The 55,152-nt window shown below is 62.1% G+C and carries 57 protein-coding genes and 1 tRNA gene (1 of these 58 only partly in view); 23 read left to right on the top strand and 35 right to left on the bottom strand.

Features of this window, described 5'->3' with window-relative positions:
* From pip to cysS, 6 genes are all read right to left on the bottom strand, one after another.
* Nucleotides 1-414, bottom strand: the start of a protein-coding gene (pip, locus tag ACQ5BM_RS04570) for a prolyl aminopeptidase (RefSeq protein WP_429808357.1). It extends 549 nt beyond the left edge of the window; only the first 414 of its 963 coding nucleotides appear in the window; it begins with the start codon at nt 412-414; its stop codon lies beyond the left edge, outside the window.
* 2 nt (nt 415-416) lie between these two features.
* On the bottom strand, nt 417-938 hold the full coding sequence (locus ACQ5BM_RS04565) for a GFA family protein (RefSeq protein WP_429808354.1): 522 nt from the start codon (nt 936-938) through the stop codon (nt 417-419).
* Nucleotides 911-1,387 carry a GFA family protein gene (locus tag ACQ5BM_RS04560; RefSeq protein WP_429808351.1) on the bottom strand — a complete coding sequence of 159 codons (477 nt, stop codon included), beginning with the start codon at nt 1,385-1,387 and terminating at the stop codon, nt 911-913. The genes ACQ5BM_RS04565 and ACQ5BM_RS04560 overlap by 28 nt, the downstream gene beginning before the upstream one ends.
* A complete protein-coding gene (locus tag ACQ5BM_RS04555) occupies nt 1,384-1,875 on the bottom strand; it encodes a GFA family protein (RefSeq protein WP_429808349.1) in 492 nt (163 codons plus the stop codon). The genes ACQ5BM_RS04560 and ACQ5BM_RS04555 overlap by 4 nt, the downstream gene beginning before the upstream one ends.
* A 12-nt stretch (nt 1,876-1,887) precedes the next feature.
* A complete protein-coding gene (locus ACQ5BM_RS04550; protein ID WP_429808346.1) occupies nt 1,888-2,271 on the bottom strand; it encodes a VOC family protein in 384 nt (127 codons plus the stop codon).
* A 108-nt stretch (nt 2,272-2,379) separates the two neighbouring features.
* On the bottom strand, nt 2,380-3,771 hold the full coding sequence (gene cysS, locus ACQ5BM_RS04545) for a cysteine--tRNA ligase (RefSeq protein ID WP_429808344.1): 1,392 nt from the start codon (nt 3,769-3,771) through the stop codon (nt 2,380-2,382).
* Nucleotides 3,772-3,829: 58 nt separating this feature from the next.
* On the opposite strand from cysS, the gene ACQ5BM_RS04540 reads away from it, so the two are divergent.
* Nucleotides 3,830-4,024: a hypothetical protein gene (locus ACQ5BM_RS04540; RefSeq protein WP_429808341.1), complete on the top strand. Its 195-nt coding sequence runs from the start codon at nt 3,830-3,832 to the stop codon at nt 4,022-4,024.
* 162 nt (nt 4,025-4,186) lie between these two features.
* The gene (locus ACQ5BM_RS04535; protein WP_173516032.1) at nt 4,187-4,330 is read left to right on the top strand and encodes a hypothetical protein; all 144 of its coding nucleotides are present in this window, start codon (nt 4,187-4,189) and stop codon (nt 4,328-4,330) included.
* A 16-nt stretch (nt 4,331-4,346) separates the two neighbouring features.
* Here the strand turns inward: ACQ5BM_RS04535 and ACQ5BM_RS04530 are convergent, their stop codons facing one another.
* Nucleotides 4,347-5,126, bottom strand: a complete 780-nt coding sequence (locus ACQ5BM_RS04530) for an SOS response-associated peptidase (protein ID WP_429808337.1) — start codon at nt 5,124-5,126, stop codon at nt 4,347-4,349.
* 60 nt (nt 5,127-5,186) lie between these two features.
* Between ACQ5BM_RS04530 and ACQ5BM_RS04525 the strand changes: the two genes are divergently transcribed.
* The 9 genes from ACQ5BM_RS04525 to ACQ5BM_RS04485 all read left to right on the top strand — a co-directional run bounded on the left by ACQ5BM_RS04525 (nt 5,187) and on the right by ACQ5BM_RS04485 (nt 11,006).
* A complete protein-coding gene (locus tag ACQ5BM_RS04525) occupies nt 5,187-5,648 on the top strand; it encodes an NUDIX hydrolase (protein WP_429808334.1) in 462 nt (153 codons plus the stop codon).
* Entirely contained in the window at nt 5,645-6,097 is a 453-nt protein-coding gene (locus ACQ5BM_RS04520) for a TIGR02301 family protein (RefSeq protein ID WP_429808331.1), read from the top strand. The genes ACQ5BM_RS04525 and ACQ5BM_RS04520 overlap by 4 nt, the downstream gene beginning before the upstream one ends.
* A 158-nt stretch (nt 6,098-6,255) precedes the next feature.
* Nucleotides 6,256-6,525 carry a hypothetical protein gene (locus ACQ5BM_RS04515; protein WP_429808328.1) on the top strand — a complete coding sequence of 90 codons (270 nt, stop codon included), beginning with the start codon at nt 6,256-6,258 and terminating at the stop codon, nt 6,523-6,525.
* A gap of 15 nt (nt 6,526-6,540) precedes the next feature.
* On the top strand, nt 6,541-7,332 hold the full coding sequence (locus ACQ5BM_RS04510; protein WP_429808325.1) for a hypothetical protein: 792 nt from the start codon (nt 6,541-6,543) through the stop codon (nt 7,330-7,332).
* 306 nt (nt 7,333-7,638) lie between these two features.
* Nucleotides 7,639-8,487: a YgfZ/GcvT domain-containing protein gene (locus ACQ5BM_RS04505; protein ID WP_429808323.1), complete on the top strand. Its 849-nt coding sequence runs from the start codon at nt 7,639-7,641 to the stop codon at nt 8,485-8,487.
* Nucleotides 8,484-9,092: a YfbR-like 5'-deoxynucleotidase gene (locus ACQ5BM_RS04500; RefSeq protein ID WP_429808320.1), complete on the top strand. Its 609-nt coding sequence runs from the start codon at nt 8,484-8,486 to the stop codon at nt 9,090-9,092. Before ACQ5BM_RS04505 ends, ACQ5BM_RS04500 begins: the two co-directional genes overlap by 4 nt.
* 1 nt (nt 9,093) lies before the next feature.
* Complete coding sequence (locus ACQ5BM_RS04495) at nt 9,094-9,633, top strand: tyrosine phosphatase family protein (RefSeq protein ID WP_429808318.1); 540 nt, start codon at nt 9,094-9,096, stop codon at nt 9,631-9,633.
* The gene (locus tag ACQ5BM_RS04490) at nt 9,569-10,603 is read left to right on the top strand and encodes an NUDIX hydrolase (protein WP_429808315.1); all 1,035 of its coding nucleotides are present in this window, start codon (nt 9,569-9,571) and stop codon (nt 10,601-10,603) included. Before ACQ5BM_RS04495 ends, ACQ5BM_RS04490 begins: the two co-directional genes overlap by 65 nt.
* 163 nt (nt 10,604-10,766) lie before the next feature.
* Nucleotides 10,767-11,006 (top strand): hypothetical protein, encoded by a 240-nt coding sequence (locus ACQ5BM_RS04485; RefSeq protein ID WP_429808312.1) that lies wholly within the window; start codon nt 10,767-10,769, stop codon nt 11,004-11,006.
* A gap of 19 nt (nt 11,007-11,025) precedes the next feature.
* Here ACQ5BM_RS04485 and nadC read toward each other — a convergent pair whose 3' ends face one another.
* From nadC to ACQ5BM_RS04460, 5 genes are all read right to left on the bottom strand, one after another.
* Nucleotides 11,026-11,934, bottom strand: a complete 909-nt coding sequence (gene nadC, locus ACQ5BM_RS04480; RefSeq protein WP_429808309.1) for a carboxylating nicotinate-nucleotide diphosphorylase — start codon at nt 11,932-11,934, stop codon at nt 11,026-11,028.
* Nucleotides 11,935-12,086: 152 nt separating this feature from the next.
* A complete protein-coding gene (locus ACQ5BM_RS04475; RefSeq protein ID WP_429808306.1) occupies nt 12,087-13,685 on the bottom strand; it encodes an L-aspartate oxidase in 1,599 nt (532 codons plus the stop codon).
* Nucleotides 13,686-13,744: 59 nt separating this feature from the next.
* Nucleotides 13,745-14,824, bottom strand: a complete 1,080-nt coding sequence (gene nadA / locus ACQ5BM_RS04470) for a quinolinate synthase NadA (RefSeq protein ID WP_429808303.1) — start codon at nt 14,822-14,824, stop codon at nt 13,745-13,747.
* Nucleotides 14,825-14,996: 172 nt separating this feature from the next.
* Nucleotides 14,997-16,235: an MFS transporter gene (locus ACQ5BM_RS04465; protein ID WP_429808300.1), complete on the bottom strand. Its 1,239-nt coding sequence runs from the start codon at nt 16,233-16,235 to the stop codon at nt 14,997-14,999.
* Nucleotides 16,236-16,333: 98 nt separating this feature from the next.
* Nucleotides 16,334-17,200, bottom strand: a complete 867-nt coding sequence (locus ACQ5BM_RS04460; protein ID WP_429808297.1) for an AraC family transcriptional regulator — start codon at nt 17,198-17,200, stop codon at nt 16,334-16,336.
* Nucleotides 17,201-17,328: 128 nt separating this feature from the next.
* On the opposite strand from ACQ5BM_RS04460, the gene ACQ5BM_RS04455 reads away from it, so the two are divergent.
* The gene (locus ACQ5BM_RS04455) at nt 17,329-18,261 is read left to right on the top strand and encodes a phytanoyl-CoA dioxygenase family protein (protein ID WP_429808294.1); all 933 of its coding nucleotides are present in this window, start codon (nt 17,329-17,331) and stop codon (nt 18,259-18,261) included.
* A 63-nt stretch (nt 18,262-18,324) separates the two neighbouring features.
* Here ACQ5BM_RS04455 and ACQ5BM_RS04450 read toward each other — a convergent pair whose 3' ends face one another.
* The 3 genes from ACQ5BM_RS04450 to ACQ5BM_RS04440 all read right to left on the bottom strand — a co-directional run bounded on the left by ACQ5BM_RS04450 (nt 18,325) and on the right by ACQ5BM_RS04440 (nt 22,840).
* On the bottom strand, nt 18,325-19,176 hold the full coding sequence (locus tag ACQ5BM_RS04450; protein ID WP_429808291.1) for an MOSC domain-containing protein: 852 nt from the start codon (nt 19,174-19,176) through the stop codon (nt 18,325-18,327).
* 181 nt (nt 19,177-19,357) lie between these two features.
* Nucleotides 19,358-20,014 carry an HD domain-containing protein gene (locus ACQ5BM_RS04445; RefSeq protein WP_429808288.1) on the bottom strand — a complete coding sequence of 219 codons (657 nt, stop codon included), beginning with the start codon at nt 20,012-20,014 and terminating at the stop codon, nt 19,358-19,360.
* A 6-nt stretch (nt 20,015-20,020) separates the two neighbouring features.
* Nucleotides 20,021-22,840, bottom strand: a complete 2,820-nt coding sequence (locus ACQ5BM_RS04440) for a DUF2339 domain-containing protein (RefSeq protein ID WP_429808285.1) — start codon at nt 22,838-22,840, stop codon at nt 20,021-20,023.
* A 295-nt stretch (nt 22,841-23,135) separates the two neighbouring features.
* Here ACQ5BM_RS04440 and ACQ5BM_RS04435 point away from each other — a divergent pair, with 295 nt between their 5' ends.
* Nucleotides 23,136-25,148 (top strand): PhoX family protein, encoded by a 2,013-nt coding sequence (locus tag ACQ5BM_RS04435; protein ID WP_429808283.1) that lies wholly within the window; start codon nt 23,136-23,138, stop codon nt 25,146-25,148.
* A gap of 345 nt (nt 25,149-25,493) precedes the next feature.
* Here ACQ5BM_RS04435 and ACQ5BM_RS04430 read toward each other — a convergent pair whose 3' ends face one another.
* Together ACQ5BM_RS04430 and recO are read right to left on the bottom strand one after the other, a co-directional pair.
* Nucleotides 25,494-26,003 (bottom strand): PaaI family thioesterase, encoded by a 510-nt coding sequence (locus tag ACQ5BM_RS04430; RefSeq protein WP_429808280.1) that lies wholly within the window; start codon nt 26,001-26,003, stop codon nt 25,494-25,496.
* Nucleotides 26,004-26,123: 120 nt separating this feature from the next.
* Complete coding sequence (recO, locus tag ACQ5BM_RS04425; protein WP_429808277.1) at nt 26,124-26,870, bottom strand: DNA repair protein RecO; 747 nt, start codon at nt 26,868-26,870, stop codon at nt 26,124-26,126.
* Nucleotides 26,871-27,085: 215 nt separating this feature from the next.
* On the opposite strand from recO, the gene ACQ5BM_RS04420 reads away from it, so the two are divergent.
* Nucleotides 27,086-27,829: a L,D-transpeptidase gene (locus ACQ5BM_RS04420; protein WP_429808274.1), complete on the top strand. Its 744-nt coding sequence runs from the start codon at nt 27,086-27,088 to the stop codon at nt 27,827-27,829.
* 25 nt (nt 27,830-27,854) lie between these two features.
* Here ACQ5BM_RS04420 and ACQ5BM_RS04415 read toward each other — a convergent pair whose 3' ends face one another.
* Both ACQ5BM_RS04415 and ACQ5BM_RS04410 read right to left on the bottom strand, forming a co-directional pair.
* Nucleotides 27,855-28,214, bottom strand: a complete 360-nt coding sequence (locus ACQ5BM_RS04415) for a hypothetical protein (protein ID WP_429808271.1) — start codon at nt 28,212-28,214, stop codon at nt 27,855-27,857.
* Nucleotides 28,215-28,331: 117 nt separating this feature from the next.
* Nucleotides 28,332-28,814, bottom strand: a complete 483-nt coding sequence (locus ACQ5BM_RS04410) for an SRPBCC domain-containing protein (RefSeq protein ID WP_429808268.1) — start codon at nt 28,812-28,814, stop codon at nt 28,332-28,334.
* Nucleotides 28,815-28,863: 49 nt separating this feature from the next.
* Between ACQ5BM_RS04410 and ACQ5BM_RS04405 the strand changes: the two genes are divergently transcribed.
* The 3 genes from ACQ5BM_RS04405 to rkpK all read left to right on the top strand — a co-directional run bounded on the left by ACQ5BM_RS04405 (nt 28,864) and on the right by rkpK (nt 31,693).
* Nucleotides 28,864-29,196: an ArsR/SmtB family transcription factor gene (locus ACQ5BM_RS04405; RefSeq protein WP_429808265.1), complete on the top strand. Its 333-nt coding sequence runs from the start codon at nt 28,864-28,866 to the stop codon at nt 29,194-29,196.
* 70 nt (nt 29,197-29,266) lie between these two features.
* The gene (locus ACQ5BM_RS04400; protein ID WP_429808262.1) at nt 29,267-30,310 is read left to right on the top strand and encodes an NAD-dependent epimerase; all 1,044 of its coding nucleotides are present in this window, start codon (nt 29,267-29,269) and stop codon (nt 30,308-30,310) included.
* A gap of 69 nt (nt 30,311-30,379) precedes the next feature.
* Nucleotides 30,380-31,693 (top strand): UDP-glucose 6-dehydrogenase, encoded by a 1,314-nt coding sequence (gene rkpK, locus ACQ5BM_RS04395; protein ID WP_429808260.1) that lies wholly within the window; start codon nt 30,380-30,382, stop codon nt 31,691-31,693.
* Between the two features lie 45 nt (nt 31,694-31,738).
* On the opposite strand, the gene ACQ5BM_RS04390 is transcribed toward rkpK, so the two are convergent.
* From ACQ5BM_RS04390 to ACQ5BM_RS04375, 4 genes are all read right to left on the bottom strand, one after another.
* Entirely contained in the window at nt 31,739-32,056 is a 318-nt protein-coding gene (locus tag ACQ5BM_RS04390; RefSeq protein WP_429808256.1) for a hypothetical protein, read from the bottom strand.
* 205 nt (nt 32,057-32,261) lie between these two features.
* A complete protein-coding gene (locus ACQ5BM_RS04385; RefSeq protein ID WP_429808254.1) occupies nt 32,262-34,568 on the bottom strand; it encodes a Tex family protein in 2,307 nt (768 codons plus the stop codon).
* A 215-nt stretch (nt 34,569-34,783) separates the two neighbouring features.
* On the bottom strand, nt 34,784-36,091 hold the full coding sequence (locus ACQ5BM_RS04380) for a class I SAM-dependent methyltransferase (protein ID WP_429808251.1): 1,308 nt from the start codon (nt 36,089-36,091) through the stop codon (nt 34,784-34,786).
* Between the two features lie 334 nt (nt 36,092-36,425).
* A complete protein-coding gene (locus ACQ5BM_RS04375; protein ID WP_429808248.1) occupies nt 36,426-37,424 on the bottom strand; it encodes a glutathione S-transferase family protein in 999 nt (332 codons plus the stop codon).
* A 174-nt stretch (nt 37,425-37,598) separates the two neighbouring features.
* Here ACQ5BM_RS04375 and ACQ5BM_RS04370 point away from each other — a divergent pair, with 174 nt between their 5' ends.
* Together ACQ5BM_RS04370 and arsC are read left to right on the top strand one after the other, a co-directional pair.
* Nucleotides 37,599-38,579, top strand: a complete 981-nt coding sequence (locus tag ACQ5BM_RS04370; RefSeq protein WP_429808245.1) for a glycerophosphodiester phosphodiesterase family protein — start codon at nt 37,599-37,601, stop codon at nt 38,577-38,579.
* A gap of 126 nt (nt 38,580-38,705) precedes the next feature.
* The gene (gene arsC / locus ACQ5BM_RS04365) at nt 38,706-39,134 is read left to right on the top strand and encodes an arsenate reductase (glutaredoxin) (RefSeq protein ID WP_429808242.1); all 429 of its coding nucleotides are present in this window, start codon (nt 38,706-38,708) and stop codon (nt 39,132-39,134) included.
* Between the two features lie 179 nt (nt 39,135-39,313).
* Here the strand turns inward: arsC and era are convergent, their stop codons facing one another.
* The 8 genes from era to rpoZ form a co-directional block, all read right to left on the bottom strand.
* Nucleotides 39,314-40,243, bottom strand: coding sequence for a GTPase Era (gene era / locus ACQ5BM_RS04360; protein ID WP_429808239.1), 930 nt, complete (start codon nt 40,241-40,243; stop codon nt 39,314-39,316).
* Between the two features lie 8 nt (nt 40,244-40,251).
* Nucleotides 40,252-40,968, bottom strand: coding sequence for a ribonuclease III (gene rnc / locus ACQ5BM_RS04355; RefSeq protein ID WP_429808236.1), 717 nt, complete (start codon nt 40,966-40,968; stop codon nt 40,252-40,254).
* Nucleotides 40,968-41,711 carry a signal peptidase I gene (gene lepB, locus ACQ5BM_RS04350; protein ID WP_429808233.1) on the bottom strand — a complete coding sequence of 248 codons (744 nt, stop codon included), beginning with the start codon at nt 41,709-41,711 and terminating at the stop codon, nt 40,968-40,970. Before lepB ends, rnc begins: the two co-directional genes overlap by 1 nt.
* Before the next feature lie 161 nt (nt 41,712-41,872).
* Nucleotides 41,873-42,292, bottom strand: coding sequence for a holo-ACP synthase (gene acpS, locus ACQ5BM_RS04345; protein ID WP_429808230.1), 420 nt, complete (start codon nt 42,290-42,292; stop codon nt 41,873-41,875).
* Nucleotides 42,289-42,843: a DUF2062 domain-containing protein gene (locus ACQ5BM_RS04340; protein ID WP_429808227.1), complete on the bottom strand. Its 555-nt coding sequence runs from the start codon at nt 42,841-42,843 to the stop codon at nt 42,289-42,291. The genes acpS and ACQ5BM_RS04340 overlap by 4 nt, the downstream gene beginning before the upstream one ends.
* A gap of 190 nt (nt 42,844-43,033) precedes the next feature.
* On the bottom strand, nt 43,034-43,183 hold the full coding sequence (locus ACQ5BM_RS04335; RefSeq protein ID WP_112975742.1) for a DUF3563 family protein: 150 nt from the start codon (nt 43,181-43,183) through the stop codon (nt 43,034-43,036).
* Between the two features lie 202 nt (nt 43,184-43,385).
* Nucleotides 43,386-45,611 carry a RelA/SpoT family protein gene (locus ACQ5BM_RS04330; protein WP_429808223.1) on the bottom strand — a complete coding sequence of 742 codons (2,226 nt, stop codon included), beginning with the start codon at nt 45,609-45,611 and terminating at the stop codon, nt 43,386-43,388.
* A 216-nt stretch (nt 45,612-45,827) separates the two neighbouring features.
* Complete coding sequence (rpoZ, locus tag ACQ5BM_RS04325; RefSeq protein ID WP_173515996.1) at nt 45,828-46,235, bottom strand: DNA-directed RNA polymerase subunit omega; 408 nt, start codon at nt 46,233-46,235, stop codon at nt 45,828-45,830.
* A gap of 467 nt (nt 46,236-46,702) precedes the next feature.
* On the opposite strand from rpoZ, the gene ACQ5BM_RS04320 reads away from it, so the two are divergent.
* Complete coding sequence (locus ACQ5BM_RS04320) at nt 46,703-47,284, top strand: NYN domain-containing protein (RefSeq protein ID WP_057252816.1); 582 nt, start codon at nt 46,703-46,705, stop codon at nt 47,282-47,284.
* Nucleotides 47,285-47,464: 180 nt separating this feature from the next.
* On the opposite strand, the gene smpB is transcribed toward ACQ5BM_RS04320, so the two are convergent.
* Complete coding sequence (smpB, locus tag ACQ5BM_RS04315; protein ID WP_429808219.1) at nt 47,465-47,944, bottom strand: SsrA-binding protein SmpB; 480 nt, start codon at nt 47,942-47,944, stop codon at nt 47,465-47,467.
* The gene (dapA, locus tag ACQ5BM_RS04310; RefSeq protein ID WP_429808216.1) at nt 47,944-48,828 is read right to left on the bottom strand and encodes a 4-hydroxy-tetrahydrodipicolinate synthase; all 885 of its coding nucleotides are present in this window, start codon (nt 48,826-48,828) and stop codon (nt 47,944-47,946) included. Before dapA ends, smpB begins: the two co-directional genes overlap by 1 nt.
* Before the next feature lie 288 nt (nt 48,829-49,116).
* On the opposite strand from dapA, the gene ACQ5BM_RS04305 reads away from it, so the two are divergent.
* The 3 genes from ACQ5BM_RS04305 (at nt 49,117) to ACQ5BM_RS04295 (ending at nt 52,881) form a co-directional block, all read left to right on the top strand.
* Entirely contained in the window at nt 49,117-51,183 is a 2,067-nt protein-coding gene (locus ACQ5BM_RS04305; RefSeq protein WP_429808213.1) for a transglycosylase SLT domain-containing protein, read from the top strand.
* 101 nt (nt 51,184-51,284) lie between these two features.
* Nucleotides 51,285-51,764, top strand: a complete 480-nt coding sequence (locus ACQ5BM_RS04300; protein ID WP_429808210.1) for a BA14K family protein — start codon at nt 51,285-51,287, stop codon at nt 51,762-51,764.
* Nucleotides 51,765-51,942: 178 nt separating this feature from the next.
* Nucleotides 51,943-52,881, top strand: a complete 939-nt coding sequence (locus ACQ5BM_RS04295; RefSeq protein WP_429808207.1) for an alpha/beta fold hydrolase — start codon at nt 51,943-51,945, stop codon at nt 52,879-52,881.
* Nucleotides 52,882-53,003: 122 nt separating this feature from the next.
* On the opposite strand, the gene ACQ5BM_RS04290 is transcribed toward ACQ5BM_RS04295, so the two are convergent.
* Complete coding sequence (locus ACQ5BM_RS04290; protein ID WP_429808204.1) at nt 53,004-54,044, bottom strand: porin; 1,041 nt, start codon at nt 54,042-54,044, stop codon at nt 53,004-53,006.
* Nucleotides 54,045-54,855: 811 nt separating this feature from the next.
* Nucleotides 54,856-54,945, bottom strand: a tRNA-Ser gene (locus tag ACQ5BM_RS04285).
* Nucleotides 54,946-55,152 lie beyond the last annotated feature (207 nt).

The raw sequence follows: 55,152 nt of genomic DNA, 5'->3' as shown, positions 1-55,152 counted from the left end.
GCCGCGCAGCACGAGTTCCGAAACCCGCTCCGGATGCTTCTCGGCATAGGCGAGCGCAAGCGTCGATCCCCAGGAGCCACCGAAGACCAGCCACTTGTCGACCCCGGCCTCTGCGCGCAGTCGCTCGATATCGGCAACGAGATGCCATGTGGTGTTGGCCTCGATCTTCGCATGCGGTGTCGACTTGCCGCAGCCGCGCTGGTCGAACAGGGTCACATCATAGAGTGTCGGGTCGAAAAGGCGGCGATGATTGGCAGAAATCGTGCCGCCGGGCCCGCCGTGCAGGAAGACGGCAGGCTTGGCGCCTGGCGTGCCAACCTTTTCCCAATAGATCACGTGACCGTCACCGACATCGAGGTGGCCCGAGGCATAGGGTTCGATTTCCGGATAGAGCGTACGCAATACAGTCGTCATTTTCAGTCTTTCGTCAGCGGCCAGTGCACGGTGTCGTAGTCCGGGTGCTGGCGGTTCGTTTCCAGTATGATCAGATGGCGGGTGGCGGACACCTCGCTGCCGTCATCCGTCTCTTTTTCCGGCAGCCCGGCGAGCCGCGAGAACCAGAGGACTCGGGACTCGACGCCGGCCTGATAGAGAGGCAACACATCATCCGGATCGTCGAGCGAACCGAGCGTGATGTTGATGAAACCCGCATCCGGCATGTCGTAAAACAGCGGCGTGCCGCAGTGGCTGCAGAAGCCGCGACGGACCAGATGCGACGAGCGGAACCAGGACGGCTGGCCGCGGGTAATGTCGAAACTGTCACGCGCGACGTTCGCCAGCGGCATGAAGTAGTTTCCGGCCGCCTTCTGGCACATTCGGCAATGGCAGATATGCGGATCCGCGAGCGTGCCTTCGGCGCGGTAGCGGACGGCGCCACACTGGCATCCACCGGTATAGATGCGGGAGATGGTCACCGGAACGCTCCCGATGGATGCCATTGCTCGGTTTCATGGTCCGGGTGCTGGAAGGAGATGATGCTTTCCTGCCGCGCGTAGAAGTCCGGATCCTCCAGGACCGGCTGCTCGAAGATCGTCTCGACCCAGGGAAGGCGCGAGGCGTAGTTGACCTGGATCTTCGGTGCGAGATCGGTGCGATCGTCAAAGGTGCCGATCGCGATCTCGATACCGCCGGGATGCCGGTAGGTCATCGGCGTGCCGCATTTCGGGCAGAAGCCGCGATCGATGTTGACGGAGGACTGGAAGTAGCTCGGCTCGTCCCGCACCCATTCGACGCCGTCTTTCGGCGCCGTCACCAGCGCAGAGAAGAACGAGCCGAATTGCTTCTGGCACATGCGGCAATGGCAGATCGACGGGCGGCCGAGTTGACCGCGGATACGGAAGCGGACTGCGCCACACTGGCAGCCGCCTGTTCGAACGTTTTCGCTCATCGTCTTTCCTCCGGGGGCCAGGTTTCGGTGTCGTGGTCGGGATGCTGGTAGGAAACGAGATCGGTCAGGAATTCGACCGCGTCCGGATCCTCCATCGTAGCAACTCCGGGCAATTCCGATATGTGATCGGTATAGGGCAACTTGCGCTCGATGCCCCACTGGACGGTCGGCACGATGCCCTGCGGTTCGTCGAAAGCGGCAATCGCCAGGGCCATGCCGTCCGGCGCCTCATAGGTCAGCGGCGTACCACAATCACCGCAGAAACCGCGCCGTGCTGCGTTGGAGGACTGAAAGCGCTTGGGTTCGCCGCGCGTCCAGGTGACGTGCGCGCCGCGAACCGAAACCAGCGGCATGTAGAAGTTGCCGCTCGCTTTCTGGCACATGCGGCAATGGCAGACGGAGGCGTCGCCGAGCCTGCCCTCGACACGGAAACGGACCGCGCCGCACTGGCAGCCGCCAGTATAATAGGGCCTGTTGTCGAGACTCATCGCAACTCCTCCTCAGCCCGGCGCGTGGCAGACGGCTTCGATATTGTTGCCGTCGGGATCGAGCACGAAGGCCCCGTAGTAGTCGGGGTGGTAGTGCGGCCTCAGTCCCGGCTCGCCATTGTCGCGCCCGCCGGCCGCCATCGCCGCTTCGTAGAAGGCATCGACTTCCGCGCGGTTCCGCGCCGAAAACGCATAGTGCCGACCCGAGCCAGCCGCATCCACCTCGTGCAACCAAAAGACCGGCCGTTCGCGGCCATAGCCGCCGACCCTGACGCCGCCGGTATGTTCCACCGGCACCACCATCAGCAGCGAGGCGCCGAGCGGAGCGAAGGCCTTGTCGTAGAACGACCGCGACCGGCCGAAATCCGCGACCGGAATGCCCGTATGGTCGATCATCGCACGAACTCCTCTTTCATGCATGCACTCCGCGTTTCCGCCGTCCCCGGATGGCTCTGTCCGGTCCCGATCAATGCGACCGGGCAAGACACGCCGCCAGGCTCGCGATCACCGCTTGATATCCCAGGTCGTCACACGCTCGCCGGTTGCCGGATCCTTGCCGTCCTTGAGCTGGATTCCTTGCGCCACTAGATCGTCGCGGATTTTGTCGGCCTCGGCGAAGTTCTTCGCCTTCAGCAGTTCCAGGCGGGCACGGACACGGCTGTCGATGTCGTGCACCACGGCTTCGTCCAGCTCGACCGCCTCGGGCACGACGCCGATGAGGGCCGCACTGGCAGCGAAGGTGCCGAGCAGCTTGGGATCGGCCGCCGCCTTCTGAGCGAGAGCATGGAGCGCCTGAACGGCAGCGACGGTGTTGAGATCGTCCGCAAGTGCGGCAACCACCGCCGGATCGGCCTCACCCGTTGCACCGTCCGGCACCGGCCACTTGGAAAGCAGATGTTCGGCTTCCTCCAGCCGCTTCACCGAGAAATCGATCGGCTCGCGATAATGCGTCATCAGCATGGCGAGCCTCAGCACTTCGCCCGGCCACTGGCGGCCGGCGAACTTCTCGGTGTGCAGCAATTCGTAGATGGTGACGAAATTGCCTTCCGACTTCGACATCTTGCGGCCTTCGACCTGCAGGAAGCCGTTGTGCATCCAGACATTCGCCATCACCTCTGTGCCGTGGGCGCAACGCGACTGGGCGATCTCATTCTCATGGTGCGGGAAGATCAAGTCGAGCCCGCCGCCGTGAATGTCGAAGACCTCGCCGAGATAGCGTCCGCTCATGGCCGAGCACTCGATGTGCCAGCCCGGGCGGCCCCGGCCCCATGGACTTTCCCAACCCGGCTCGCTGTCGGTCGAGAGCTTCCACAGCACGAAGTCGCCCGGGTTCTTCTTGTGTGCTTCCACGGCAATGCGGGCGCCTGCCTGTTGTTCGTCCAGGTTGCGCTTCGAAAGCTGGCCATAGTCGGCCATCGACTTGGTATCGAACAGCACCTCGCCGCCGGCCTGATAGGCATGGCCCTTGGCGATCAGCTTCTCGATGATCTCGATCATCTGCGCGATGTTGTCGGTCGCCCGCGGCTGCACATTCGGATCGAGGCAGCCGAGCGCCTTGGCATCCGCAAGAAACTGGGTTTCGGTCTTCTCCGTCACGCGCCGGATCGCTTCGTTGAGCGGCAGCGTCGGATAATCGCGCAGCGCCCGCGCGTTGATCTTGTCGTCGACGTCGGTGATGTTGCGGACATAGGTGACGTGCTCGGCACCATGGACATGGCGCAAAAGCCGGAACAAAACGTCGAAGACGATCACGGGCCGGGCATTGCCGATATGGGCATAGTCATAGACCGTCGGGCCGCAGACATACATGCGGACGTTGTCGGGATCGATCGGCCGGAAGTCGACCTTTTCCCGCGTCAGCGTGTTGTACAGCTTCAATGTCGGCGCTCCGCCCATTCCCATTCTCCAATACGCTTACAACCGGCGAAATACGGCGCCCGGGAGGCCCGCGCGTTTGTCATCTTGGATTTTAGGAGACGAAAACGGCCAGGCCAGCGGGACGCTAGCGAATAATCTTCCGGCAGATAATGCAGATAACCGTTTTCATGCGCCCACTTATCGCGCGTCACCCGATTTCGGTCAAGAGGTCAGCCGCATGCAAGCACAGTCGGCTATCGAAACGGAAACGGCGGCCATGGATTTGTCATGATTAGGCTTATCTGGAAGCGCCATGCGGAAAACAGATTCGCGGTGTAGTTGGTTCTGCACCACGGGTTCCTGTCTCCGGAGAACAGGGAGGAGCATCGTTTTCGCGCCGAAAGACGAAAACGGAATGTATCCGGTTCGGGAAAGCATCAAGGAGTGAATGCAAGTGAAAGCCGCAAAGACCAAAGAAATCGCCAAGCCAACCAATCTCGTCGAACAGTACCGTCCGCTCGGCCTGAAGGCCGTGCTCGCCGCTGCACTGCAAGCGAAGGGAAAGTCGGCGACCAAACTGACCAAGCGGCCCGCCTAACCCCTGGGTTGTTCGTTCAAAACAGGGACATCTGCCCGCTATCGGGCATGTCCGGTTTGCTTTTGCCCTTAGGCGGGACATCCAATATCGTCTTGGGTGTCACCGCGTCCTGAATGTCCGGGCCGGTATTGGCGACCTTGTTGACCTTGTCGGAGACAGGGATTGCCTCGAAATAATCCTCCGCCGCCGGGCCGAAGAGATCCGCGACTTCGCGCGGTTCCTGCGTCTTGCAATCCAGCCAACGGGCAAAATCCTCGGGCTGGATGACGACAGGCATGCGGTCGTGGATCTGCCGGATGGAGGCGTTGGCTGCCGTCGTGAGGATCGCAGCGGTGTCGACTTCGGAACCGTCGGCTGACGACCAGGTCTCCATCAGGCCGGCGAAGGCGACAATGCCGCCCTTTCGCGGCAGCACCCAATAGGCCTGCGACGGCTCACGGCTGCCCTTCGGCGGCCGGCGCCATTCGTAGAAACCCGAGGCCGGAACGAGAATGCGGCGGTGTCGCATGGCGGCGCGAAACGACGCCTTTTCGATCGCCGATTCGGCGCGGGCATTGATGAGCAACGGAAAATCGCGCGGGTCCTTGACCCAGCCAGGCATGAAACCCCAGCGCACGAGAACGGCCTTGCGCTCGGGAAGGTTGCTGCCGGGCTGAGCGCGCTCGCCTGCGACGACGACCATGATCGGCTGTGTCGGCGCTATGTTGAATCGCGCCGGGAAGTCATCGCTTTCCAGCAGGCCGAACAATTCCATGAGTTCTTCCGGCGTCGCCGTCAGCGCAAAACGTCCGCACATGACACGGATGTGGCACTTCACGTAGGATGGGTCAACGTTACTGAGGCAATTTGATTCCCGATGTCGACCAAACCCGAACTCGCCTCCTCCGTCATTCTCGAACGCGACGGCCGTTACCTGCTCGTAAGGCGGGCCAATCCGCCGTCGGCCGACATGTACGCCTTTCCCGGCGGACGGGCGGAACCCGGAGAGACGCCGGCTGAAACGGCACTCCGCGAGCTTTGGGAAGAGACGGGCATCAAAGCGCGCAATCCCGTGCTGTTTGAAACCTATGACCTGCCCGGCAAAGAATCGGAAGGGCGCCATTTCCTGCTCTCGGTTTTCAGAGCGGAGGCGAGCGCCGATGCGGTTGCCGTTGCCAGCGACGATGCCGCCGGGCTTGGCTGGTTCACGCCCGCCGAAATCTTTGCCCTGCCGATCCCGGACAGCGTGCGCGAATGCGTGGAAAGGCTCACGGATATCGGCACGGAATCCAGCCGCGGCCTTGAAACCGCCGTCAATTCGGGCTTGGTGAAGCCATGATCACTGCCCCGATCCTCGCGCGGCTCGCCCTGGCCGGTTTCGCGCTGACAGCCGCCACCGGCGCGGCGGCGCAAAAAACAACGTCGAACGAACCGGCGACGACCGAGGCCGCGACCTCGGCCCCCGTCGTCGCGGAAGAGAAACCCACACCCTACGACCAGAGGTTGATTCGGCTTTCCGAAATTCTTGGTTCCGTCCATTATCTCAGGAACCTTTGCGTCAAGGAGCCCGAGGATGTCTGGCGCCGTTCGATGCAGGAATTGATCGACAAGGAGACGGCGGACGAGATCAAACGGCGCGAAAGGATGACCGCCGCCTTCAACCGTGGGTACCGCACCTTCGCCTCCGTTTATACAACCTGCACGGGACCGGCTATCGTCGCCGAGCAGCGATACCGTGCCGAAGGCGCAACACTTGCGTCAGAAATCGTCGCCCGCTTTGGAAATTAGCAATAAATTAACCTCTTTTCTCACGACCCCGTGTCGTTTCGGGAAAAGGCTGCTAAGTTCGTTAAGAGAGTGGTAAGAAGTGGCGAGTCCGTCACGGTCGTTCAGTTGGAGTTCAGCCGGACGGCCAAAGAATGAACCGCTTGCACAATGGAAGTCGCATGGAACGAATGATGGAACCAAGCCTGACCGACATCGATGACATGATCGTCCACGAGAAAATGCAGGCTGCGCTGGAACACCAGAGCGAAGCCTGGGCGGACGGCATGGCTGATGGTATCGAGCCGGAAATCATCGCCGATGCGGCCATTGCGCTCGCCATGCGGGAAACCGTTCGGCTTCATGGCGAAGATGGTGCCGAAGCGATGCTCAAGTCGCTTCGCGAGCGCGTGCTCGCCGGTGAATTCTCACCCCAGCGCACGCTTCAGTAATATCAGGACTGCCCGATGAGTCGGAATCTTGCAAACCGGACCCTTCCGGTTCGCCTCGCTACGCTGCTTTTGGCCGGTGTCGCCTTGAGCACCCAGGCAGCGTTCTCGCCCGCCTTTGCTCTCAGCGAATTGCAGGGTGCGCCGCAACCCGTTCCCACCGAGCAGCCCGCTGCCGGCGAGCAGAAGGCGACGCCGCCCGTGGCCGAACCCGTCGCGGAGGAGCCAGAAGAGGAAGAAAAGCTTCCGCTCGAAATCCCCACGCCCGATCCGCTGATCAACAAGTCAGCGACGATCACCAAGGACGTGGCCCCCACGGCCGAGGAGCCGGAGCCGGCCGGGCCTGTCGAGGTCCTGACCGACGTTTCCAAGATACCGGCGCCGGTCGCCCGGATGCGCGAGCTGATCGTCGAGGCGGCCGCTTCCGGCGATATCGAGCGCCTGCGCCCGCTGCTCGGCAAGGGCCCGAACCAGACCCAGGTCACCGGTGTCACCGGCGACGAAGACCCGGTTGCGGTCCTGAAGAGCCTCTCGGGCGACCAGGAAGGCGTCGAGATTCTGGCGATCCTGCTCGACGTGCTGTCGACCGGCTTCGTGCTGGTGGACAAGGGCACGCCGCAGGAGGCCTATGTCTGGCCATACTTCGCGGAAAAGAAGCTCTCCTCGCTGACGGCACCGGAAAAGGTCGACCTGTTCCGCCTGATCACCGCAGGGGATTTTGCCGACATGGAAGAGTTCGGCAGCTACAACTTCTACCGCGTCGGCATCATGCCGGACGGAAAGTGGAAATTCTTCATCGCCGGCGACTGACCGCCGGCGACCGCGCTTGCCGATCCTCTCCGAACATCCTACCTCTTCGCCAAGAGATCACGAAGGTGCCAGGTCGAGTCGACCGGGATTGCCATCGTGATCGGTCTTTGTTGTTGCGCATTTCCGAACGCAAAACCGCTACGCATTTTTGCTGGAAATGCTCTGCAGCGCCGCGTGTCTGATCAGACATGCAAAGGTCGCTGTAGCACTTCGAGTTGCTGCATGTTTCCTTTAATCGGCTACGACTAAAGGAAACATGCAGTAGGTTAGAGCGGGGTTTCCACCCCACCGAGCAGGATTCGAACGATGCCCAGAATTCGCCTCGACGACCGCGCGATTGTCGCCGTCTCCGGCAAGGACGCAGAAGATCTTCTCCAGGGACTGATCACCACCGACCTCGACGCGCTGGCACCCGACGAAGCGCGGCCCGGGGCGCTTTTGACGCCACAGGGCAAGATCCTGTTCGACTTCATGATTTCCCGTGACGGCGACGGCCTCCGGCTGGAAACCGCGCGCGACCAGGCGGAGGCCCTGCTGAAGCGTTTGACGATGTACAAGCTCCGATCGGCGGTGGATCTGTCGATCGATGCGTCGGCCGTTGTCACTGTGATATTTGACGAAGCTCCGCCTGATGGTGCCTACCGGGATCACCGCTTCGAGAAGGCCGGGATAACGCTCTTCCGCAGCTATGGGGACGCAGCCGGCAACACTGCCAGTGTCGAAGAACACGAGCGGCTTCGCATCGCCGCGGGCGTCGCAACCGCCGGGACCGACTATGCGGCGCAAGATGCTTTTCCGCATGACGTTCTCCTGGACAAGAACGGCGGCCTTTCCTTCAAGAAGGGCTGCTACGTCGGCCAGGAAGTGGTGTCTCGGATGCAGCACCGCGGCACGCCGCGCCGCCGGGTCGTGATCGTTTCCGCCGAAACGGCGCTCCCCCCGACCGGAACGACGATCACCGCGAACGACAAGGCCATCGGCGCGTTGGGCACCGTCCAGGGCAAGTCCGCGCTTGCGATCGTGCGCATCGACAAGGCCGGCGAGGCCATGGCGAATGGGGTCCCGCTACTTGCCGGCGACGTGGCGGTGACCATGGTTCTGCCCGAATGGACCGGGCTCACCTTCCCGACGAGCGCCGACGAGGCAAGCGCGTGACCACGACCCGCGCCTGGCAGCGCATGCTCTCCGGCCGTCGGTTGGATCTTCTCGACCCGTCACCGCTCGACGTCGAGATCAGCGATATCGCCCATGGGCTGGCGCGTGTTGCGCGCTGGAACGGCCAGACCGCCGGCGACCATGCCTTCTCGGTGGCGCAGCACAGCCTGATGGTCGAGGACATCTTTCGCCGCAGCTACAGATGCAGCGCCGACGATTGCCTGCTGGCCCTTCTGCACGACGCGCCGGAATATGTGATCGGCGACATGATCTCGCCATTCAAGGCGGTGGTCGGCGGCGGCTACAAGTCGGTGGAGAAGCGGCTGGAAAGTGCCATCCATCTCAGATTCGGCCTGCCGCCTCATTGCTCCAAAGAGCTGAAGGATCGCATCAAGAAGGCAGATCATGTCGCCGCCTATTTCGAAGCGACGGTGCTCGCCGGCTTTTCCGTGGAGGAGGCGCGCAAGTTCTTCGGTCAACCACGCGGCATCACCCGCGAAACCCTGCTGATCGATCCCTTGCCGGCAGTCGAAGCGCAACGGCTGTTCACGGAGCGCTTCCAGGTTCTGGAAGCGCAGCGCCTGCCGGCCCGAGCGGACATCTGACATGCCCAATATCGTCGTTTCGCCACTCGCCCGCATTGCCGAGATGGCCGTTCGCCACGGCTGTACCGAGATGATCAGCCTGGTCGCCAAAGGGCAGGATTTTCATCGTCCGGGCGTCATCACCAAGGCGCGGCACCTGACACTGGGCATGAACGACATCACTTTCGCCGGCACCGGCGATCTGGTGGCACCGCAGGAAGACCATGTCCGGCAGATCATCGCCTTTGCGCGCGAATGGGACCGCGCGCGGCCGCTGCTCGTCCATTGCTGGATGGGCGTTTCCCGTTCGCCCGCAGCCGCGCTCATCGCGGCGCTTGCGGCCGAGCCGGACCAGGATGACTCAGGATTGGTGCAGCGCCTGCGGCGGGCCTCGCCCTTCGCGACCCCGAATAGCCGGCTCATCGAAATCGGCGATGCGGTGCTCGAGCGCAACGGACGGCTGATCGCCGCCGTTCGCATGATCGGCCGGGGAGCGGATGCGGACGGCAACGCACCCTTCGTCCTGCCGCTTCTTGTCGAGGGAGCAACCGTTGCCGACTGAGACGCAGCCGACGACCGTCGAAATCGGCCTCAATGCGGCGATCGTCGCCGTCGTCCAGCGCAGCCCGCGCATTCTCGCCGTCAGCGAAGCGGATGGCGATGCGCGCGACAGCCTGCCCTTCGGCCCCTTCGACCCTGCGCTCCACCGGACATTCGAGACGAGCCTGCGCGATCGCGTCGAAAAGCGAACTGCGCTGAAGCTCGGCTATATCGAGCAGCTCTACACCTTTGGTGATCGCGGCCGCCAGCGGCTTCCGGGCGAAGAAGGCAAACACATGGTCTCGGTCGGCTACCTGGCGCTGACCCGGACCGATGCCGAAAATACCGAACGCTTGGCCGAAGCCGGCGCGCACTGGCGTGATTGGTACGGCTACCTGCCGTGGGAGGATTGGCGTCAGGGCCGTCCGTCAATCCTCGATCAAGCGATCCTGCCGGGGCTTGCCCGCTGGGAGACTGGCGCCACCGGCGACGAGCGGGCGGGACCGATTGCGCAACGCCGGGCGCGCATCCGCCTCGCCTTCGGCCTCGACGATTTCCCCTGGGATGAAGAGCGCGTGCTGGAGCGCTACGAACTGCTCTATGAGGCCGGGCTGGTCCACGAGGCGGTCATCGACGGCCACGGCAACGGCCACGAGGTTCTGACCGCCGGGCAGGCGATGCGCCATGACCACAGACGCATCGTGGCAACTGCGATCGCGAGACTGCGCGGCAAGATCAAGTACCGGCCGGTCATCTTCGAGCTGATGCCGCCGGAGTTCACGCTGACCGACCTGCAAGCGACTGTAGAGGCGATTTCCGGCCGCCACCTGCACAAGCAGAACTTCCGCCGTCTCGTCGAAGGCGCAGAACTGGTGGAGCCGACCGGCATGACGCTCTCGTCGACCGGTGGCCGGCCGGCCGCGCTCTTCCGCTTCCGTCGCCAGATCCTCGACGAGCGCCCCGCCCCGGGCCTCAAGGTTGGCGGGCGATGATGCCAGCCGTCAATCGGTGAAAGCGGCGCTGCACTTAAAAACATCCTGAGACGCGACTTACATTGGCTGGATCATGATATGGTTGGCGCAGTGGGTGGAGACGAAACGCTCGTGGCCTGCGCTCCGCCAGAACGATGCGAAATTTTCGACTGAGGTAAGCCCAATGCTACTCGCACTGACCCTGCTGACGTCGCTGCTCGGCAGCCCGCCGCAATCGGGGATCGACGAGAAGCCGAAGATGCCCGACTATTTCAAGAATCAGCTCGGCTCGCAGCCGCAGACAACGATCTGCAATCTCAGCAGCCAGGATTCGAACGGACAGTTCCGAACCTGCCGCTATGATTGCGGCACGCAAATCACCGTCGGCCAACGTTTCGTCTGCCCGTTCATCATGCAGCGCTGACCCCACCGAGGGTGGCGGACTACCGCTCGATCACCACATCAAGTCCGATGTCGAGCGTCGGCGCAGCCATGGTGATCTTGGAGGTCGAGATGTAATCGACGCCGCTCTCGGCGATCGCCCGCACCGTATCGATCTTGACGTTGCCGGAGGCTTCGAGCCGGGTGCGGCGGGGGTCGAGTGCATAGGCGTCGGCGGAAAGCTGCCAGTGCGCCCGGTTGACCGCGACCGCCTCGCGAAGAAGGTCCGGACCCATATTGTCGAGCAGGATCACGTCGGGCGCCGCTGTCAGCGCCTCACGCATCTGCTCCAGACCATCGACCTCGATCTCGATCTTGACGAGATGGCCGCAATAGGCCCGCGCCGCGTGAATGGCACTGGCAACGCCGCCCGAAACGGCGATGTGGTTGTCCTTGATCAGCACCGCGTCATCGAGGCCGTAGCGATGGTTGGAACCGCCGCCGAGGCGCACGGCATATTTTTCGAGCGCGCGCAGCCCCGGGATGGTCTTGCGGGTGCAGCAGATCTTCGCGCGGGTATGGGCGATCTCGTCGGCGAATTTCGCCGTATAGGTCGCAATGCCCGAGAGATGCATGAGGAAGTTCAGCCCGACACGCTCGGCTGACAACAGACCGCGGGCGCGACCGGAAATGCGAGCGATGGCTGTTCCGGCCGCCACTCGGTCTCCGTCCGCCACCAGTGCTTCGACGCGGATCGACGGATCGACAAGGCGGAAGGCCGCCCGGGCGAGATCCAGCCCGGCGACGACGCCCGGATCGCGGGCATTCATGCCGGCCGTTGCCGTCAGTTCCGGCCCGATCGTCGACAGCGTGGTGATGTCGCCGGCACGGCCGAGGTCCTCTGTCAGTGCGGCGCGCACCTGGTCCTCGATCATCAGTGCGGGCAGTTCGGGGCGGAGGGCTGCGGTCATTATCACTGGTCCTGATGTTCAATCGAATAGGCGGCGGCCGGCAGATGCCGGCCTGCTGCAGGTTGCCTTGAACCCTAACCGGTTCAAGGGCGCAGCAATTCAAAGCGCTACGGCGATCTATGCGCGGCAGAGAGGACGCGCAGCGCCGTAGTTCATGCCGCTTCCGTTTCCGCCAGCTCCTGGGCCAAACGGTTGGCGTCGGCGAGCGTCAAATAGGTGCGGCGGCGCCATTCCGGCCGCTCCGACGGGCAATCGGCGCGGAAGTGACCCCCACGGCTTTCGGTGCGACGAAGCGCGCCGACAGTGATCAGCTTGGCGGTCGTGATGATGTTGGTGAAGCGCATGCGGGTATTCTCGCGCTCGAGCACCGCGATCTCCCGGATTGCTTTCAGCAAGCTCTCGCGGGTGCGGATCACGCCGACGCAATCGCTCATGACCTGGCGGAGAATCTTGAGCTGCGGGCTGTCCTCCACCGTCACGGGGTCGTCGTTTTCGCCGGCATTGTCGCCCCATTCGGTGAGCTGCGGCGTCGGCAGCGTGCCCTTGATGTTCTCGGCAATGCGGGCCGCAAAGACGACCGCTTCGAGCAGCGAGTTGGACGCGAGGCGGTTGGCGCCGTGCACGCCGGTCGAGGTCACCTCGCCGGCGGCCCAGAGGCCATCGATCGAGGTGCGGCCTTCAGCATCGGTGAGTACGCCGCCCATGTGATAGTGGACCGCCGGCACCACCGGGATCGGCTGGGTCACCGGATCGATGCCGGCCGCGATGCACGAGGCATAGACGGTCGGGAACATCTCGGGGAAATGTTTGCCGACCGCCCTGGTGCAATCGAGGAAGGCGCCGCGCCCGGCCTGGACCTCGGCGAAGACCCCGCGCGAAACGATATCGCGGGGTGCAAGCTCGCCGTCCGGGTGGATATCGAGCATGAAGCGGTGTCCGGCCGCATTCAAGAGATGGGCGCCGTCGCCACGAAGAGCCTCGGTCGCAAGCGGCGCCGGGTCCTTGCCGATGTTGATCGCGGTCGGGTGGAATTGCACGAATTCCGGATCGGCGACGATCGCGCCGGCACGCGCCGCCATGCCGACCCCCTGCCCGCAAGCTTCCCACGGATTGGTCGTTACCGCATAGAGATGGCCGACCCCTCCCGAGCAAAGCACGACGGCACGCGCCGGGAACGATACGCGCTTCTTCGACTGCCCTGCATCCGGACGCGCGATGACACCGGAGATGAACCGGCCCTCGCGAACCAGTTCCTCGACGACGTACCCCTCGATTACGCGGATTGAAGGCGTCTTGCGCACCGCGGCAATCAGCGCCTCCATGATCGCCTTGCCGGCCATGTCACCTTTGACCCGGACGATGCGGCGTTCGGAATGCGCCGCCTCGCGCGAGAGCAGCAACTTGCCTTCGAGGTCGCGATCGAAGGGCACGCCATATTCCAAGAGATCGTGAATGCGCGCCGGACCTTCGGCCACCATCATCCGCGTCATCTTCTCGTCGACAATGCCGGCGCCGGCGGTGAGCGTGTCGGCGACATGCTTCTCGAATGTGTCGCCGGGGCTCATGGCCGCGGCGATGCCGCCCTGCGCCCAGGCTGAGGAAGCGCCATGGCCGATCGGTGCGGCAGCAAGGATCGTTACCGGCCGGGGGCTCAGCTTCAGCGCACAGAACAGCCCGGCCAAGCCACCGCCGACGATGACGATGTCGTCAATCCCGTTGAAGGATTGCGGGCGAAAATGGTCGGTCAGCATGGTTCATTCTCCTCCAATGCGCATGCCTGCATCCGGATGAACATCACCCGGCAGAATTGTTACTGCTTGAGATTCACCATGCGTTCGACCGCCAGGCGGGCGCGATCGGCGATTGCGGGGTCGACGAGAACCTCCTCCGTCATGGTGAGCAGGCTGTCGAGGATCTTCGGCAGCGTGATGCGCTTCATGTGCGGACAGAGGTTGCACGGCTTGACGAATTCGACGCCCTCGATCTCGGCCTGGATGTTCGATGCCATCGAGCATTCGGTGACGAGCAGCACCTTCGACGGGCGGTTGTCCTTGACATAGTTGATCATGCCCGACGTCGAACCGGCGAAGTCGCAGACGGCAATCACATCCGGATGGCATTCCGGATGGCCGATGATTTCGATCCCCGGGTTGGCTTCCTTGTAGGCAAGCAACTCGGCAGCGGTGAAGCGCTCGTGCACCTCGCAATGGCCCTTCCAGGTCAGGATCTTCTTGTTGGTCTGGCGCGCGACGTTCATTGCCAGATATTCGTCGGGGATGCAGAGCACCGTGTCGGACTCCAGGCTTTCGACGACGGCGAGCACGTTCGAAGAGGTGCAGCAGATGTCGGTCTCGGCCTTCACGTCGGCCGACGTGTTCACGTAGGTCACGACCGGAACGCCCGGATAGCGCTGCTTCAAGAGGCGCACGTCGGCACCGGTGATCGATTCCGACAGCGAACAGCCGGCCTTGGCGTCGGGGATCAGAACCGTTTTTTCCGGGTTCAGCAGCTTCGACGTTTCCGCCATGAAGTGCACGCCGCATTGGATGATGATCTCGGCATCGACCTTCGTGGCGTCGCGCGCAAGCTGCAGCGAATCGCCGACAATATCGGCGACGCAGTGGAAGATGTCGGGCGTCTGATAATTGTGTGCGAGAATGACGGCATTGCGCTCTTTCTTCAGCCGGTTGATGGCATGAACATAGGGCGCATAGGCCGGCCACTCGATCGCCGGGATGAAATCCTTCACCTTCTCGTAGAGATGCTCGGTCTCGCGCGCGACCGCAGGCGTGAAGGCAAGCTCGGGTCTTTCGATGATACCGAAACGCTCCGCGGCGGTGACAGGGACCGGGTTCGCTACCGCCTCAGTGCGGGGTGCAAGGCGCGTCATCGAGATCTCCTTTCCGCCCCTTTTTTCGGGCGGGCTTTCAATTATGCTCAAACTGAGCATAATTGAACCAAAACAAAAGCGGCAAAGCCGCATGGGTTGATTTAGAAAGTTTTGTGACAGAATTCAAGAATGGAGCGCTGCTTTTCGCAGCGCCCCCGATTTTGATGGGCGATCAGGCCATGGCCGGCCGTGCCACGCCCTTTTCCTCGATCGGCCAATGGACGATCGCCGCGAAGACGCCGAGCGCCACGCCGAGCCACCAAACCGGATCATAGGAACCGAAGTGGTCGTAGAGATAGCCGCCCATCCACACGCCCAGGAACGAGCCGACCTGATGCGAGAGAAAGACGATGCCTCCGAGCAGGCCGAGGTGGCGGGTGCCGAACATGATGGCGACGAGCGCGTTGGTCGGCGGCACGGTCGACAGCCAGAGCAGGCCCATGACGATCGCGAAGACGATGACGGAGACCGGCGTCTGCGGCAGCAGCAGGAAGGCCGTCACCGCCACCGAGCGGGCGAGATAGATCAGCGCGAGGAAATAGGGCTTCGAATAGCGCTGCGCGATGAACCCCGCCGACAGCGAACCGATGATGTTGAAGAAGCCGATCAGCGCCAGCGCAATCACCGCATAGCGCGCGTCGATGCCGATATCGCCGATATAGGCCGGGAAATGCGCGGTGATGAAAGCGACCTGATAGCCGCAAACGAAGAAGCCCGAAACCAGGAGCAGGTAACTCCTGTGGCCGAGCGCTTCCTTCAGCGCCTCGCCGATCGACTGCTTGTACTGCGCCTCGCTCTGGCGACCGGAGGATGCATTGCCGCGCAGCGGGATGGCAAAGAACGGCACCAGCAGCATGAGGATGCCGAGATAGACCAGGCTGTCCGACCAGCCATAGGCGGAGATCAGCCCCTGGCTCAAAGGCGCGAACAGGAACATGCCGGCCGAGCCCGCCGCCGTGCAGATGCCGAAGGCGAGCGACCGCTGATGCGGCGTGACGTTACGGGCGAAGGCTGACAGGAGAATGCCGAAGGAGCCGGAGCCGACCGCCATGCCGACGAGCACTCCGCCGCCGATGTGCAGCCAGATCGGCGCGTTGGCGAAGGCCATGATGAACAGGCCGGCAGCATAGAGAAGCCCCGACATGGCGAGCACCCGCCAGGTTCCGAAACGATCGGCGATCGCGCCGAAGAAGGGCTGGCTCAAGCCCCAGCATAGGTTCTGCAGGGCCATGGCAAGGCCGAAGGTCGTCCGGTCCCAGCCGGTATCGGCGAGCATGGGCAACTGGAAGAAGCCCATCGCCGAGCGTGGGCCGAAGGTGAGCATCGCAACGATCGAGCCGGCCGCGATGATCAGCCAAGGCATCTCCCGGCTGGCACTGGACGGCGCGCATGCTCCGGAAACAGCGGACATGGAATATCTCCGATTGAAGGAGCGGCATCCTATGCGGCGGCTAAAATAGAGAAAAGCCAATTAAATTGACGCCGCGATCACCGGAATTGATGCCCGCCTCACCCGGCGCTGCGGAAGCGGCTGCGAAACTCTCTGGGTGTCATGCCCTTGACCGCCTTGAACTGGCGATTGAAGTTGGCGATAGAGCGATAACCGACGGTTTCGGCGATATGGGCGATCGATCGTCCGGATCCGCTGAGCAGCGCACACGCCTCTCCAATCCTCAACCGCATCAGATATTCCGAGACCGGCATATTGAGGTGACGCAGGAACAGGCGATGCAGGCCTGACAGACTGAGTGCGGCAAGGTCGGCGAGTGCAGCCATCGACGGGTTCTCGGTGTAATGCAGATGGATATGATCGAGCACCCGGTCGAGCCGGCCGCGATCGACCGATCGCCCTGACGGCATGACGACGCGGGTCGACAGCGGCACAACCTCTTGCTCGCGTGCCAGGAGCGTCAGCAATGACAGGACATCCGGCAGGCGTTCCTCCGGAGCCTGCCGACGCAAGCTCTCGAACAGCGGGCGCACACGCGCGGCCACTTCCCGGGTGAATTGCAAGCCCGGTGCCGATCGCTCGAACATGGCCTTGACGCCGGCGAGCTCGACGAAGCCGTCATCGAGACGCTCCACCCATTCGGGATGAAACCAGAGAACCAGCGCCACGTGCGGCTCGAGGGCGTCAACCTTGCTCGAGGAGTGCCAGGTGTGCGGCAGGTTGGAGCCGACGAGCACGAGATCGCCGTCGTCATAGGCGCCGACGTGATCGCCGATGAAGCGCTGGCCCCGCGAGTTGAGCGTCAGCGTCAGCTCGAACTCCGGATGATGGTGCCACTGGAACGGGATGGAATCGTCGAGGCGGCGGTCGAGCAGGATCGACGAGGCGTTGGTCGCTCGCGGGATCTTCTGCAAAACTGCCTTCATGTTGCGCTACTCCGTGATGTGACGCCGGAATAGTATCACTTTTGGCATGCTCCGTGCAACACGGCCGATGAACAGAAGTCTAGGTTTTCTCCATCGACCAATCGAACATTTGAGGCGAGGAGACACCGATGCAGCCACTCAGAGACAGCCACCCGACGGCTGCCAATCTCGGAACGCAACTGAAGGACATCAAGAAGCGGCTGCCGTTGCGCGTGCTTTCGGAAGCGGACTGGCAGCACTGGATCACCAAGGGCTACGTCATCGTGCGCCAGGCGGTGGCACCGGCCAATGTCGAGCGCCTCGTCGACCTGCTCTGGCGCTTCGACGAGAAGGATCCGAACGATCCTTCCACTTGGTATGCGCCGCAGCGGCGCGAACACAAGATGAAGGAACTCAACAATACCGGCATGCTGGAGATCTACAATCACCAGTATCTCTGGGACAATCGCCAGGAGCCACGCATCTACGGTGCCTTCGTCGACATCTGGGATCGAGAAGACCTTTGGGTGACGATCGACCGCGCCAACCTCAACCCACCGAAGAAGGTCAAGGGCAACCCCAACGGCTTCATCCATTGGGACGTCGACACCTCCATTCGGCCGTTGCCGATCGGCGTTCAGGGCGTGCTCAGCCTGAAGAAGCAGGATGGCGACGTCGGCGGCTTCCAGTGCGTGCCGGAACTGTTCGAGAACTTCGAAAGCTGGGAAAAGACCCAGCCCGCCGACCGCGATCCGATGCACCCTGATATGACCGGCCTTTCGACCGTCAACATCGAGATGGAGGCCGGCGACCTGATGATCTTCAACAGCCTGCTCGCCCATGGCGTGCGGCCCAATCATTCCGACGGCCGCGTACGGATGGCGCAATACATCTCCATGCATCCGGCGGAGTGGGACGACGTCGCCGAGCGCGAGGAACGGGTGCGGCTGTGGCGGGAACTCGACCACCCGAAGCGCGATGCGTTTCCCGGGGATCCGCGTGAATGGGAGAAGCGCAACGCCTCCCCCGCCAGCCTCTCGGACCTCGGCGCCAAGCTACTGGGCATCACACCCTGGGCGTGAGAGGTTCCGATAAATTAGAGCGGGATGCGGGCGGAAACCGCACGCACGTTTCCTCATCCCGCTCTATGCCGAAGCACGCACCTTCATCGGCCAGCGCTCGCCGCGCCGGCCGATGACCTTGACCTCGTCGCCGAGCGTTACAGTGCCTTCGCTGCGCGGCACCGCATTCCAGCCGAAGAGGACGCCGGCCACGCGCCGGTCGGCCGACATGCGCTTTTCGGCCAGGCCCTGGATCGGGTTGCCGCCGACGCGCTCGCCGGTAAGTTGATCCTGTGTCGTCATGATGCAGCGGGCGCAAGGCTTGACGAGATCGAACCGAATGCCGCCGATCTCGACGCTTTCCCAGAAGTCTTCCTCCCAGGCTTCGTCGCAATCGACGAGGATATTGGTGCGGAAACGATCCATGCCGACGGGTTCCTGACCTTTTTCGGCGAGCGTCCGGTTGAGATCGGCGAGCGAGCCTGTCGTCGTGATCAGGATCGGGAAGCCATCGGCAAAGCCCACAGGGGCCGCCGTACCCGCCCATTCGGCACCGACCAGGCGCTCGGCCGAGGCGTCCATGTGGGCGAGCTTGACCGGACGGCCGAACCATGCGGACAGGACTTCGTCCGTCGCATCGTCCGACACGGCAGCATCGACTTCGCTGCCCCAGACCTGGACGTTGCGCCGCCGATCCGGATCAAAGCGTACCGCAATCTCGCTGCCACCCATCTTCAGGTGCACGCCGCCATCGATGTGGCTGGCCTCAACCTTCGCCAGCGCCTGCAATTCGCGCTGCGTGATGAAGCGCCCATCCGGCTCGATCAGCATGAAGCGCCGGTCGCCCACGAGACCGTCGAGATGGACGACAACCGACTCTCGGGCGATCGCGCGGCCGCTCTTCAGCGGATGAATGTTGAGGCCGATCACCTTCATGGGCAATTCCTTCATCTTCAAAAATTGATTCAAGCGCCTGACGATCCGATTCACCTGGTCGCCATAATCTGTTGAAACGGCTGGATCATTTTTCTGTTTCGAGGAAACAGCGAATTGATCCAGCTTTTGAAAAGCCGCAAATCCGAGCGGAAAACCGTTTCATGCTTTTCCTGGACTTGCTCTAAATTTCATCGAGCATCATGGCAAGCACGTCGCGTAGCCGTCGCTCGCGCTCCATGGCCAATCGGCGGCCTGCGTCGGTCTTGAAGCCATCGGCCAGCCGGAAGAGCTTGGTCTCGAAATGATCGATGGCGAAAGCCTTGTCATCGAGCGGCCTTGCCTCCGCCAGCGGATCGAGCGGATCATAGAGGCCGCTGCCCATGCGCCCGGCGATGTAGAAACACCGCGCGGCACCGACCATGCCGATCGCATCCAGCCGATCGGCATCCTGAAGGATCTTCGCCTCTAGCGTCTCCGGCGGAATGTTGGCGGAGAAGCTGTGGGTCAAAATGGCATGCGCTACAGCGGCCGTGTCCGCTGCGTCCCATCCGAGATCTTTCAGGATGCCTGTCGCCTTCTCCGCCGCCAACCGCGATGCCTCAGTGCGCAAGGGCGAGTTCTTCTCGACCGAAACGCAATCATGCAGCAGCACCGCTGCGGCAAGCGGCCGGGCATCGCCACCCTCCTCCGCATGGATGCGCGCGGCGTTCTTCCAGACGCGGATCAGATGGGCGGCATCATGCGACCCGTCATCGGCGGCAAAGGCATGCGGCAACAGCACCGCTGCGAGCTCCTCATGCGGCGCGAAGGCTGCCGCGAGTTTCGAAATGCGTGTCATGACATCCTATTGCCGTTCGGCCGCGTTCGTCGGTGCCGTCGATGCGGCGCCGGCACCGGACAGGATCTTCTGGTAGAAAAGCCCGATGCCGATCAATACCCCGCCAAGGCCAATGAAGGACAGTGCCCGCAGGAAACCTTCGAGGTTGGACATGTCGATCAGGAACACCTTCAGCACGGCGACGAAGACGAGAACGGCCGAAGCGATGCGGATGCTCTTGGCATGGAAGCGCGAACCGAGCACGAGCAGCAGCACGCCGAGCAGCAGCCAGACGACCGAATAGGTGTAGGTTTCTCCCTGCAGGAAGCCCTTCCAATCCGCGATGTTTTCCCCCTGCCACGCACGGCGCACGGTAAGGCTGGCCCAAGCGAAGGCAAGGACCGCGCCGCTGACGGCGAGCGCCATGACATAGGGCAAAGGCCGCTTGTCGCGCGCGTACCAGGCGAGCCCGGCATAGCCGAGCCCCGGCAACAGATAGCCGATCAGCAGCAGATCAAAGAACGGGATACGGCCCAGCAGTTCGCCGCTGAAGTAGGGATTGAGGCCGAGGAGATGCGCCGACAGCACCGACAACATCGACAGCGCGCCGAGGCCCATGCCGCCGTAACGGAACACGGGACTCGGCGACTTCATGTCGAGGCTCACGAAGATGGCCGACGCTCCGATCGCCAGCAGCGTGTAGATCGACTGCTCGCTGAGCGTCGGCACCGAACTGTCGAGCACGCCGCCGTTCATCGCATGGCGCACCAGGATCGCGAGCGTCAGCAACACGAAGAGGCTTGCCAGCGCCTGCAGGAGGTTGCGCACGCGCGTGTCCGGCCAGGACCTGAGGAAGTAGGCCGAACCGGCGAGGAGCGCGGCGGGAATGCCGTAGCCGGGCAACAGCGCGTTGAAGACGGGCGTGGTGCCGAGATTGCCAGCACCGACGATCGTCGGCTCCCAGGCGATGCGCCCGAGAACGACGACGGCCGCCGCGCCGGTCATCCATGGCAGGATCGGCCAGGTGCGGATGCGCGTCGCGAGCGCATAGGCCGTACCGAGCACAGCAATCGCAAGTGTCGTGACCAGCCCATCCGTCCAGGCATGGAGCGCAAGAACGAAGAACGCGAACGAACCGGCCACCAGCAGGCCAGCCGCCGTGTCGCGCGCCCCTGCCCCGCCGTCACGGCGGTAAAGCCAGTCCGCCAGCGCGAGCAGCGCCGTGCCGAGGACGAGCGAGAACAGGCCGTGCGGCAGGTCGAAGGCGTAGTTGCCGGTCATCAGGAACGACATGGCCGTCAGCGCGATCGGGACGCCTGCGGCGATGCCGGCCCAGAGGGTCGAATATTGCGGATGCGTGACGAGGCGGCGCGACAGCACGAAGCCGCCGAGCATCACGAACAGCGCCGCAAGCAGCATCGCGGTGATCATGGCGGTCCGCCCGGGCAGCACGATCGTCGGGAGAGCATCGGCCAGCGAGGGATCGAGATAGGCGAGCACGCCGCTCAGCGCCGTCAGGCTCCAGACGCCGGCGACTGCGCCGACCGCGGAAAGCACGGCGGGATAGACCGCCGTCGCCCGCCACGCTCCCAAAGCCGCCAGCGCAGCAATGACCACGGCAAATTCCGTCACTGGATATTTGACCGCGGTCACCGCAGGGCTGATGAGAAGGAGCGCCAGAACCGTGGCGGCGATGGCCGCAGAAATGGAAATTGCCGCATGCGGCGGGATAAACAGCCGCTCCCACGGTCCGGCAACGGCGCCGCGTCGCTCCACCTCGTCAGGCACCTCGGCCGCGGGCGCTGCCTCCGTAGCCCCCGGCCAGACAAGACCGATGCCCGCGATCATCACCAGCAGCGCAAAGGCGATCGGCAGCGGTTCGAATGGCGAGATCGCACTGATATAGGCGAGCCCCCAAAGCCCGATGCCCGCATTGGCCAAAGTCGGAACCACGGTCCAGGTCCGCAGCCGCGAGGCCAACAGGGTCGCCACCCAGACGATCGACAGGAAACCGAAGAGCACCCAGGGGCGCGGCTCGTCGCTCGAGACGAGTGCCGGCGTTGCGAGCGAGGCAAGCAAACCGAGGCCGGCAAGCGCCTGCCCATGCAGCAGCGACAGACCGACGGTCGCCAGCGAGATTGCGGCGAGGAGAACGAATGCTGTACCGGTGCCGATATAGCCGTAGATGTCGTAGGCGGCATAGGCGACGCCAAAAAGGGTGACGGCACCGGCCGCCGTCAGGATGCCGGGGATCATCGCGTTCTGGAACTCATTGGCGATGACAGGCACGGCGCGCCTGCGAATGACGTCCCCCGCCGCCATCAGCAGGAGGGCGAACAGGGCGGCAAGTGTCAGGCGAACCGCCGGGCTCAGGAGGCCGGCATCGATTGAATATTTGACCATGAAGACGCCGCCGAGTGCGAGCGCGATGCCGCCGACCCACACGGCCCAACGCGCACCGAGGCGGCTTTCAAGGCTTTCGGCCTGACGGGTCGCGGCCATGACCGGTTGCGGCGCTTCCGTGCTGGCGGCGATCGTCTCGTCGCCCTCGATGTCTTCCGCCGCTTTCTCCGCATTGCCAAAGATCCGGGTGCCCTCGTGCACGCTGGCCGGCAGGTCGACGGTGGTGTCCTCGGTCGTCTCCGTTTCCGCCGGCAATTCTGGCGCAGCGGCGAACTCTTCGCTCGCAGCTTCGGCCTGAACGCCTTCGCGCGACGAGGCCTTCAGGCTTGCGACCTCCGCCCTCAGGGTGGCGAGTTCACGCTCCAGCCGCTCGGCCGTCTTGCGGCCGCCGAGAAAGGCGGCAAGCGCCAGGATAACGGCAAAAAAATCAAAGAGTTCGAACATGGTTTCCCCAGACAGTCGCACATGCAAACCGCGCGCAACCATACAAACTTTTACGCGCCCGCCAAATCTCTACAGCGCCGCGCGTCTCATCCGACGTGCAAAGATCGCTGCAGCGCCCTGAATTGCCGCATGTTTCCTTAAATCGGAGACGAATTAAGGAAACATGCAGTAGACGGGCGAGCGCTGTAATCTCTTCACGGAAATGTCGCAGAACTGTCATCGGGCAACTGATACAGGCGGATGAGCACCGCCGTCCCGCGCGGTGGTTTCCATCGTTCAACCAGGAGACCCGATCATGGACAAGCATCTCGGCCAGGCGGAAGAGACCGAATTCAAGACGCTGACGGAACGCAGGGAAGAGCTGGAAGACATCGGCCACAACTGTTCCACCAATCCGACGATGGGCGACATCATCCATCGCCGCTTCTCGCGCCGCTCGTTCATCGGCGGCTCGCTTGCCGTTGCCGCGATTTCGACGACCGTCAGCCCGCTCGCTCTCCTGACCGCCGAAGAAGCGCGCGCCGAAGAAGGTTCGCGTTTCGACTTCACCGAGATCGAAGCCGGCGTTGATGAAAAGCACCATGTCGCTGAAGGCTACGATGCCGATATCTTGCTGCGCTGGGGCGACAAGATCTTCGCCGACAGCCCGGAATTCGACCCGAAGAACCAGACGGCCGCCGCCCAGGAAAAACTCTTCGGCTACAACAACGACTATGTCGGCTTCATCCCGCTCGACGGCAGCGCCGACCACGGTCTCCTGGTCGTCAACCACGAATACACCAATGCCGAGCTGATGTTTCCGGCCTTCGCCAGCGTCGTGAAGGAAAAGGTGACCAAGGACGGCAAGGAAGTCGAGGAAGAGAAGGTCGTTCTCGGCGAATATACCAAGGAACTGGTCGACATCGAGATGGCGGCCCATGGCGGCACGATCATCGAGATCCGCAAGGTGGACGGCAAGTGGCAGCCGGTTCTCGACGGCAAGCACAACCGCCGCATCACCGTCAACACCGAGATGCAGATCACTGGCCCGGCCGCCGGTCATGACCGCCTGAAGACGCAGTCCGATCCGACGGGCAAAAAGGTCTTCGGCACGATCAACAACTGCGCCGGCGGCGTCACGGCCTGGGGCACCTACATGATGGCCGAAGAAAATTTCAACGGCTATTTCGGCGGCGAGATTGCCGAGGATCACCCGGAATACAAGCAGCTCAAGCGCCTGGGCGCCCCGGGCGGCCAGTATGAATGGGCCTCCTTCTATGACCGGTTCGACATCTCCAAGGAGCCGAACGAAGCCAATCGTTTCGGCTGGATCGTCGAGGTCGACGCGCTGGACCCGACTTCGGTGCCGAAGAAGCGCACCGCGCTCGGCCGCTTCAAGCATGAAGGCTGCGAATCGATCGTCAACAAGGATGGCCGCGTCGTGCTCTATTCCGGCGACGACGAGCGTTTCGACTATGTCTACAAGTTCGTGACCAAGGGCAGGTTCAACCCTGATGATCGTGCCGCCAACATGGACCTCTTCGACGAAGGCACGCTCTATGTCGCCAAGTTCGATGAAGACGGCACCGTCACCTGGATGCCGCTGGTCCACGGCGAGGGCCCGCTGACCGAAGCCAACGGCTTCGCCTCGCAGGCAGACGTGCTGATCAACACCCGCCTTGCCTCCGACGCACTCGGCGCCACCAAGATGGACCGTCCGGAAGACGTTCAGCCGAACCCGAAGACGGGCAAGGTCTATGTGATGCTGACCAACAATACCAAGCGCAAGGCCGAACAAGTCGATGCCGCCAACCCGCGCGCCAAGAACGCTTTCGGCCATATCGTCGAGATCACCGAGACCGACGGCGACTTCGCTTCGCTGACGAGCCGCTGGGACGTGCTGCTGAAGTGCGGCGATCCAAGCGTTGCCGATGTCGGCGCTTCGTTCTCGACCGCCACCACCAAGAACGGCTGGTTCGGCATGCCCGACAATTGCGCCATCGACGCCGACGGTCGCCTCTGGGTGGCGACCGACGGCAACAACCAAAAGGAAACCGGCCGCACCGACGGCATCTGGGCGATCGACACGGACGGCGCAGCCCGTGGCACGTCGAAGCTCTTCTTCCGCGTTCCGGTTGGTGCCGAAATGTGCGGCCCCTGCTTCAACCCGACGTCGGACACCTTCTTCCTCTCGGTCCAGCATCCGGGCGACGCCGGCCTTGCCACCTACGAGACGCCGGCAACCCGCTGGCCCGACTTCAAGGATGACATGCCGGTTCGCCCGGCCGTCGTCGCCGTGACCAAGCAGGGCGGCGGCCGCATCGGCTGATCAGGACTGCGGATCGCAAACGAGACGCCGCGCAGCTCTGCGCGGCGTCTCGTTTCCGGAGTTGTTTTTAGTGACGCAATTCCGGACGGAAAACCGCTTCGCACTTTTCCTGGAATTGTAGTTGAAGCGACGCAATTCCGGACGGAAAACCGCTTCGCACTTTTCCTGGAATTGTAGTTGAAGCGACGCAATTCCGGACGGAAAACCGCTTCGCACTTTTCCTGGAATTGTAGTTGAAGCGACGCAATTCCGGACGGAAAACCGCTTCGCACTTTTCCTGGAATTGTAGTTGAAGCGACGCAATTCCGGACGGAAAACCGCTTCGCACTTTTCCTGGAATTGCTTTTAACGCCGCAGATTGTCGATCGGGAAGATCGCGCAGGTTTCGGTGCCATGGGCCAGCAACTTGCCGTTTCCGTCACGAAGCCAGGCTTCCGATGTCGCGATCGTCCGGCCGCGATGCACGATGCGCCCCTCGCAGAAGACCTCACCCATGCCGGGCAGCAACGGCCGCACGAGGTTTACCTTGAACTCGACGGTCGTATAGGCTTCGCCCGGTTTCACCGTGGTGAAGACGGCGCAGCCGAGCGCGGAATCCATGATCGTCGCCGTCCAACCGCCATGAACCGTGCCGAGCGGGTTGAGATGTTCCTCGGTCGGCAATCCCTTGAAGACCACCCGGCCCTCTTCCACTTCGCTCAGTCCGAACCTCAGTGTCTTGGACATTGGCGGTGCCGGCAGCTCGCCGCTCAGCAGATCATGCATCGCCTTGAGACCGCCGTCGCGGGCGACACGGTCGAGCGACAGCACGCCGATGCCGGATACGGACATGCCGGGATAAAGCTCTTGATACATCGATAGCTCCTACTGCATGTTGCCTTTAATCGTTGCCGATTAAAGGACAAAAACATGCAGCACTTCAAAGTGCTACAGCGACCTTTGCGCGTCTGATAAGACGCGCGGCGCTGTAGCGGATCAGGCGGAGGAGGATTGCGCTTTCAGCGCTTTGAGTGCCGCATGGATGAAGCCGTCGCGCGCGGAAGATACGTCGAGGCCGCGCGGCTCATAGACATGGCGGTTGAGGAAGAAGGCGGTTAGGCGGAAGGCGGCGGCAAGGCTGTCGTGATCCGCTGCCCGGCGCGTTTGCGCGGAAAGGAACTCCGGTAACGCCAGCATCCGGTCGGCGTAGCGTTCCCCCGCCGCCCGGCAGACCGCCCTGCCCGATTTCGGCGAGACATAGACCAGTTCGGTGCGCGCACCGGTCGCGACACATTCCGTGAGGTCGAGCCCGAATCCGAGGTCGTTGAGGACCGCAAGCTCGAAGCGCACGAACAATTCTCCTGCATCGGCCGGATCGGCGAGATGATCGACGATGACGGTCAGCGCCTCGTAGAGATGCGGATGCGGGTCGCGCTCCGGGAGGAGCCGCAGGAGCGCACCGAGAGCCTGGATGCCATAGACCGAGGTTGCCGTCTCCATCAGCCGGGCGGCACGCAGCTCCACCGGTTCGATGCGGAATTCGCCCATATGCTCGTCAAGCCGGGCGCGCCAGGTCACTTCCACCGAATTGCCCGGCTGCAGCACCGGCTGCATGATGCGCGAGCGGCCGGAGCGCACCATGCCGAGATGCCGGCCGTGGGTGGCGCTCATGACCTCCACGATGGCCGAGCTTTCGCCGTGCCGCCGTATCCCGAGAATAATGGCCTGATCGCTCCATTGCATGGATATGGCATACACCCGCGGTCGAAAGCGGATCAAGCTATGTTGCGAGCGCAAGCGCCACGCGGCCGGGTGTCGCCTTTCGGCCACACTCATTGGTTGCCTCATTTGCGACATGCTGTCGCCGCCCCGACGCCGTCTTTGACATTAGAACGGAAGAGCGGCAAAAGCCGTGCCTCCCGCCCAAAATGACAACCAGCAGGATCAAAATTTTCATTATGTGTGTGTCCCGGAACAGCGCCGGCCGCCTGGCGCAGCTCTTCGCCCTTCTTCTCGCCACCTCGACGCTCGCCAGTTGCGTCACCACGTCGGGGCCGGCCAAGCCGAAGGGACCGGATCCATACTATGTGGCGATGTACGGGCCGCTCCCGAATGAGAAGTTCCCGCTGGATGCGATCGATATCAGCAAGGTCGACAAGCGCTATCTGCGCCAGCAGGTCGCCTATCAGACGCATGAGCCGCCGGGCACCATCGTGATCGATACGCAGAACCGCTTCCTCTACCTCGTCCAGGATGGCGGCATGGCGATGCGCTACGGCATCGGCGTCGGCAAGGCCGGCCTGGAATTCGAGGGCGAGGCGCGCATTGCCCGCAAGGCCGAATGGCCGCGCTGGACGCCGACGCAGGACATGGTGGCGCGCGAGCCCGAGCGCTACGGCCCGCTTGCCGGCGGGATGGAGCCGGGTGTGCGCAATCCGCTTGGACCGCGCGCGCTTTATCTCTTCCAGGGCAACCGCGACACGCTGTTCCGCATCCACGGCACGACCGAGGCCTGGTCGATCGGCAAGGCCGTCTCCAGCGGCTGCATCCGTCTCTTCAACCCCGATATCATCGATCTCTACAGCCGCGTGCCGCTCGACTCGCGTGTCGTGGTGCTGCAGGCCGAACCGCCGATGACGGAGCCAGCCACAGGCGTGCCCATGGCGAGCGCTGCAAATGGCGGCCTGCCCCCGGCCTATTGATACCTGCTCGGCGAAGGCCGGGCGCCTACCAGGCGTCCGGCCTTCGCACCATGTGCACTATATTGGCCGGGTTCATGATCCAGCCGCCGCGAAAGCCCTCGCCGAGTTCTTCCACCGAATCGCATCGCACGGCACCCTTGTCAGCGAGGTGGTCAAGGGCGCCGGCATGGTCGTCGGTGAACAGTTCGAGCCATACCTCGGCCTGGCTGTAGTTCGGCGCCTCGTCGATCCAGAGTTGGTTGGGCCCAAGCTTGAAGCCGATGGCAGGCAGCTTCTCCTTGATCGGCTCGAGGCCGACAGCGTCGCGATAGAAGGCGACGACCGCCTCGTGCTGGTGCGAGGGAACCTTCATCGCGATGTTGACGCCACCTGTGATTTTCGTCATGACGCAATCTCCCGTTGCCGCTCGACACGCACCGATGCGGCTCATTGTTTATCCTTAGACTGTCGAAAATTCGCACGGTTCAGCCGTGAAAAGCCGGGCCGTAAGCTCCCGGCTGACTCAGGCCTGAGGCTCGAGCGCCGGCTTGCCTGAGAGCTCGCTGAGGTAATAGCCCTGGCGCAGGTTGATGCCGTATTCGAGCCAGGCCTTCATGCAGGCAAGCATCTGCGACCAGCCTTCGCAGTTGACATAAGACCCCTTCTGCCCCTGCTCATTCTCGCGGCACCCTTTTTCGGCGATCGTCACCATGGTGGCGCCGTCGTCCAGAGACTGGAAGCGCAACTCCACGCGGGTCTGGTAGGGGTCATCGCCCTCGGCAACCATGGCGTCCCAACGGAAGACGATCCGCTCGTTCTTCTCGACCACCTCGACCTGGACCGGTACTTCGCCCCACCATTTCACCGTAGCCCCGGCGACCAGCGGTCCGCTGATGCCGCCGAGGGTGACGAAATAGCGACTGAGCTGATCCGGATTGACGACGGCATCGAAGACCTCTGTGACGGGGCGATCGATCCGTCCATTCACACGGAATTCGAAGGGCATGGGTGTTCCTCCTGTTGAGCGCAGCCAAAATATGTTATAAAAACATAACATGTCAACCGATTCGAAAGACGACCTCGTTTTCAAGGCGCTGGCCAACGGCCTCCGCCGCCAGATGCTCGACGCCATGAAGCATGGGCCGCAGACCACCGGCATGCTCTGCGAACAGTTCGGCAATCTCGATCGCTGCACCGTCATGCAGCATCTGAAGGTTCTGGAAGAAGCCGAACTCGTGCTCGTTCGCCGCGAGGGCCGCGAGCGCTGGAACCATTTGAACGCCTTGCCGATCCAGGCCATCCACGAGCGCTGGATCAGCCAATATGCGGGACACGCGATGTCGGTCCTCTCCGCCCTGCAACAGGGACTGGACCGGCCATCGGAGTGATGGATTCGACTTTCCATCGCCCGGCTTTCTTCGTAAGAACGCCCTGACAACACAATCTGGGGACATGGTCGTGCGCTACCTCATCACCGGCACCGCGGGCTTCATCGGTTTTCATCTCGCCAAGCGTTTGATCGACGAGGGACATTTCGTGGTCGGCTTCGACGGCATGACGCCCTATTACGACGTCACGCTGAAGCAGCGCCGGCATGAAATCCTGGCACGATCGAACGGCTTCAAGGCCGTCGTCGGCATGCTCGAAGACCGCGCGGCGCTGAGCCATGCGGCGGAGATTGCCGAGCCCGAGGTCATCATCCACCTCGCGGCCCAGGCCGGCGTGCGCTACAGTCTCGAAAATCCCAAGGCCTATGTCGATTCCAACCTCGTCGGCTCGTGGAACATCCTGGAACTGGCGCGCGAACTCGGCCCGAAGCACCTGATGCTCGCCTCGACGTCCTCGATCTACGGCGCCAACGAAAAGATCCCGTTTGCGGAGACCGATCGCGCCGACGAGCCGATGACGCTCTATGCCGCCACGAAGAAATCGATGGAGGTGATGGCGCACAGCTATGCCTATCTCTACAAGGTTCCAACCACGGCCTTCCGCTTCTTCACGGTCTATGGCCCTTGGGGACGGCCCGACATGGCGCTGTTCAAGTTCGTCGACGCCATCCACAAGGGACAGCCGATCGACATCTATGGCGAAGGCCGCATGAGCCGCGACTTCACCTATATCGACGACCTCGTCGAAGGCATTCTCCGGCTCTCGCACGTGGCGCCGGCGGAAGAAAACCGCGTGTCGTCCGAGAAGGCCGAGGACACGTTGTCGCGCCAGGGGCCGTTCCGGGTCGTCAATGTCGGCGGCGGCCAGCCGGTCGAGCTGATGACCTTCGTCGAGACGGTCGAGAAGGCCGTCGGCAAACCGGCGCTGCGCAACATGCTGCCGATGCAGCAGGGCGACGTGCCGCGCACCTATGCTTCTCCCGATCTGCTGGAGGCACTGACCGATTTCAAACCCTCGATCCCGGTGGAAGAAGGCGTGGCGCGCTTTGCCGCCTGGTATGAGGAATATTACAATGTCGGCGGCAAAGCCGGCCCCTCGGCCCCGCAGGCATAAGCACGTGCAAACCGGCATGGTTTGCGCGTTCACCGACAAGAGCTCGCCAGACAACAAAGGAAAGAGCCTATGAAAATCACGATGATCGGCGCCGGCTATGTGGGCCTCGTTTCCGGTGTGTGTTTTGCGGATTTCGGCCACGACGTCGTTTGTCTCGACAAGGATGAGAGCAAGATCGACGCGCTGATGCAGGGGCGGATCCCGATCTTCGAACCCGGCCTCGACCAGCTGGTCGCCAGCAACGTCGCCTCGGGCCGGCTGTCGTTCACCACCGATCTCGTTGCCGCCGTCGCCGACAGCGACGTGATCTTCATCGCGGTCGGCACCCCTTCCCGCCGCGGCGACGGTCATGCGGACCTCTCGTATGTGTATGCGGCCGCCCGCGAGATCGCCGCCAATCTCCAGGGCTTCACCGTCATCGTCACCAAATCCACCGTTCCGGTCGGCACGGGCGACGAGGTCGAGCGCATCATCCGCGAGACCAATCCCGGCGCCGATTTCGCCGTCGTCTCCAATCCGGAATTCCTGCGCGAGGGCGCAGCGATCGAGGACTTCAAGCGGCCTGACCGCATCGTCATCGGCGTTGCCGGCGACGACGAGCGGGCACGCGACGTCATGACCGAGGTTTACCGGCCGCTCTATCTCAACCAATCGCCGCTCGTCTTCACCTCGCGCCGCACCTCCGAGCTGATCAAGTATGCCGGCAATGCCTTCCTGGCGATGAAGATCACCTTCATCAACGAGATGGCCGATCTCTGCGAAAAGGTCGGCGCCAATGTCCAGGACGTCGCCCGCGGCATCGGCCTCGACGGCCGCATCGGCTCGAAGTTCCTGCATGCCGGCCCCGGCTACGGCGGCTCGTGCTTCCCGAAGGACACGCTGGCCCTGGTCAAGACCGCCCAGGATCACGATGCGCCGGTGCGCCTCGTCGAGACCACGGTTGCGATCAACGATAACCGCAAGCGGGCGATGGGACGCAAGGTGATCGCGGCCGCCGGCGGCGACGTGCGCGGCCACAAGATCGCGATCCTCGGCCTCACCTTCAAGCCGAACACCGACGACATGCGCGACAGCCCGGCGATCGCCATCGTGCAGACGCTGCAGGATGCCGGCGCCCACATTGTCGGCTATGACCCGGAAGGCATGGAGAACGCCAGGAAGATCATCGACGGCATCGATTACGCCGGCGATCCCTACGAGGCGGCCAACGAGGCGGACGCGCTGGTGATCGTGACGGAATGGAACGAGTTCCGGGCGCTGGATTTCCGCCGCCTGAAAGCGGCGATGAAGACGCCGGTTCTCGTCGATCTCCGGAACATCTACCGCCAGGACGAGGTCGCCAAGCACGGCTTTGCCTATTCCAGCATCGGCCGCCCCCTCTGAGAGGTCCCAGCCGGCGAGAGGCCGCGCACGGTATGGCGCGGCCGGCTATGCTTTTGGAACCGGCAGTGGCGGCAGAGCTTCCCAACTCTTGCCCGCAAGGATGACGCAGCTGCGGCCGTTGACGTCGGTGACGATCAGTGTCCAGCTGCCGTTGTCGGCCGCGTAGACTTCCATGATCGCCTGAGGATTGATGAGCGCGGTCGCGGCTGGTTTTTCCCGATATTGTCGCGCCAGAAACTCGATCACCTCGGATCGGTTCGCGCAATTTATGGGGGCTTGGGAAACTGCCGGAACCGGGCGCGCCATCACGCCTGCCGCCAGAAGGGCGGCCAGCGCGCAGCCGCGGATCACCTTGCGTACCATCACGCAACTCCTTTCACCGGATGCCCGGCGGAGGAGGAGTTTCCGCTGACCTTTTCCGCCGTCTATCCGGCCGCTCGATCGGCACATTGCTCACAAAGCTGCACGTGCCACGATGAGGAGAGTATGGCGGAAAGCCAAGATTATTACAATTATCTAAATTATAGACTATCCCTCGGGGCGCCGGAGCGCCCCAATGGAGGCACAGCTATTTGCGTTTCATCGCTTCCATCAAGGCCGCGCCGAAGGCGCCTTGCGACGGCGCTTGCGGCTTCTGCTGGCGCACGGGCGCACCGCGGTTGCCACCATTCGGTGCACCCCCACGCGCCTCTCGGCCAGACTCGACGCCACCGTCCTTCCGCATGGTCAGACCGATGCGCTTGCGGGCGACGTCCACCTCGGTGACGCGGACGGTCACGACGTCTCCGGCTTTCACCACTTCGTGCGGATCCTTGATGAAGCGGTCCGCCAGTTGCGACACGTGTACAAGCCCGTCCTGGTGCACGCCGATGTCGATGAAGGCACCGAAGGCCGCAACATTGGTAACGGTGCCCTCGAGCTGCATGCCGACCTTCAGGTCCTTGATGTCGTCGACACCCTCGGCGAAGGTCGCCGTCTTGAAGCTCGGGCGCGGGTCACGGCCCGGCTTTTCAAGTTCGGCCAGGATGTCCTTGACGGTCGGCAAGCCGAACCTTTCGTCCACGAAGGTCCTCGGATCGAGCTTCTTCAATGCAGCGCTGTCGCCCATCAGCGCGCGCACGTCGCGGCCGCAGGCGGCAACGATCTTCTTGGCAACGCCATAGGCTTCCGGATGCACGGAAGAGGCGTCGAGTGGCTCCTTGCCGTTCGGGATACGCAGGAAGCCTGCGCACTGTTCGAAGGTACGCGCGCCAAGCCGCGGCACCTTCAACAGCTCCTTGCGGCTTTCAAACGGCCCGGTCGCATCGCGATGCGCCACGATCGCCTCCGCCGAGGATTTGCCGAGACCGGAAACACGGGCGAGCAGCGGAGCCGACGCCGTGTTGACGTCGACGCCGACGGCATTCACCGCATCTTCCACCACCGCATCGAGCGAGCGGCTGAGCTTCGACTGGTCGACGTCGTGCTGGTACTGGCCGACGCCGATCGATTTCGGCTCGATCTTCACGAGTTCGGCCAGCGGATCCTGCAGGCGACGGGCAATTGAAACGGCACCGCGCAGAGAAACGTCGAGGCCGGGGAACTCCAGGGCGGCGGTTTCGGAGGCCGAGTAAACCGATGCTCCGGCCTCGGAGACGATGACCTTGGTCGGCTTTGGCGCAGGCAGTTGCTGCAGCATGTCGGCGACGAGCTTTTCGGTCTCGCGGCTACCCGTACCGTTGCCGATCGCGATCAGTTCCACCTTGTGCTTGCGGACCAGCGAGGCGAGCTCGGCCTGCGTTCCGCGAATGTCGTTTTTCGGCGGGAACGGATAGACAGTCGTCGTTTCGAGGAGTTTGCCGGTGCCATCGACCACGGCGACCTTGACGCCGGTGCGGATGCCCGGATCCAGACCCATCGTCGGCCGCGATCCCGCGGGTGCGGCAAGCAACAGGTCCTTGAGGTTGCGGGCAAAAACGTGGATCGCCTCCTCTTCGGCGCGCTCGCGCAGTTCGCGCATCAGGTCGAGCGACAGCGACATGGAGAGCTTCACGCGCCAGGTCCAGCCGATCATCTCGGCCAGCCATTTGTCACCCGGCAGATGGGCGCCGACATTGTAGTCGGCGGCGATCATGCGCTCGACAGGCTTGACCGGCGAGGTATCGTCCTGGTCGACGACGATGTCGACGGAAAGCACCTCTTCGTTCCAACCGCGCAGCATCGCCAGCGCCCGGTGGCTGGGCGTCGTCGCCCAACGCTCTGAGTGGTCGAAGTAGTCTGAAAACTTGGCGCCGGCTTCCTGTTTGCCTTCGACCACCTTCGCGCGCAGGAAGGCGGCGCCCTTCATGTGGTTGCGCAGGCGGCCGAGCAAGTCGGCGTTTTCGGTCATGCCTTCGGCGATGATGTCGCGGGCGCCTTCGAGCGCCGCCTTCACATCGACGACCTCGGCAGACAGGAAGGCGGTTGCACGATCGGCCGGCGCCATGGAGCGATCGGCAAGGATCGCTTCGGCCAGTGGCCCGAGGCCGCGCTCGCGGGCGATCTCGGCCTTGGTGCGGCGCTTCGGCTTATAGGGCAGATAGATGTCTTCGAGCTCGGCTTTGGTTTCGACGGCGGCGATCTTGGTTTCGAGTTCGTCGGTCAGCTTGCCCTGCCCGCGGATCGACTCGAGGATCGACGCCCGACGTGCCTCGAGTTCGCGCAAGTAGGTCAGCCGCTCCGACAGCACACGCAGTTGCGTATCGTCCAGCCCGCCAGTCACTTCCTTGCGGTAGCGCGCGATGAACGGCACCGTTGCCCCCTCGTCCAGCAGTTCGACAGCGGCAGTAACCTGAGAAGCTGTTGCCTTGATTTCACTGGCGATGATGGCGGAGATCGATTTTGCGGGGCTGACCATGGGCAATTCCGTCTTTCCTGCAGCGCTTCGAAGCACTGCACGTTTTGTCCCTGGATCGCAGACGATCCAGGGAAACAGGCAGTTCGTTTGGCTGGCGACCATAGAGGCGCAGAGCTTCCAGGCCAAGTGAAGGCTTTCGGAGGAAATCCGGAACTCCACAGAAGATGGGAGGTGGCCATCCCCGGCCCCCTGGGAGCCAAGGAGATGGCCTTGGATCAGACTGCGATGGCAGCCGGCTCGATATGTTCTTCCGGCGGCGCCTCATCCCAATTGTTGACCGGTTCGAGCGGCGGCCGGCGTTTTTCGAACTCGATCAATTGCCGCTCCCGCTCCTCGATGTAACCGCGCGAGACCGGAACGGCATCGAGAGAAGGTGAAAGCTGGAGCTGGAAGATGAAGTGCTTGTCGTAGAGGAAGGCCGTTTCGGAAGCCGCCAGATAGAATTCCCACATGCGGAAGAAGCGTTCGTCGTAGAGCCGCACCGCCTCTTCGCGGCGAGCGACAAACCGCTCCCGCCATGCACGCAAGGTCCAGGCATAGTGCATTGGCAGGATCTCGATATCCTTCACCAGGAGCCGCATGCGCTCGACCGACGGCAGAACCTCGGAAAGAGCGGGAATGTAACCGCCGGGGAAGATATATTTTTCGATCCATGGATTGGTTGCCCAGGGCTTGTAGACCTGGCCGATCGAATGCAGCAGCATGACGCCTTCAGGCTTCAGCAACTCCTTCATCTTGTTGAAGAAAATTCCGTAGTTTCCGATGCCGACATGCTCGAACATACCGACGGAGACGATGCGATCGAACTGCCGCCCCTGCATGGTGCGGTAGTCCTGCAGTTCGAAGCGGACACGATCGGAAAGCCCGCGCCTGGCGGCGCGATCACGGGACACCTTGAGCTGTTCCTCGCTGAGCGTGATGCCGGTGACCTCCACCCCGGAGGATTCGGCCAGATACATGGCCATTCCGCCCCAGCCGGACCCGACTTCCAGCACCTTCTGCCCCGGCTCCAGCAGAAGCTTCGCGGCGATGTGCCGTTTCTTGGCAAGCTGGGCCGCATCGAGCGAGATGCCCCGCGGCTGGAAATAGGCGCAGGAATATTGCCAGTCCTCATCGAGGAACAGGTTGAAGAGCTTGCGATCGAGATCGTAGTGATGCGCAACATTGTGCCGGTTGCGGTTGACGGGCATGCGGCTCCGCACTTGTTGGCGCAGGACATGCTGCAGGGCCGTCAGCGTGTTGGCAAAGGTTGCCGCATTCTCCAGCCCATTGTCCTTGACGATCGAAAGCACGTCGAAGATGTCGCCTCTTTCGATGACGACGCGCCCGTCCATGTACATCTCACCGAAGCGAAGGCCCGGGTCCCGGACGATCGCTTTCTCCGCTTCTGCATCGACGATGCGGATCGATGCCGGTTTTCCGGTGCCGTCACCCAAGATGACCTGTTCGCCGGAAGAAAATGTCACCGTCAGGTTGCCGTTGCGCACCAGGCGACGAAGCAAAGTCAACAATGCTGCATTCATATCCCACCCCTACCAGACCTACAGACGTGTCCTGGTGCATGAGAGATGCGACGGGTCGGCTCGTTCGGGGCTTGCGGGAGGTGCGCCAGCGCGCATTGGGAACAGACGCGGCGCGTCCCGAAGCGGCGAGAACCGGCTCGGGCGTGGCCTCACGGGCATCCAGCGGGCGCGTCGGGCTCCTCGTGCTTGCGTCGCCGGATATTCGTCAGGCCAGCCGCCATCGGGCTCCTATCCATCAGAACTTCCATTAATCTAGGAAGCTTCAATCGATTGGCAATGGGCTCTTTGTGGCCCCTCATAGATTTGTTTCCTTAGCAATTGCTGTGGAACAGGCCTAAGCACCAACGACCCCGCGGCCCGGCAGGCGAGCGCGATCATGCGGGCGATCGAAATCCAGGGTTGGGCCAGCGGCAACAATACGGGTCGGATTGATGTGGGCAATGCCGTAGTAGCCGCGCTTGATGTGACCGAGGCGCACGCTCTCGCGGATGCCCGGCCATTGATAGATTTCGCGCAAATAGCTCGACAACGCCGGGTAGTCTTCGATCCGGCGGATGTTGCATTTGAAGGCGCCGTGATAGGCCGCATCGAAGCGAACCAGGGTGACGAACAGGCGGATGTCAGCCTCGGTCAGGTAAGCGCCGGCGAGATACCGGTTGGCCGCAAGGTGCGCGTCAAGCCCGTCGAGCATGCCGAACAGGCTCGCCACCGCCTCATCATAGGCTTCCTGCGTCTTCGCAAAGCCGCATCGGTAGACGCCGTTGTTGACCCGTTCGTAGATCGGGCCGTTCCAGCGATCGATGTCGCTGCGCAGCGCCTCCGGATAGAAATCGAGCCGGTTGCCGGTCAGGTGATCAAAGGCTGAGTTCAGGATGCGGATGATGTCTGCGGACTCGTTGTTGACGATCCGCCCCTCCTGCATATCCCAGAGAACCGGAACCGAGACCTTGCCGGTATAGGTCGGGTCGCTCGCCACATAGAGTTCATGATGGAAGCGGATCTTGCCGACGCGCTCGCCGGCATCGACGGGCTCGTCATAGGTCCAGCCATCCTCGCCGAGCACCGGGTTGGACACCGTGAGCCCGATGATCTGCTGCAATCCCTTGAGATTTCTGAAAGCGATCGTGCGCGAGGCCCAGGGGCAGAGATAGGAAACGAACAGGCGGTAGCGCCCAGCCTCGGCCGGCAGAGCCGGCTGGCCATTCGGGCCCGGGCTTCCGTCTGGCGTGATCCAGCGGTGAAAGCGTGTCGGTTCCCGGTGGAATGCGCCGCCCTTCATCTCGCTCGCCGCAACGTCGCCCTTGACCCATTTCCCATCGACAAGCTGCGGCATTTCTTTTCTCCGGATCGCAATATCAGCGGTAGCTACGTCTCACAGGGCTCGGCCGAGGGTCAATCGCGCGCGCGGGTGACACATTGTTCGCAATCCGCGACACGCACGCGATACGTGCGTGACCATCGTCGCGCCACATTGTCGGGCAATCCCGATTTCAAGAGGAGAATCGGAATGAAGAAGGCCCTTGCCGCTTTTGCGCTGTTTGCCGCCATGGTCTGGCTGATGAACACGTCGCTGTTTGTCACGCCGCCGCCAGGCTCGGCGAAACTGCTCGCACACCGAGGCGTCCACCAGACCTATCCGAAAACGAATGTCGGCAACGACACCTGTACGGCAACGATCATCGACACCCCGCGGCATCCCTATCTCGAAAATACGATCGCCTCGATGCAGGCCGCCTTCGATGCTGGCGCCGATGTCGTCGAACTCGACGTGCACCTGACGCCGGACAAGCAATTCGCCGTCTTCCACGACTGGACGCTCCATTGCCGGACCGAGGGTAAGGGCGTGACGGAAGAGACGCCGATGGCGATGCTGAAGGGCCTCGATATCGGCTACGGCTATACGGCCGATGGCGGCAAGACGTTCCCCTTCCGCGGCAAGGGTGTCGGCCAGATGCCGACGCTGGACGAGGTGCTGGCCTCCCTGCCCGACCGCAAGTTCCTGATCAACTTCAAGAGCCGGCGTGCCGAGGAAGGCACGGCGTTAGCAAAGCTGGTCGAAGCGCAGCCGCAATGGCGAGAGGCTGTGTTCGGGGTCTATGGCGGCGAAGAACCGACCCGCGAGACGATGAAGCGCCTGGACGGCATGCGCGGCTATGACCGGACATCGACGATGGCGTGCCTTACCCGGTATCTCGGTTACGGCTGGATGGGTCTCATGCCGGAGGCCTGCAAGAACACCTTCGTCGTGGTCCCCGGCAACTATGCGCACTTTCTGTGGGGCTGGCCCGACCGTTTCGCCGAACGCATGAAAGCGGCCGGAAGCGAAATCATCCTGCTCGGCCCCTATCACGGCGGCGACTTCACCACCGGGATCGATACGATGCAGGATCTGGAATTGGTGCCGCCGGGGTTTTCCGGCTACATCTGGACCAACCGGATCGAGGTGATCGGACCGGCACTGGGAAAGCGCCGGATCGCCGACCGCTGAAAGAACTGTGGCACCATCCAGCACCCCCGCTTGCCGCTTGCCGGCATCGATCCTATGACTTCGAGAACAATCGTCGGGACCCGTCAGCAGCGGCCGGCCCGTCTCGACTTCGCAGGAGGCAAGCTCATGGACGTCACGATCTACCATAACCCCGCCTGTGGCACCTCGCGCAATACGCTGGCGATGATCCGCAACGCCGGCATAGAACCGACTGTGGTCGAGTATCTGCAGGCGCCTCCATCGCGGCGGGAACTCGAAAAAATGATCGCCGACGCCGGCCTGACGGTTCGTGACGTGATCCGCCAGAAAGGCACGCCCTATGAGGACCTCGGGCTCGCCGACCCCGCACTCAGCGACGATCGCCTGCTCGACGCGATGATGGAGCATCCGATCCTCATCAACCGTCCCTTCGTGGTGACGCCGATCGGCACGCGGCTTTGCCGCCCGTCCGAACTGGTGCTCGACATCCTGCCCGACACGCACAAGGGTCCGTTCTCGAAGGAGGACGGCGAGCCGGTTCTCGACGCAGAGGGAAAGCGCATTTCAGACGTCTGATCTCGCTTTCGGCGGCCACTGCACGGGGCCTTGCTTCGGAATCGATTTAAGGACTTATGCGGCAGATCTGAAAGTGTTGCGGCAACCTGCGCGCATCTCGGCGGGCGCGTGCCGCCGCAATGCGACGCCCGTCCTGTGCGGGCGCCAAGTCCTGTTGCAGCGGGCCAGTGCAGCCAGGCTTATCGTGGAAACTCGAGACCCATTTCGCGGAAGCGCTCGGGGTCGTCGCCCCAGTTCTCGCGCACCTTGACGAACAGGAAGAGATGCACAGGCTGCTCGAGGATCTCGGAGATCTCCTTGCGCGATGCGGTAGAAATCGCCTTGATCGCGTCGCCGCCCTTGCCGAGCGCGATCTTCTTCTGGCTTTCGCGCTCGACGTAGATCACCTGTTCGATGCGCACCGAGCCATCCTTGCGCTCTTCCCACTTCTCGGTTTCGACATGCGAGGAATAGGGAAGTTCCTGGTGCAGCCGCAGGAACAGCTTTTCTCGGGTGATTTCGGCTGCAAGCTGGCGCATCGGCAGATCGGAAATCTGATCTTCCGGATAATACCAGGGCCCTTCGGGCAGAGCGGCCGCGAGATAGTCCATCATGTCTTCGCAGCCGGAACCGTTGAGCGCCGAGATCATGAAGGTGCGGTCGAACTTGATCGTCTCGTTAGCGGCAGCCGCAAGCTTCAAGAGGTCCTCTGGGCGCACCTGGTCGATCTTGTTCAGCACGAGGATCTTCGGCTGGTGCACTTCCTTGAGCCCCTCGAGGATCGCTTCCGCATCGCCCTTCAAGCCGCGTTCGCTATCGATCAGGAACATGATCACGTCCGCATCCTTGGCGCCGCCCCAGGCGGTGGTCACCATGGCACGGTCGAGCCGGCGTCGCGGCTTGAAAATGCCGGGCGTGTCCATGAAGACGATCTGGGCGTTGTCGTGGATGGCGATGCCGCGCACGATCGCACGCGTCGTCTGGACCTTGTGGCTGACGATCGACACCTTGGCGCCAACAAGGCGGTTGACCAGGGTCGACTTGCCCGCGTTGGTCGCGCCGATCAGCGCCACGAAACCCGAACGGGTCGGCGCGCCCTCGGCGGCCATATCTTTTTCCATATCCGTCATTTTTTCCGTCAATTTCCGGCGGAGTTTTTCCGCCACACGCCTTCGCGTTCCAGCAATTTCATCGCGGCGACCTGCTCGGCGCCACGCTTGGACCTATCGATCCCGGTCTCCGGCGCGATCCCCGAAATCTCCACGGTTACCGTGAAGCGGGGATCATGGTCCGGGCCGGAACGATCGTCCGTCCTGTAAGTCGGCGCGATGCCGAACTTGGCATGCGCCCATTCCTGCAATTCGGTCTTCGCATCGCGGCGGGCACCGTCGGCGCGTACTGCCCTGTCTTTCCAGTGGCGCAGCACGAAACCGCGGGCGGCTTCAAGGCCCCCATCGAGATAGATGGCGGCGATGAGCGACTCTACCACATCGGCCCGCACATTCATCATCGCCTTGCCGGTAATCTTCTTGACGTCCGAGCCGGTGCGAATGAACTGGTGCAGTTCCAGATCGTCGGCGACCTTGGCGCAGCTTTCGGCGCTGACGAGCTGGTTCAGCCGCACCGAGAGCTCGCCTTCATTTGCATCGCGAAAAGTCTGGAACAGAAGCTCGGCAACGCAGAGCCCCAGCACCCGGTCTCCCAGGAACTCCAGGCGCTGATAGTTGGAGCCCTTGGCGCTGCGCGCGCTGGAATGGGTGAGCGCCCGGTCCAGGCGCTCCTTCTCGGCAAACTGATAGCCAATCACGGTCTCGAGCTTGGCCCGATCCTCCGTGCTCAGCGACCGCGACTTCATTATTCGACCGCCTTGAACAGACGATCGTAACGCAGGTTCGCCGGCCACTTCCAGATTTCGCGGAACGAGGTGTCGTTGCCGAGCGAGAAGAAGATCATGCTGGCGCGGCCAACCAGGTTCTCGGCCGGCACGAAGCCAACGTCAAAGCGGCTGTCGGCCGAATTGTCGCGGTTGTCGCCCATCATGAAATAGTGGCCTTCGGGCACGATGAATTCGCGGGTATTGTCGCCGCGCGAATCCGGGAACTGGTCGAGCGTGTCGTAGGAAACGCCGTTGTCCATGGTTTCGCGATAGACCGGGACGTCTCCGCCCGTGTCGTACTGGTCATCGGCGCGGAACGCACCGTCCGACACGCGGTCGACCGGCTTGTCGTTGATGTAGAGGATGCTATTGCGCACCTGGACGCGATCACCCGGAAGACCGACGAGGCGCTTGATATAGTCGATGTCGGGATTCGGCGGGAAGCGGAAGACGACGATATCGCCGCGCTTCGGCTCGCTTGCGAAGATGCGGCCGGAAAACAGATCGGGCGAGAGCGGCAGGGAGTACTTAGAGAAGCCGTAGGCGAACTTGTTGACGAAGATGTAGTCGCCGACGAGCAGCGTCGGCATCATCGAGCCCGAGGGAATGGTGAAGGGCTGAAAGAGCACCGTACGGATGACGACGGCCAGGAGCAGCGCCTGGATAACGACCTTCACGTTTTCCCAGAGGCCGCTCTGCTTCGCTTCTGTCTTTTCTGCCACGCTTTTGTCTTCCTTTATCATGGCAACGCCCTCGCCGGGGCTTGCTCTCAACTTTCTTCCGCAGTTTTGATCCCACCTTCAAACTGCGTACAATGCGGTCTCATATGCTGCAGACTGCCTGCCCTTCAATCGCCCGGGACCGGGTTTTCCAGCGGAATGCTCTAAACCGTTCCCTCAACCGGGGCAACGGGCAGCGCTTCGATAATCACGAAGGCCTGCGCCAGAGGAAAATCGTCGGTAATCGTCAGGTGAATGGCCGCCCGGTGATGGGGCGGCAGCATCTGCGCCAAACGCTCCGCCGCACCGCCGGTGAGGTTCATAGTCGGCTTGCCGCCGGGCAAATTGATGACGCCCATGTCCTTCCAGAAGACACCCTGCGCCAGCCCCGTGCCCAGCGCCTTCGAACAGGCTTCCTTGGCCGCGAACCGCTTGGCGTAGGACGCAGCCCTGTTCTTCCGGCCTTCGGACTTGACGATCTCGACATCGGTGAAACAGCGCTGCACGAAACGCTCGCCGAAGCGGGAAAGCGAATTTTCGATCCGCCTGATATCGATCAGGTCGCTGCCTATGCCTATGATCATGGGGATGGTCCGAAGTCTTTGGCGCGCGCCGGGCGTCGCTTCTGAAAGATGCGAGCCGCATGGTAAGCCGCGATATAGGAAATCAGCGCGCCAACAGCGGCAAGCGGCAGGGAGCCGATGAGCATCGGCTTAAACACCGGTCCCCAAAGGGCGGAAAGGTCGAGGTGCTCGACCATACGCATGACGTCGGCACTGCTGGCGGCATGGGCGCTTTCGAGGCCCAAAAGGGCGATGCCGAGCTCATAGGACGCCGTCAGAATCATGGGGATCGTCACCGGGTTGGCAAGCGCGGTGGTGATCGCGGCGGCAACCAGGTTGCCCGAAAAGACAAAGGCCAGGGCGACGGCTATGACGATGTGCAGGCCGAAGAACGGCGTGAACGACGATGCCACGCCAGCAGCCACGCCGACAGCAATCGAATGCGGCGTCGAAGCGAGGCGCAGGACACGCAAGGCGATATAACGCGGGCCACGCCGAAAGCCCTTGCGTGGCCAAAGGAACGCTCGGAGCCTTTCGGAAATCGTGACCGGTTTTCTACGTCTGAATAACATTCTGCCGTCATGACCGCATCTTGGATGCCGTGGCCCGGCACAAGACGGCGCGTCCGCCTGTTTGCTGGCCGCAAGATAGGCGTCATGCCCGTTGCTTGCAACCCGCCGGCGCGCCGCGCACATGTCGCAGGCGAGCCATTCATCGAACGCATAGCTTCAGCATCCCGCCATGCGACGGGACGCGATCGAATTAGTAGTTGCGGAACAGGCCGCGGTCGATCTGACGCTGACGGTATTCGAGATCGATGCGATCGACCGAATTGTTGAGATAGGCGAGCTCGCGCTCTTCCTGAGTGGGGACGCGCAGTGCGCGGGTGATCTTCTTCAACTGATTGAACATGGCAAACCTCTTTGTTTACCTCCCGAGACAGAAGATAGTTTAGAGATCCCTTTCCCACCAGTTCCAGGAAAAGGCGGCAGCCATGCGCATACAGCATACCTTGCCGCTTTGCCATGCATTCCATGCCTGTTTTTGAGGCATCCATGTGCAGAATGGCCCGGCAGCGGGCACGGCGGCGCTGCTGGCAGCCGCGCCGATCGACTCACTCGAAGAGGCGTTTCACCATCGACACGCTCGGCAATTCCTTGAGCTGCGCGATCAGGTGGTTGAGCTGACGCAGGTCCCAGACCTCGAGATCGAACTGCAGCTCGCTGAAGTCCGCCGCCACGCGGCCCATCGACAGTGAGCGGATGTTGACGTCGCTGGTCGCGATCGCCTGGGCCACCTCAGCCAGCGTTCCGGGCTCGTTCAGGGCGCTGATTGCAATCCGCGCCATGAAGCGGCTGCTATTGGCCTCATCCAGATCCCAACGCACATCGATCCAGCGTTCCGGCTCGTCGTCGAATTTCTGCAGGATCGGCGACTGGATCGGGTAGATGGTGATGCCCTTGTCCTTCTCCATGATACCGACGATGCGATCGCCGGGAATGGCGCCTGCGGGGCTGAAATGCACTTCGGCATTGCCGGAGAGGCCGCGAATTGGAAGCGCTTCCGGCCCTTCGGCCTGGGCTGCGCCGTTCGCATCCTTGCCGCGGCCCGGCAGCTTGAACACCATGCCGGCGGCGCTGCGCATGTTGAACCAGCCATCGTCGGCGCTGGGCTTCACCGTCACGCGCTCGTCCTGATGGTCCGGGAAGACGGCGCGCAAGACATCGAGAGAAGAAAGCTCGCCGCGACCGACGGCGGCGATCGCGTCTTCGACTTCCTTCTGACCGAGACGATGCAGGGCCGGCTTCAGCGCTTCGCGCGAAAACGTCTTGTTGGCGCGCTCGAAGGTGCGCTCCAGAATGCGATAGCCGAGCCCGGCATATTGTTTGCGAATGGCGGCTCGCGTCGCGCGGCGGATCGCCGAACGCGCCTTGCCGGTCACGACGATCTCTTCCCAGGCCGGCGGCGGCACCTGGATGCCCGAGCGGATGATCTCCACCTCGTCGCCATTGTTGAGGCGGGTGACCAGCGGCATGATGCGGCCGTTGATCTTGGCACCGACGCAGGTGTCGCCAATGTTGGTATGCACGGCGTAGGCGAAGTCGATCGGCGTCGCGCCACGCGGCAGCGCGATGAGCTGCCCCTTGGGCGTGAAGCAGAACACCTGATCCTGGAACAATTCGAGCTTGGTATGCTCGAGGAATTCTTCGGGATTGTCACCCTCCGCGAGGGATTCGATCGTGCGCCGCAGCCAGGAATAGGCGTTCGAGGTCGGCGACAGGCCGGTATCGTTCGAGTTCCCCTCCCCGTCCTTGTAGAGCGAATGGGCCGCGATACCGTATTCGGCGATGTCGTTCATCCGCCGCGTGCGGATCTGCAGCTCGATGCGCTGGCGTGACGGACCGACGATCGTCGTGTGGATCGACTGGTAGTCGTTCTGCTTGGGCGTCGAGATATAATCCTTGAACCGACCGGGAACGACACGCCAGCGAGTGTGGACGATGCCGAGCGCCCGGTAGCAGGACGGGATGTCATCGACGATGATGCGGAAACCCCAGACGTCGGAAAGCTGTTCGAAGGACAGAGACTTCGACTGCATCTTGCGGAAGACCGAATAGGGCTTCTTCTGGCGCCCCTTGACCTGTGCAGCCTTCAGGCCTTCGGCCTGAAGGAGTTCCCGCAATTCGTCCTCGATCTTCTTGATCAGACCTTCGTTGCGCTGGGAAAGCTCCTCCAGTCGCCGGGTAACCGTCTCGAACGCCTCAGGATTGATGTGGCGGAACGAGAGATTTTCGAGTTCCTCGCGCATGTCCTGCATACCCATGCGGCCGGCGAGCGGCGCATAGATATCCATGGTTTCTTCGGAGATGCGGGCCCGCTTTTCCGCCGACATGTGGTCGAGCGTGCGCATATTGTGCAGCCGATCGGCAAGCTTCACCAACAAAACGCGCACGTCATCCGAAATGGCCAGCAGCAGCTTGCGCAGGTTCTCGGCCTGCTTGGCCTTCTTGGTGACGAGATCGAGCTTCTTGATCTTCGTCAGCCCCTCGACGAGCGCACCGATGTCCTCGCCGAAGAGATCGTCGATCTCCTGGCGGGTCGCCGTCGTGTCTTCGATGGTGTCGTGGAGCAGCGCGACCGCAATCGTCGACTCGTCGAGCCGCATTTCCGTCAGGATGGCGGCCACTTCCAAGGGATGAGAGATATAGGGATCGCCGCTTGCCCGCTTCTGCTGGCCATGCTTCTGCATTGCATAGACGTAGGCCTTGTTCAGCAAGGCTTCATTGGCGTCGGGCTTGTATTTTTGCACGCGCTCTACGAGCTCGTATTGGCGCATCATTCGCTGGCGATCCTCTAGAGCGGGATGATTTCAGGCCGGCACGGCCTAAAATCATAAACGTGATCGTTTCTCATAAGTTAGAGCGGGATGCGGGCGGAAAACCGCAAAGCGCTTTTCCTCGTCCCGCTCTGGAAGAAATCAATAAAAAAGTGCGCCAATCATACGAGTGGCGCACTGCTTTGAAAACACGCGGGAACGGGCGTTCCGCGAAGGATCTCAGTAGTCGTCGCTCTTTTCCGGCGGCACCAGACCTTCGATGCCGGCCAACAGTTCCTCTTCCGACATGCGGTCGAACGTGATCGCTTCCGGCTGATCCTCGTCTTCGGCAACCTCGGCGAACGTGGTCTCCGATTCCGACTGAAGCAGCGAAGCCGGATCGGGCTCGGGCTCGTCCACTTCAACATGCTTCTGCAGCGAGTGGATCAGATCTTCCTTGAGGTCGTCGGGAGAAAGCGTTTCATCGGCGATCTCGCGCAGCGCAACGACCGGGTTCTTGTCGTTGTCGCGGTCGATGGTAATGGCGGCACCCTGAGAGATCAGGCGCGCGCGGTGGCTGGCAAGCAGAACGAGTTCGAAACGGTTATCGACCTTGTCGATGCAATCTTCGACGGTGACGCGGGCCATTGCCTGTCCTTTTGGGCTCGAAGCGCGGCGGCATGGCCGCTGCACGGATTGACGACACGAAACCGGAAACAGCCGTCTAGCGACGGCCTCGTCGGCTCCGATTTCTGGAATTAGCCGCCCGGATACAATCAAAACAAGGCAAGTTCAAGTTTTTCCTTCAAGTGACGCTCACGTAACGTCACACTTCGTGATAAAATGCGATCCAAATGGGCTGGAAAACCTTACTCGCAAACACCTGGTTGCATTGTAGGCCACAACGCCAAAACGCCTGGTAGAAAAGGCATTCCAGGGATGTGGACTATCTATAGCAACTGCTAAAACTAGCTATATTCGCGAGCGCCCTGCTGGAATAATGCAATGCCTAGCCTACATTATTTGCAATATCAGCAATTATTAATGTAAACGACTTATTTTGCGTATCGGCCGGCAGCGGGCCTTTGATGCGCCGGCATTGAAAAGGAAAGACGATGTTTGATCCCCGCGAAAAGATCGCACTTTTTATCGACGGCGCAAATCTCTACGCGGCATCGAAAAGCCTCGGCTTTGACATCGACTATCGCAAGCTGCTGAAAGCCTTTCAAAAACGCGGCTATCTGCTGCGCGCCTACTATTACACCGCGCTCATTGAAGATCAGGAATATTCTTCGATTCGCCCGCTGATCGATTGGCTAGACTACAACGGTTACAAGGTCGTGACGAAGCCGGCCAAGGAATTCACCGACTCGCTCGGTCGCCGCAAGATCAAAGGCAACATGGACATCGAGCTCGCTATCGACGCGATGGAGCAGTCCGAGACCGTCGATCACCTCGTCATCTTCTCCGGTGACGGCGACTTCACCACGCTCGTCGAAGCGCTGCAGCGCAAGGGCCGCAAGGTCTCGGTCGTCTCGACGATGTCGACCCAGCCGCCGATGATCGCCGACGACCTGCGTCGCCAGGCCGATCATTTCATCGACCTCGCGACGCTGCGGGCAGAGATCGGCCGCGAGCCTTCCGAACGTACACCGCGGCATACGGCCGAACCGGTGGCGGACCCCGTCGAAATCTAAAGCGGCACAATCAGCGAAGCGCTTTTAAGCTGGAGCTCGAAGGGCGGATCAACGCTTTTTGGGCAGGCGGGTGGCGGCGCCGTGTCGCGCGAGCCTCGACCTCCATGGATCAAGGACCTTCGGCCTGATCGTTTTCATTAGCATTGACCGGTGGCGACGATCTGGCAGACTTGCGATCGTTTAGCCGCGGTCCTTCAGCAGGCGGCTTTTCTGCCGGTTCCAATCGCGCTCTTTCGAGCTCTCGCGCTTGTCGTGAAGCTTCTTGCCCTTGCCGAGCGCCAACTCGAGCTTGGCCCGGCCGCGCTCGTTGAAGTAGATGCGCAGCGGAATCAGCGACATGCCTTCGCGATTGACCGCGCCCTGCAGACGATTGACCTCGCGCTTCGACAGAAGCAGCTTCCGCCGCCGCCGCGTTTCATGGTTGAAGCGGTTCGCCTGCAGATACTCCGGCAGATAGGAGTTGATCAGCCAGATCTCGCCGCCTTCGTCCGTCGCATAGGATTCAGCGATGTTGGCCTTGCCCTCGCGCAACGACTTGACCTCGGTGCCGGTCAGAACCAGACCGGCCTCGTAGGTGTCGACGATCTCGTAGTTGAAGCGGGCCTTTCGGTTTTCCGCCACGACCTTGTTGACCGTGCGCTGGCTTCCTTTGGGTGCCATTAGTTCATCAATCCTGCATGCCTCAGTGCCGCGTCGATCGCTCCCTCGGTTGCCGGCTCCAGGGTCGACAACAGCGGCGAGCGTACGGCGCGGCTCATCCGGCCAAGGCGGTTCAGAGCATATTTCGCACCGCAGAGACCGGGCTCCATGAAGATCGCCTTGTGCAGCGGCATCAGCTTATCCTGGTAGGCGAGCGCCTTGGCGAATTCGCCGGCAAGCGTTGCCTCCTGGAACTCGGCGCAAAGGCGTGGTGCCACGTTGGCCGTAACGGAAATGCAGCCGACACCACCATGGGCGTTGAAGCCGAGCGCGGTCGCGTCCTCACCGGAAAGCTGCACGAAATTCGGGCCGCAGGCCATGCGCTGCTCGGATACGCGCTCGATCTTGCCGGTCGCATCCTTGACGCCGATGATATTGGCATAGGCCTTGCTGAGCGCCGCCATCGTCTCGACACTCATATCCACGACCGAACGGCCGGGAATGTTGTAGATCACGATCGGCAGCTTCACGCTCTCGGCGATCGCCGCATAATGCGCGAAGAGGCCCTTCTGCGTCGGCTTGTTGTAATAGGGCGTGACAACGAGGATCGCGTCGGCACCGGCCTTTTCGGCGTGCTGGGCGAGCTCGATCGCTTCCGTCGTGTTGTTGGAGCCGGCGCCGGCAATCACAGGCACCCGCTTGGCGGCCGCCTCGACGCAGAGTTCGACGACTTTCTTGTGCTCGTCATGGGAAAGGGTCGGAGACTCGCCGGTGGTGCCGACCGGCACGAGACCATGGCTGCCTTCTTTTATCTGCCATTCCACATGCGCGACGAAACCATCCGCGTCCACCGCGCCGGTCGCGGTGAACGGTGTTACGAGAGCGGGAATGGAACCCTTGAACATGCACAACTCCTGACGGCACAAGGACACGAAATGCACTCATGCTTTGGCCGTAATCGACGGTTAAAAAACTGCCGCACCATAATCATGTGAGGGGGCTGCGGCAAGCGTCGTGACACGGCATTTCACGCCGGTTTTCGTGCAAAAGCTTGACGTTCGGCCCGCATGATGGTCCCGCTCAGCCACAGGCTTGCGCGGCAAGGTACGATTGCCATGATCAATATTGGCCGCTAGTCTGCCTCAGACAATCCGGCGGCAACTGATGTGAGACACGGGGAACACAGCCTCTTGATGCGCGGATCAATTTTCCTGCCCGTCGCCGCCATCATCGGCGCTGCGCTGCTCACATCGCCAGCGCTTGGTTCCGAAACGCCGGAACGAATACCGGTCCCGACGCACAGACCCGACAAATCCGGCAAGGCTGCGCCAGTTGCTGCCGACGAGACCACCAACGCAATTCCGACAATCGTCGCGCCGATCGACAGCGATCTGAAAGCGGGACTCGACGCCCTCTCCAACCGGCAGCCCCTGGCCGCGATTGCCGTGCGCAACACCATGAGCCGCGACGCGCTGGACCGTCACATCCTGACATGGGCGATTGCAGTTTCCGGCCAGCGCGGCATTCCCTCCTATGAGATTGCCGATGCCCAGCGCGAACTACAGGGTTGGCCCGGCTTGAAATCCCTGCGCGCCAATTCGGAACGGGCGCTCTATCGCGAAAACCCGCCGGCACCCGACGTCCTCGCCGCCTTCGGCGACACGCAACCCGAGACAACCGAGGGAACCCTCATCCTTGCTCGCGCGCTCCTCGCCCAGGGACAAGCGGATGCGGCTGCGAAACGGTTGCGCGAAATTTGGCAACGGGATGCACTCGGCAAGGACATGGAGACCCGGATCCTGGCGGAGTTTTCCAGCCTGCTGACGCCCGCCGATCACCAGCGGCGCATGGCTATGCTCCTCTACCGCAACCGTGTCGAACAGGCCGAACGTTTTGGCGATCTCGGCAAGGCGCAGTCACTCTATCGTGCCTGGGCAGCGGTCAGCCGCGGCAACGACAAGGCAGATGCACTGATCGCGGCGGTCGACCCTTCCTGGCGCAGGGATCCCGCCTATCTTTTCATTCAGATCGAGTTCCTGCGCAAACAGAAGAAATACGAGGAAGCAGCCAAGTTGCTTGCCCGTATGCCAAAGGACAAAGGGGCACTCATCAACCCCGGCGAATGGTGGGTCGAACAACGCGTGGTCAGCCGAGGCCTGCTTGACGCGGGCGACTTCGAGGGCGCCTACCGGATCGCGGCCAGTCATGCGGCAACGGATGCGACCGATATCGTCGATGCCGAATTCCACGCGGGCTGGTATGCGCTTCGCGGCATGGAAGATCCGGCGATCGCCGCTCGCCATTTCCGCCGTATCCTCGAGGTCTCCAACCGCCCGCTTTCCGCCTCGCGCGCCTGGTACTGGCTGGGCCGATCTGCCGAGGCTGGCGGACCCGGCAATGCCAGCGAGTGCTTCGCCAATGCGGCACGCTACCCCGGAACCTTCTACGGGCAACTGGCCGCCGCCCGACTTGGCCGCAAGACGCTGAACGTCGCCTACCCTGCCCCGACGGCAGATGACCGGACAAGATTCGAGAACCGCGAAGCGGTGCGTGCGATCACCCGGCTTGAAAGCGCCGGCCACGCCTGGCGCGCCGACAGTATCTACCGTGCGCTTGCGGAGGAGCTGACCAGCCCCGGCGAACTCGCGCTGCTTTCGGCGCGGGCAGAGAAGGCCCGCAACCATCAGCTTTCGCTCCAGATCGGCAAGATTGCATTCGGGCGTGGCATCGACGTCGCCGCCCTCGCCTTCCCGGTCGGGGTGATCCCTTCGACCGCCAATATCGACGGCTCCGGCAAGGCGCTGGCCTATGCCATCGCGCGACAGGAAAGCGCCTTCAATCCTGCAGCCATCTCCACCGCCAATGCCCGCGGCCTGCTGCAACTGATGCCGGGTACCGCCAAGGGCGTCGCCAGCCGCTATGGCCTTGCCTATTCGCAGGACAAGCTGACCAGCGACGCCGGCTACAACGCCACGCTTGGCGCCCACTATCTCGGCGAACAGATCAGCAGCTTCGGCGGGTCCTATATCCTGACCTTCATTGCCTATAATGCCGGTCCGCGCCGGGTTCCGGAATGGCTTGGCCGCTACGGCGATCCGCGCGGCAAGCCGATCGACGAAGTCGTCGACTGGATCGAGCGCATCCCCTTCCAGGAGACGCGGAACTATGTCCAGCGGGTCATGGAAAACTATCAGGTTTACAAGTCGAGGCTCGGCCAGACGGCCGACATCGTCGAAGATCTGAGAATGGGGCGGCAATAGCCGTATGAGCCATTCGCCGTTCAAACAATCGTGATGGGTGGCACAAAATGCGGTCTAAGCCATTTCCCTTGTAAAGTTTCCTGAAGGAAATGGTGAACACAATGAAAACCTTGTCCATTATCGTCCTATCTCTGGCGACAGCCATGGGCGGTGTTCCCCCTGCCAGTGCGTTCCCGATCGCTCCTCAGGTGTCGCGAACGACGAACGTCCAGAAGGCGCAGTTCCCATACGAGCGCGGTGAAGAACGCAAGAACCGCCCCAGCTGCTCGTTCCCCTATTGCGGACGCGGCAGCCGGCACGGCTACTATCGTGATTGGGATCGGCACGGATACTATCGGGATGGCTATTATCACGACCATTATCACCGATACTATCATCACCACGATCATGGTGTCGGCGCGTTTTTCGGTGGTCTCGCCGCGGGTGCGATCGTCGGCGGTTTGTTGAGTCAGCCGAGATATTATAACGGTGGCAGCCCCCACACGCGCTGGTGCTACGCACGCTATCGGTCCTATCGTGCCTGGGACAATACGTATCAGCCCTATGGCGGCCCAAGGCGTCAGTGCTATTCGCCCTACTGATGAGGCAGTTGGCCATTGCACGGCAAAACTCAATTTCGCTGCTTAGGAGCCACGCATGTTCGCTAGTGAGTTTACTCGCAGGCGAACGTTTTGGTTGACACCCGTGTCAACCGCATGCCTTGCCCTTTCACTTCGAGCCGCTACGATCTAACCGTTACCGGTTGGAGGCAGACAGACGATGAATGAAGGCGGGTTTCGGGAACATCGCTTCCCGGCAACTGATGGCTTGCAGCTCTACGCACGGAGCTATGGCCCTGTTTTCGCCGCGCCGGCCGTTCCGATCATCTGCTTGCCGGGCCTCACCCGTAACAGCCGCGACTTTCACGAACTCGCAACATTTCTCGCGTCGCCAGGCGGGGGCGAACACACCGTCTTCTCGCTCGATTATCGCGGCCGAGGCAATTCGCAGCGTGACGACGACAAGAGCCACTACTCAATAGCAATCGAAACAACCGACATCATGACGGCCTGCACCCATCTGGGGATTGAACGCGCGGTCTTCATCGGCACCTCGCGCGGCGGACTGATCCTGCACCATCTCGTCGGCCTGGCACCCGACCTGATTGCAGGCACGGTGCTTAATGACATCGGGCCTGTCATCGAAATCGAGGGTCTGCTGACCATCCGGAATTATCTCAACAAAGCGGCAGCCGGGCCAATAAGCTGGGCCGCGGTGCCCGGATATCTGAAAGATATCCACGGAGCCGAGTTTCCGAATCTTGGCGAACGCGATTGGCAACAGATGGCAAAGGCGATCTACCGCGACGAGGACGGCGCCCCGGTGCCAGATTTTGATGTGGCCATTGCGCGGCAATTGCTTGGCCTGACCGTTGAGACATCATTGCCCGATCTCTGGCCGCAATACGATGCTTTCTCCCGAATGCCGCTTTTGGTCATCAGAGGCGAGCACTCCCGGCTGCTCTCCGAAGGGACGATGAGAGAGATGTGCAAGCGGCATTCCAGAGCAGTAGCGCTCACCGCACTTGGCCAAGGCCATGCACCGCTATTGCACCTTGACGGCCCTCGCCAGGCAGTAAGTGCTTTTGTCTGCGCCATCACGCGCCGGCGCGACGTTGGCACCGATCGGCTGCACTCAGAGATCGACCTCGAGCATTGACCTCAGCAATCGCATGAACCCGGTTCAACCGGGTCGCGTGGTCGGCTTCTGGCTAGGCATCATAAACGAAAAAGCCCGGCTCGAGAGCCGGGCTTCTCTCTTCTGACCGAGGTCAGACGATCTTAGAAGTCGCGCTGCAGACGGACGAAGCCGAGAACCTGGTCGTCAGCGTTGTCCTGATCTTCATACTGAACCGAAACGCGGGTCGCGAGGCCTTCGGTGATCTTGTAGTCGAGCGTTACGCCAGCGCGCCACATGTCGTCGTTGCCGAAGCTCGTGAGCGAGTCCTGCAGGCTACCCCAGTACTGGAAGCCCGGGGTGATGGCGAGCTTGTCGGTAGCGTTCCAACGGTACGAAGTTGCAACGGTCCACTCGGAAGCGTTCCAGTAAGCGTTCGGGTCGGAAGCCCAGATACCAGCAAGCTGGAAGACGCCCGGACCGAGGTCAGCCGAGAGCAAGCCGCGGATCGCGCCTTCTTCGAATTCGGTGTCGTAACCGCCGAGCAGGTCGAAGGAAACGCCGCCGACCGAAGCCGAAACGATACCGGAGATGCCGACGCCGTTGGACTTCGTGGAGGTGCCTTCGAGTTCGTCGACCGAGAGACCAGCCTGGAACGAACCGCCGTCATAGAGGTAGGCGATCGAGTTGAATTCGGTGAAGTTGCCGAGCGAGTCGGTTTCGCCGTTCAGGCCCTTATCCCACCAGTTGTAGAAGAAACCAGCCTTGAGGCCACCGAGCTGGATGTAGGCTTCATCAACGTCGATGAAGTCGCTATCGCCAGAGTCGGTGTCGTTGTCGGCGTTGAATTCAGCAGCGAAGAAGCCGGTGAGCGTGCCGTACTCGGTGTCGCTCTTGGCGTCGAACGAGATGTAAGCGCGCGAGAAGGCATCCCAGTCGGACGTGGACTGACCACCGAAGTCTTCCTGGTTGTAGCGGCTGTCAGCAGCGTCACGACCAAACGAGGTCTGGAAACGGATGAAGCCGCCGATTTTGAGGCAGGTTTCGGTGCCCGGGATGTAGAAGTAGCCGGTGCCGAAAGCGTCGCAAACGCGAACGTATTCCATGGGCTCCGGCTCGGCTGCGACGATTGCGTCGGCTGCCTGGGCGCCGGAGACTGCTGCGAGAGCAGCAGCGGAGCCGAGAAGAAGGCTCTTGATGTTCATTTCTGACCTCCAGTCAAAAGTTTCAAACGGGTCTGGGTATTTTGCTGAAGGACAGCTTTCCCTGCCCCATCCCCAACGTTCAAGAAGTCGGACGATCAACCGCCCTTGCTTCCGGAGTTGAAAATACAAGACCGGATCATCGGCGCAACGTCCAACTAGCGAGATCACGTGCTTTGCATCGCCCTTCGCCAAACGCTGTTGCTGAAACGACACAAAATCGCCGCAGACCCCTTAAGAAAATTAACAAAGCATTAAGAAAACCCTTTGCTGGCAGGGGTTTAGCATGCGGGGAACATGTACGGCCTGTTTCAGAAAGAGGCAGAAAGCTGCCCAAAATAGGGGAAAGCGCGGCCACAAACGCCGACTCCACCTCGGCGGCAAACAGCTAAAACAGCATTCTCTCCAGGAAACGAGAACAGGATGGACGGTTCGAGACCGAAAGAATCATCAGAATCAATGCGGAGATTCGCCAACGAAACGCATCCTTGATTCTGATCCAGCGTGAATCGCGGCCGCCACCGGCACGAAGAAGACGTCAACCGACGAACAAACCCACAGAGATCTCGACGGCAGTTGATGCGCGCGCGAGAGAGAGAGAGAGAGAGAGAGAGAGAGAGAGAGAGAGAGAGAGAGAGAGAGCGGGTCGATGATCAACGACCGACTTGCGGGCGACGGGCGAAAGCAAGAGCGATGTCTGCCGGAAGTCCCATATCTTTGCGCGAAACGATCCGCCGACACCCCGTTTGCGCGAAGCTGTCACGCAAGCGCTAAGCTCAGGCGGCATTCATGTTTCTGGATCGCGGGAAAGGGATGGCGGAGAAGAAGGGATTCGAACCCTCGATACCGTTTCCGGTATACTCCCTTAGCAGGGGAGCGCCTTCGACCACTCGGCCACCTCTCCGTTAGCGCCTGACTAGTGTCACTCAGCGGCCAATGCAAGATTTTTTTGTCGTTTTCCGGCAATTCCCCTCATTTTCCGCGCGGGCCTGCCCTGTAAGAAGCGAGCGCATGGGTTTAGCGACAGGCCACCTCTCAAGCCAAGCAGGAAGCGCCGGAACGTTTCGGCGCCTGCCGGCGTCTGATTCTCGCTCGCGATGAGCTCGAAGAG

It is taken from the genome of Ensifer sp. B1-9 (assembly GCF_050474445.1).
Classification (GTDB): Bacteria; Pseudomonadota; Alphaproteobacteria; order Rhizobiales; family Rhizobiaceae; genus Ensifer.
This window is presented reverse-complemented; position numbering and strand designations above follow the sequence as displayed.

Bases quoted from the DNA above. Each gene is read 5' to 3' on its own strand.
- ACQ5BM_RS04565 (WP_429808354.1), bottom strand. From the start codon at position 938: ATGGCATCCATCGGGAGCGTTCCGGTGACCATCTCCCGCATCTATACC.
- ACQ5BM_RS04560 (WP_429808351.1), bottom strand. From the start codon at position 1,387: ATGAGCGAAAACGTTCGAACAGGCGGCTGCCAGTGTGGCGCAGTCCGC.
- ACQ5BM_RS04555 (WP_429808349.1), bottom strand. From the start codon at position 1,875: ATGAGTCTCGACAACAGGCCCTATTATACTGGCGGCTGCCAGTGCGGC.
- ACQ5BM_RS04550 (WP_429808346.1), bottom strand. From the start codon at position 2,271: ATGATCGACCATACGGGCATTCCGGTCGCGGATTTCGGCCGGTCGCGG.
- cysS (WP_429808344.1), bottom strand. From the start codon at position 3,771: ATGGGCGGAGCGCCGACATTGAAGCTGTACAACACGCTGACGCGGGAA.
- ACQ5BM_RS04530 (WP_429808337.1), bottom strand. From the start codon at position 5,126: ATGTGCGGACGTTTTGCGCTGACGGCGACGCCGGAAGAACTCATGGAA.
- ACQ5BM_RS04525 (WP_429808334.1), top strand. From the start codon at position 5,187: ATGTCGACCAAACCCGAACTCGCCTCCTCCGTCATTCTCGAACGCGAC.
- ACQ5BM_RS04520 (WP_429808331.1), top strand. From the start codon at position 5,645: ATGATCACTGCCCCGATCCTCGCGCGGCTCGCCCTGGCCGGTTTCGCG.
- ACQ5BM_RS04515 (WP_429808328.1), top strand. From the start codon at position 6,256: ATGGAACGAATGATGGAACCAAGCCTGACCGACATCGATGACATGATC.
- ACQ5BM_RS04510 (WP_429808325.1), top strand. From the start codon at position 6,541: ATGAGTCGGAATCTTGCAAACCGGACCCTTCCGGTTCGCCTCGCTACG.
- ACQ5BM_RS04505 (WP_429808323.1), top strand. From the start codon at position 7,639: ATGCCCAGAATTCGCCTCGACGACCGCGCGATTGTCGCCGTCTCCGGC.
- ACQ5BM_RS04495 (WP_429808318.1), top strand. From the start codon at position 9,094: ATGCCCAATATCGTCGTTTCGCCACTCGCCCGCATTGCCGAGATGGCC.
- ACQ5BM_RS04490 (WP_429808315.1), top strand. From the start codon at position 9,569: ATGCGGACGGCAACGCACCCTTCGTCCTGCCGCTTCTTGTCGAGGGAG.
- ACQ5BM_RS04485 (WP_429808312.1), top strand. From the start codon at position 10,767: ATGCTACTCGCACTGACCCTGCTGACGTCGCTGCTCGGCAGCCCGCCG.
- nadC (WP_429808309.1), bottom strand. From the start codon at position 11,934: ATGACCGCAGCCCTCCGCCCCGAACTGCCCGCACTGATGATCGAGGAC.
- ACQ5BM_RS04475 (WP_429808306.1), bottom strand. From the start codon at position 13,685: ATGCTGACCGACCATTTTCGCCCGCAATCCTTCAACGGGATTGACGAC.
- nadA (WP_429808303.1), bottom strand. From the start codon at position 14,824: ATGACGCGCCTTGCACCCCGCACTGAGGCGGTAGCGAACCCGGTCCCT.
- ACQ5BM_RS04465 (WP_429808300.1), bottom strand. From the start codon at position 16,235: ATGTCCGCTGTTTCCGGAGCATGCGCGCCGTCCAGTGCCAGCCGGGAG.
- ACQ5BM_RS04460 (WP_429808297.1), bottom strand. From the start codon at position 17,200: ATGAAGGCAGTTTTGCAGAAGATCCCGCGAGCGACCAACGCCTCGTCG.
- ACQ5BM_RS04455 (WP_429808294.1), top strand. From the start codon at position 17,329: ATGCAGCCACTCAGAGACAGCCACCCGACGGCTGCCAATCTCGGAACG.
- ACQ5BM_RS04450 (WP_429808291.1), bottom strand. From the start codon at position 19,176: ATGAAGGTGATCGGCCTCAACATTCATCCGCTGAAGAGCGGCCGCGCG.
- ACQ5BM_RS04445 (WP_429808288.1), bottom strand. From the start codon at position 20,014: ATGACACGCATTTCGAAACTCGCGGCAGCCTTCGCGCCGCATGAGGAG.
- ACQ5BM_RS04440 (WP_429808285.1), bottom strand. From the start codon at position 22,840: ATGTTCGAACTCTTTGATTTTTTTGCCGTTATCCTGGCGCTTGCCGCC.
- ACQ5BM_RS04435 (WP_429808283.1), top strand. From the start codon at position 23,136: ATGGACAAGCATCTCGGCCAGGCGGAAGAGACCGAATTCAAGACGCTG.
- ACQ5BM_RS04430 (WP_429808280.1), bottom strand. From the start codon at position 26,003: ATGTATCAAGAGCTTTATCCCGGCATGTCCGTATCCGGCATCGGCGTG.
- recO (WP_429808277.1), bottom strand. From the start codon at position 26,870: ATGCAATGGAGCGATCAGGCCATTATTCTCGGGATACGGCGGCACGGC.
- ACQ5BM_RS04420 (WP_429808274.1), top strand. From the start codon at position 27,086: ATGTGTGTGTCCCGGAACAGCGCCGGCCGCCTGGCGCAGCTCTTCGCC.
- ACQ5BM_RS04415 (WP_429808271.1), bottom strand. From the start codon at position 28,214: ATGACGAAAATCACAGGTGGCGTCAACATCGCGATGAAGGTTCCCTCG.
- ACQ5BM_RS04410 (WP_429808268.1), bottom strand. From the start codon at position 28,814: ATGCCCTTCGAATTCCGTGTGAATGGACGGATCGATCGCCCCGTCACA.
- ACQ5BM_RS04405 (WP_429808265.1), top strand. From the start codon at position 28,864: ATGTCAACCGATTCGAAAGACGACCTCGTTTTCAAGGCGCTGGCCAAC.
- rkpK (WP_429808260.1), top strand. From the start codon at position 30,380: ATGAAAATCACGATGATCGGCGCCGGCTATGTGGGCCTCGTTTCCGGT.
- ACQ5BM_RS04390 (WP_429808256.1), bottom strand. From the start codon at position 32,056: ATGGTACGCAAGGTGATCCGCGGCTGCGCGCTGGCCGCCCTTCTGGCG.
- ACQ5BM_RS04385 (WP_429808254.1), bottom strand. From the start codon at position 34,568: ATGGTCAGCCCCGCAAAATCGATCTCCGCCATCATCGCCAGTGAAATC.
- ACQ5BM_RS04380 (WP_429808251.1), bottom strand. From the start codon at position 36,091: ATGAATGCAGCATTGTTGACTTTGCTTCGTCGCCTGGTGCGCAACGGC.
- ACQ5BM_RS04375 (WP_429808248.1), bottom strand. From the start codon at position 37,424: ATGCCGCAGCTTGTCGATGGGAAATGGGTCAAGGGCGACGTTGCGGCG.
- ACQ5BM_RS04370 (WP_429808245.1), top strand. From the start codon at position 37,599: ATGAAGAAGGCCCTTGCCGCTTTTGCGCTGTTTGCCGCCATGGTCTGG.
- arsC (WP_429808242.1), top strand. From the start codon at position 38,706: ATGGACGTCACGATCTACCATAACCCCGCCTGTGGCACCTCGCGCAAT.
- era (WP_429808239.1), bottom strand. From the start codon at position 40,243: ATGACGGATATGGAAAAAGATATGGCCGCCGAGGGCGCGCCGACCCGT.
- rnc (WP_429808236.1), bottom strand. From the start codon at position 40,968: ATGAAGTCGCGGTCGCTGAGCACGGAGGATCGGGCCAAGCTCGAGACC.
- acpS (WP_429808230.1), bottom strand. From the start codon at position 42,292: ATGATCATAGGCATAGGCAGCGACCTGATCGATATCAGGCGGATCGAA.
- ACQ5BM_RS04340 (WP_429808227.1), bottom strand. From the start codon at position 42,843: ATGTTATTCAGACGTAGAAAACCGGTCACGATTTCCGAAAGGCTCCGA.
- ACQ5BM_RS04335 (WP_112975742.1), bottom strand. From the start codon at position 43,183: ATGTTCAATCAGTTGAAGAAGATCACCCGCGCACTGCGCGTCCCCACT.
- ACQ5BM_RS04330 (WP_429808223.1), bottom strand. From the start codon at position 45,611: ATGATGCGCCAATACGAGCTCGTAGAGCGCGTGCAAAAATACAAGCCC.
- rpoZ (WP_173515996.1), bottom strand. From the start codon at position 46,235: ATGGCCCGCGTCACCGTCGAAGATTGCATCGACAAGGTCGATAACCGT.
- ACQ5BM_RS04320 (WP_057252816.1), top strand. From the start codon at position 46,703: ATGTTTGATCCCCGCGAAAAGATCGCACTTTTTATCGACGGCGCAAAT.
- smpB (WP_429808219.1), bottom strand. From the start codon at position 47,944: ATGGCACCCAAAGGAAGCCAGCGCACGGTCAACAAGGTCGTGGCGGAA.
- dapA (WP_429808216.1), bottom strand. From the start codon at position 48,828: ATGTTCAAGGGTTCCATTCCCGCTCTCGTAACACCGTTCACCGCGACC.
- ACQ5BM_RS04305 (WP_429808213.1), top strand. From the start codon at position 49,117: ATGCGCGGATCAATTTTCCTGCCCGTCGCCGCCATCATCGGCGCTGCG.
- ACQ5BM_RS04300 (WP_429808210.1), top strand. From the start codon at position 51,285: ATGAAAACCTTGTCCATTATCGTCCTATCTCTGGCGACAGCCATGGGC.
- ACQ5BM_RS04295 (WP_429808207.1), top strand. From the start codon at position 51,943: ATGAATGAAGGCGGGTTTCGGGAACATCGCTTCCCGGCAACTGATGGC.
- ACQ5BM_RS04290 (WP_429808204.1), bottom strand. From the start codon at position 54,044: ATGAACATCAAGAGCCTTCTTCTCGGCTCCGCTGCTGCTCTCGCAGCA.